General features: G+C 69.6%; 54 protein-coding genes (2 of these 54 cut by a window edge). 7 read left to right on the top strand and 47 right to left on the bottom strand.

The annotated features are described in order from the left end of the window. The 13 genes from rplB to BLW09_RS03550 form a co-directional block, all read right to left on the bottom strand. A protein-coding gene (rplB, locus tag BLW09_RS03610; RefSeq protein WP_089908564.1) for a 50S ribosomal protein L2 crosses the window boundary here: on the bottom strand, window positions 1–308 show its 5' portion. 532 nt of this gene lie to the left of the window's left edge; 308 of the gene's 840 nt are visible here — the first part of the coding sequence; its start codon is at window positions 306–308; the stop codon falls past the left edge of the window. 24 nt (window positions 309–332) lie between these two features. Continuing rightward, a complete protein-coding gene (gene rplW, locus BLW09_RS03605) occupies window positions 333–629 on the bottom strand; it encodes a 50S ribosomal protein L23 (RefSeq protein ID WP_018191966.1) in 297 nt (98 codons plus the stop codon). Next, on the bottom strand, window positions 629–1,279 hold the full coding sequence (rplD, locus tag BLW09_RS03600; protein ID WP_089908561.1) for a 50S ribosomal protein L4: 651 nt from the start codon (window positions 1,277–1,279) through the stop codon (window positions 629–631). The genes rplW and rplD overlap by 1 nt, the downstream gene beginning before the upstream one ends. Before the next feature lie 5 nt (window positions 1,280–1,284). Then, the gene (gene rplC, locus BLW09_RS03595; RefSeq protein ID WP_020076939.1) at window positions 1,285–1,944 is read right to left on the bottom strand and encodes a 50S ribosomal protein L3; all 660 of its coding nucleotides are present in this window, start codon (window positions 1,942–1,944) and stop codon (window positions 1,285–1,287) included. A gap of 14 nt (window positions 1,945–1,958) precedes the next feature. Continuing rightward, a complete protein-coding gene (gene rpsJ, locus BLW09_RS03590; RefSeq protein WP_018191969.1) occupies window positions 1,959–2,267 on the bottom strand; it encodes a 30S ribosomal protein S10 in 309 nt (102 codons plus the stop codon). Window positions 2,268–2,986: 719 nt separating this feature from the next. After that, a complete protein-coding gene (locus tag BLW09_RS03585) occupies window positions 2,987–4,507 on the bottom strand; it encodes a choice-of-anchor L domain-containing protein (protein ID WP_089908558.1) in 1,521 nt (506 codons plus the stop codon). A 129-nt stretch (window positions 4,508–4,636) separates the two neighbouring features. Next, on the bottom strand, window positions 4,637–5,830 hold the full coding sequence (gene tuf / locus BLW09_RS03580; RefSeq protein ID WP_018191971.1) for an elongation factor Tu: 1,194 nt from the start codon (window positions 5,828–5,830) through the stop codon (window positions 4,637–4,639). 116 nt (window positions 5,831–5,946) lie between these two features. After that, window positions 5,947–8,061: an elongation factor G gene (gene fusA, locus BLW09_RS03575; protein ID WP_018191972.1), complete on the bottom strand. Its 2,115-nt coding sequence runs from the start codon at window positions 8,059–8,061 to the stop codon at window positions 5,947–5,949. Window positions 8,062–8,161: 100 nt separating this feature from the next. Then, on the bottom strand, window positions 8,162–8,632 hold the full coding sequence (gene rpsG / locus BLW09_RS03570) for a 30S ribosomal protein S7 (RefSeq protein WP_089908555.1): 471 nt from the start codon (window positions 8,630–8,632) through the stop codon (window positions 8,162–8,164). Continuing rightward, window positions 8,632–9,006 (bottom strand): 30S ribosomal protein S12, encoded by a 375-nt coding sequence (gene rpsL / locus BLW09_RS03565; protein ID WP_011186743.1) that lies wholly within the window; start codon window positions 9,004–9,006, stop codon window positions 8,632–8,634. Before rpsL ends, rpsG begins: the two co-directional genes overlap by 1 nt. Before the next feature lie 361 nt (window positions 9,007–9,367). Then, the gene (locus BLW09_RS03560; RefSeq protein ID WP_231947040.1) at window positions 9,368–10,357 is read right to left on the bottom strand and encodes a hypothetical protein; all 990 of its coding nucleotides are present in this window, start codon (window positions 10,355–10,357) and stop codon (window positions 9,368–9,370) included. Between the two features lie 32 nt (window positions 10,358–10,389). Beyond that, complete coding sequence (locus tag BLW09_RS03555) at window positions 10,390–11,436, bottom strand: hypothetical protein (RefSeq protein ID WP_089908549.1); 1,047 nt, start codon at window positions 11,434–11,436, stop codon at window positions 10,390–10,392. Window positions 11,437–11,554: 118 nt separating this feature from the next. Next, window positions 11,555–11,851 carry a WXG100 family type VII secretion target gene (locus tag BLW09_RS03550; protein ID WP_018191976.1) on the bottom strand — a complete coding sequence of 99 codons (297 nt, stop codon included), beginning with the start codon at window positions 11,849–11,851 and terminating at the stop codon, window positions 11,555–11,557. Between the two features lie 153 nt (window positions 11,852–12,004). On the opposite strand from BLW09_RS03550, the gene BLW09_RS03545 reads away from it, so the two are divergent. Then, on the top strand, window positions 12,005–12,778 hold the full coding sequence (locus BLW09_RS03545) for a hypothetical protein (protein WP_089908546.1): 774 nt from the start codon (window positions 12,005–12,007) through the stop codon (window positions 12,776–12,778). On the opposite strand, the gene BLW09_RS03540 is transcribed toward BLW09_RS03545, so the two are convergent. The 4 genes from BLW09_RS03540 to BLW09_RS03525 are packed head-to-tail and all read right to left on the bottom strand — an operon-like array spanning window position 12,735 to window position 15,636. Beyond that, on the bottom strand, window positions 12,735–13,346 hold the full coding sequence (locus BLW09_RS03540; RefSeq protein WP_089908543.1) for a hypothetical protein: 612 nt from the start codon (window positions 13,344–13,346) through the stop codon (window positions 12,735–12,737). The two genes, BLW09_RS03545 and BLW09_RS03540, sit on opposite strands and share 44 nt — an antisense overlap. Beyond that, window positions 13,343–13,963, bottom strand: coding sequence for a hypothetical protein (locus BLW09_RS03535; protein WP_089908538.1), 621 nt, complete (start codon window positions 13,961–13,963; stop codon window positions 13,343–13,345). Before BLW09_RS03535 ends, BLW09_RS03540 begins: the two co-directional genes overlap by 4 nt. 15 nt (window positions 13,964–13,978) lie before the next feature. Continuing rightward, a complete protein-coding gene (locus tag BLW09_RS03530) occupies window positions 13,979–15,337 on the bottom strand; it encodes a putative T7SS-secreted protein (protein WP_089908533.1) in 1,359 nt (452 codons plus the stop codon). After that, complete coding sequence (locus BLW09_RS03525) at window positions 15,334–15,636, bottom strand: hypothetical protein (protein ID WP_018191980.1); 303 nt, start codon at window positions 15,634–15,636, stop codon at window positions 15,334–15,336. Before BLW09_RS03525 ends, BLW09_RS03530 begins: the two co-directional genes overlap by 4 nt. 137 nt (window positions 15,637–15,773) lie before the next feature. Here BLW09_RS03525 and BLW09_RS03520 point away from each other — a divergent pair, with 137 nt between their 5' ends. Continuing rightward, complete coding sequence (locus tag BLW09_RS03520; RefSeq protein ID WP_089908530.1) at window positions 15,774–20,288, top strand: FtsK/SpoIIIE domain-containing protein; 4,515 nt, start codon at window positions 15,774–15,776, stop codon at window positions 20,286–20,288. A gap of 39 nt (window positions 20,289–20,327) precedes the next feature. Here BLW09_RS03520 and BLW09_RS03515 read toward each other — a convergent pair whose 3' ends face one another. The 20 genes from BLW09_RS03515 to BLW09_RS03420 all read right to left on the bottom strand — a co-directional run bounded on the left by BLW09_RS03515 (window position 20,328) and on the right by BLW09_RS03420 (window position 46,270). Further along, window positions 20,328–20,822, bottom strand: a complete 495-nt coding sequence (locus tag BLW09_RS03515) for a DUF6121 family protein (protein ID WP_089908527.1) — start codon at window positions 20,820–20,822, stop codon at window positions 20,328–20,330. Window positions 20,823–20,845: 23 nt separating this feature from the next. Further along, window positions 20,846–21,961, bottom strand: a complete 1,116-nt coding sequence (locus BLW09_RS03510) for a hypothetical protein (RefSeq protein WP_089908525.1) — start codon at window positions 21,959–21,961, stop codon at window positions 20,846–20,848. A gap of 105 nt (window positions 21,962–22,066) precedes the next feature. Further along, window positions 22,067–22,804, bottom strand: a complete 738-nt coding sequence (locus BLW09_RS03505; RefSeq protein WP_089908522.1) for a hypothetical protein — start codon at window positions 22,802–22,804, stop codon at window positions 22,067–22,069. Next, window positions 22,801–23,463: a hypothetical protein gene (locus BLW09_RS03500; RefSeq protein ID WP_089908520.1), complete on the bottom strand. Its 663-nt coding sequence runs from the start codon at window positions 23,461–23,463 to the stop codon at window positions 22,801–22,803. The genes BLW09_RS03505 and BLW09_RS03500 overlap by 4 nt, the downstream gene beginning before the upstream one ends. Then, window positions 23,460–24,509 carry a type IV pilus assembly protein PilM gene (gene pilM / locus BLW09_RS03495; protein ID WP_089908517.1) on the bottom strand — a complete coding sequence of 350 codons (1,050 nt, stop codon included), beginning with the start codon at window positions 24,507–24,509 and terminating at the stop codon, window positions 23,460–23,462. Before pilM ends, BLW09_RS03500 begins: the two co-directional genes overlap by 4 nt. Before the next feature lie 15 nt (window positions 24,510–24,524). Further along, entirely contained in the window at window positions 24,525–25,376 is an 852-nt protein-coding gene (locus BLW09_RS03490) for a prepilin peptidase (protein WP_089908515.1), read from the bottom strand. After that, window positions 25,373–27,148, bottom strand: a complete 1,776-nt coding sequence (locus BLW09_RS03485; RefSeq protein WP_231947039.1) for a pilus assembly PilX family protein — start codon at window positions 27,146–27,148, stop codon at window positions 25,373–25,375. Before BLW09_RS03485 ends, BLW09_RS03490 begins: the two co-directional genes overlap by 4 nt. Beyond that, window positions 27,145–27,861, bottom strand: a complete 717-nt coding sequence (locus BLW09_RS03480) for a prepilin-type N-terminal cleavage/methylation domain-containing protein (protein ID WP_089908511.1) — start codon at window positions 27,859–27,861, stop codon at window positions 27,145–27,147. Before BLW09_RS03480 ends, BLW09_RS03485 begins: the two co-directional genes overlap by 4 nt. Further along, a complete protein-coding gene (locus tag BLW09_RS03475) occupies window positions 27,858–29,285 on the bottom strand; it encodes a type IV pilus modification PilV family protein (RefSeq protein ID WP_089908508.1) in 1,428 nt (475 codons plus the stop codon). The genes BLW09_RS03480 and BLW09_RS03475 overlap by 4 nt, the downstream gene beginning before the upstream one ends. A 107-nt stretch (window positions 29,286–29,392) precedes the next feature. Then, window positions 29,393–29,845: a type II secretion system protein gene (locus tag BLW09_RS19170; RefSeq protein ID WP_231947038.1), complete on the bottom strand. Its 453-nt coding sequence runs from the start codon at window positions 29,843–29,845 to the stop codon at window positions 29,393–29,395. Between the two features lie 175 nt (window positions 29,846–30,020). After that, complete coding sequence (locus BLW09_RS03465; RefSeq protein ID WP_157696897.1) at window positions 30,021–31,247, bottom strand: type II secretion system F family protein; 1,227 nt, start codon at window positions 31,245–31,247, stop codon at window positions 30,021–30,023. Further along, window positions 31,247–32,821: a type IV pilus twitching motility protein PilT gene (locus BLW09_RS03460; RefSeq protein ID WP_231947037.1), complete on the bottom strand. Its 1,575-nt coding sequence runs from the start codon at window positions 32,819–32,821 to the stop codon at window positions 31,247–31,249. The genes BLW09_RS03465 and BLW09_RS03460 overlap by 1 nt, the downstream gene beginning before the upstream one ends. A gap of 8 nt (window positions 32,822–32,829) precedes the next feature. Continuing rightward, the gene (locus BLW09_RS03455; RefSeq protein WP_089908505.1) at window positions 32,830–34,494 is read right to left on the bottom strand and encodes a GspE/PulE family protein; all 1,665 of its coding nucleotides are present in this window, start codon (window positions 34,492–34,494) and stop codon (window positions 32,830–32,832) included. Between the two features lie 250 nt (window positions 34,495–34,744). Beyond that, window positions 34,745–34,969 carry a hypothetical protein gene (locus BLW09_RS03450; RefSeq protein WP_089908502.1) on the bottom strand — a complete coding sequence of 75 codons (225 nt, stop codon included), beginning with the start codon at window positions 34,967–34,969 and terminating at the stop codon, window positions 34,745–34,747. A gap of 82 nt (window positions 34,970–35,051) precedes the next feature. After that, a complete protein-coding gene (gene rpoC / locus BLW09_RS03445) occupies window positions 35,052–38,927 on the bottom strand; it encodes a DNA-directed RNA polymerase subunit beta' (protein WP_089908500.1) in 3,876 nt (1,291 codons plus the stop codon). 47 nt (window positions 38,928–38,974) lie between these two features. Then, on the bottom strand, window positions 38,975–42,472 hold the full coding sequence (gene rpoB, locus BLW09_RS03440; RefSeq protein WP_089908497.1) for a DNA-directed RNA polymerase subunit beta: 3,498 nt from the start codon (window positions 42,470–42,472) through the stop codon (window positions 38,975–38,977). Window positions 42,473–42,761: 289 nt separating this feature from the next. Then, window positions 42,762–43,841 (bottom strand): SDR family oxidoreductase, encoded by a 1,080-nt coding sequence (locus BLW09_RS03435; protein WP_089908494.1) that lies wholly within the window; start codon window positions 43,839–43,841, stop codon window positions 42,762–42,764. A 53-nt stretch (window positions 43,842–43,894) separates the two neighbouring features. Beyond that, the gene (locus tag BLW09_RS03430; protein ID WP_089908491.1) at window positions 43,895–44,566 is read right to left on the bottom strand and encodes a response regulator transcription factor; all 672 of its coding nucleotides are present in this window, start codon (window positions 44,564–44,566) and stop codon (window positions 43,895–43,897) included. Then, window positions 44,563–45,714 (bottom strand): sensor histidine kinase, encoded by a 1,152-nt coding sequence (locus tag BLW09_RS03425; RefSeq protein ID WP_089908488.1) that lies wholly within the window; start codon window positions 45,712–45,714, stop codon window positions 44,563–44,565. Before BLW09_RS03425 ends, BLW09_RS03430 begins: the two co-directional genes overlap by 4 nt. A gap of 40 nt (window positions 45,715–45,754) precedes the next feature. Further along, window positions 45,755–46,270, bottom strand: a complete 516-nt coding sequence (locus BLW09_RS03420; protein WP_089908485.1) for a hypothetical protein — start codon at window positions 46,268–46,270, stop codon at window positions 45,755–45,757. A 159-nt stretch (window positions 46,271–46,429) separates the two neighbouring features. Here BLW09_RS03420 and BLW09_RS03415 point away from each other — a divergent pair, with 159 nt between their 5' ends. Next, a complete protein-coding gene (locus tag BLW09_RS03415) occupies window positions 46,430–47,311 on the top strand; it encodes a spermidine synthase (RefSeq protein WP_089908482.1) in 882 nt (293 codons plus the stop codon). Between the two features lie 81 nt (window positions 47,312–47,392). Here BLW09_RS03415 and BLW09_RS03410 read toward each other — a convergent pair whose 3' ends face one another. From BLW09_RS03410 to BLW09_RS03395, 4 genes are read right to left on the bottom strand one after another with little or no spacing between them, the layout of a single operon-like run. Then, window positions 47,393–48,289, bottom strand: coding sequence for a biotin-dependent carboxyltransferase family protein (locus tag BLW09_RS03410; protein ID WP_231947036.1), 897 nt, complete (start codon window positions 48,287–48,289; stop codon window positions 47,393–47,395). 5 nt (window positions 48,290–48,294) lie between these two features. Beyond that, window positions 48,295–48,933 carry a 5-oxoprolinase subunit B family protein gene (locus BLW09_RS03405; protein WP_089908477.1) on the bottom strand — a complete coding sequence of 213 codons (639 nt, stop codon included), beginning with the start codon at window positions 48,931–48,933 and terminating at the stop codon, window positions 48,295–48,297. Next, on the bottom strand, window positions 48,930–49,691 hold the full coding sequence (locus tag BLW09_RS03400; RefSeq protein ID WP_089908475.1) for a LamB/YcsF family protein: 762 nt from the start codon (window positions 49,689–49,691) through the stop codon (window positions 48,930–48,932). Before BLW09_RS03400 ends, BLW09_RS03405 begins: the two co-directional genes overlap by 4 nt. Window positions 49,692–49,695: 4 nt before the next feature. After that, window positions 49,696–50,328 carry a CGNR zinc finger domain-containing protein gene (locus BLW09_RS03395; RefSeq protein WP_231947034.1) on the bottom strand — a complete coding sequence of 211 codons (633 nt, stop codon included), beginning with the start codon at window positions 50,326–50,328 and terminating at the stop codon, window positions 49,696–49,698. A 169-nt stretch (window positions 50,329–50,497) separates the two neighbouring features. Here BLW09_RS03395 and BLW09_RS03390 point away from each other — a divergent pair, with 169 nt between their 5' ends. Further along, window positions 50,498–51,106, top strand: a complete 609-nt coding sequence (locus tag BLW09_RS03390) for a GNAT family N-acetyltransferase (protein WP_089908471.1) — start codon at window positions 50,498–50,500, stop codon at window positions 51,104–51,106. Window positions 51,107–51,120: 14 nt separating this feature from the next. Here BLW09_RS03390 and BLW09_RS03385 read toward each other — a convergent pair whose 3' ends face one another. The 6 genes from BLW09_RS03385 to BLW09_RS03360 form a co-directional block, all read right to left on the bottom strand. After that, window positions 51,121–51,618, bottom strand: coding sequence for a SprT-like domain-containing protein (locus tag BLW09_RS03385; protein WP_089908469.1), 498 nt, complete (start codon window positions 51,616–51,618; stop codon window positions 51,121–51,123). Window positions 51,619–51,666: 48 nt separating this feature from the next. Beyond that, window positions 51,667–52,140 carry a tetratricopeptide repeat protein gene (locus tag BLW09_RS03380; protein ID WP_089908466.1) on the bottom strand — a complete coding sequence of 158 codons (474 nt, stop codon included), beginning with the start codon at window positions 52,138–52,140 and terminating at the stop codon, window positions 51,667–51,669. Window positions 52,141–52,295: 155 nt separating this feature from the next. Beyond that, window positions 52,296–53,462, bottom strand: coding sequence for a PQQ-dependent sugar dehydrogenase (locus BLW09_RS03375; protein WP_089908463.1), 1,167 nt, complete (start codon window positions 53,460–53,462; stop codon window positions 52,296–52,298). Between the two features lie 15 nt (window positions 53,463–53,477). Beyond that, a complete protein-coding gene (locus tag BLW09_RS03370; RefSeq protein ID WP_089908460.1) occupies window positions 53,478–53,780 on the bottom strand; it encodes a DUF427 domain-containing protein in 303 nt (100 codons plus the stop codon). A gap of 42 nt (window positions 53,781–53,822) precedes the next feature. Further along, window positions 53,823–54,440, bottom strand: coding sequence for a 2-phosphosulfolactate phosphatase (locus BLW09_RS03365; protein ID WP_089908457.1), 618 nt, complete (start codon window positions 54,438–54,440; stop codon window positions 53,823–53,825). Beyond that, the gene (locus tag BLW09_RS03360; RefSeq protein ID WP_231947032.1) at window positions 54,437–54,934 is read right to left on the bottom strand and encodes an EVE domain-containing protein; all 498 of its coding nucleotides are present in this window, start codon (window positions 54,932–54,934) and stop codon (window positions 54,437–54,439) included. The genes BLW09_RS03365 and BLW09_RS03360 overlap by 4 nt, the downstream gene beginning before the upstream one ends. A gap of 100 nt (window positions 54,935–55,034) precedes the next feature. Here BLW09_RS03360 and BLW09_RS03355 point away from each other — a divergent pair, with 100 nt between their 5' ends. The 3 genes in view from BLW09_RS03355 to BLW09_RS03345 are tightly spaced (at most 53 nt apart) and all read left to right on the top strand, a layout consistent with a single transcriptional unit that may run on beyond the window. Next, the gene (locus BLW09_RS03355) at window positions 55,035–55,370 is read left to right on the top strand and encodes a YciI family protein (protein ID WP_089908452.1); all 336 of its coding nucleotides are present in this window, start codon (window positions 55,035–55,037) and stop codon (window positions 55,368–55,370) included. Continuing rightward, window positions 55,367–56,647 (top strand): RNA polymerase sigma factor, encoded by a 1,281-nt coding sequence (locus BLW09_RS03350; RefSeq protein WP_089908449.1) that lies wholly within the window; start codon window positions 55,367–55,369, stop codon window positions 56,645–56,647. Before BLW09_RS03355 ends, BLW09_RS03350 begins: the two co-directional genes overlap by 4 nt. Before the next feature lie 53 nt (window positions 56,648–56,700). Continuing rightward, window positions 56,701–57,025 carry the 5' portion of a hypothetical protein gene (locus BLW09_RS03345; protein WP_089908446.1) on the top strand. Its footprint extends 242 nt past the window's final position, so only the first 325 of its 567 coding nucleotides appear in the window; its start codon is at window positions 56,701–56,703; its stop codon lies beyond the right edge, outside the window.

Here is a 57,025-nt window from a genome sequence, read left to right as displayed (position 1 = left end):
CGCTTGGTGCCGTCCACGAAGTGCAGCAGCGCGATGCGCGCCGTGCGGTTGGGGTCGTACTCGATGTGGGCGACCTTGGCGTCGACGCCGTCCTTGTCGTTGCGACGGAAGTCGATCACGCGGTACTGGCGCTTGTGGCCACCACCGATGTGACGGGTCGTGATGCGGCCCTGGTTGTTGCGGCCACCGGTCTTCGACAGCGGACGGAGAAGGGACTTCTCCGGCGTCGAGCGCGTGATCTCGGCGAAGTCGGCGACCGAGGAGCCGCGACGACCGGGGGTCGTGGGCTTGTAGTTACGAATTGCCATGTCTGTTTTCCTCTAGTCCTTCGCTCAGCCGACGGCCGTGAAGATGTCGATGGAACCGGACTTCAGCGTGACGATGGCGCGCTTGGTGTCCTTGCGCTTGCCGGTGCCGAAGCGGGTGCGGCGGGTCTTGCCCTGACGGTTCAGGGTGTTCACCGACGCGACCTCGACCTTGAAGATCGACTCGATCGCGAGCTTGATCTCGGTCTTGTTGGAGCGCGTGTCGACGAGGAAGGTGTACTTGCCCTCGTCGATCAGGCCGTAGCTCTTCTCGGAGACGACCGGGGCGATGATGACGTCGCGCGGGTCCTTGTTGACGGCCATTACGCGTCCACCTCTTCCTTCTTGGTCTTGGCGGCGATGAAGGCCTCGAGCGCGGCCTGCGAGAAGACGATGTCGTCACTCACCAGGACGTCGTAGGCGTTCAGCTGGTCGTACGTCAGCACGTGCACGGTCGGCACGTTGCGGACGCTCTTGAAGGTGAGCACGTCGTCGCGCTCGAGCACGACGAGCACGTGCTTCGAGGTCGCGATGCCGCTCAGCAGGTCGACGACCGCCTTGGTGGACGGCACGTCGCCGGTCGTGAACGCCTGAACGGCGTGCAGACGGCTGCCGCGGGCGCGGTCCGAGAGAGCGCCGAGCAGAGCAGCGGCGATCATCTTCTTCGGGGTGCGCTGCGCGTAGCTGCGCGGCGTCGGACCGTGGACGATGCCACCGCCGGTCATCTGAGGAGCACGGATCGAGCCCTGACGAGCGCGGCCGGTGCCCTTCTGCTTGAACGGCTTGCGGCCGGCGCCGGAGACCTCGCCGCGACCCTTGGTCTTGTGCGTGCCCTGGCGCGCCGCAGCGAGCTGAGCCGTGACCACCTGGTGGATCAGCGGGATGTTGGTCTGAACGTCGAACAGGGTCTCGGGAAGCTCGATGGAGCCGGCCTTCTTGCCCTTGAGGTCGACGACGTCAATCGAGGTAGCCATTTACCTTAGGCCCCCTTCACTGCGTTGCGGACGAAAACGATGCGGCCACGAGCGCCGGGAACGGCGCCCTTGACCAGCAGCAGGCCCTTCTCGGCGTCGATGCCCTGCACCTTGAGGTTCAGGACGGTGACGCGCTCGCCACCCATGCGACCGGCCATGCGCATGCCCTTGAAGACACGGCTCGGGGTCGAAGAGGCGCCGATGGAGCCCGGCTTGCGGTGGTTGCGGTGCGCACCGTGCGAAGCGGAGACGCCCTGGAAGTTGTGGCGCTTCATCACACCGGCGAAGCCCTTGCCCTTCGAGGTCCCGACGACGTCGACCAGCTGGCCGACCTCGAAGGTCCCGTCGACGGTGAGCTCCTGGCCGGCCGCGTACTCGGCGGCGTCGGCGGTGCGGACCTCGGTGAGGTGACGACGCGGGGTGACGCCCGCCTTGTCGAAGTGGCCGGCGGACGGCTTGTTGACCTTGCGCGGGTCGATCTGGCCGTACGCGATCTGGACGGCGTTGTAGCCGTCGGCCTCGGGGGTGCGGACCTGGGTCACGACGTTCGGCGTGATCTCGATGACGGTCACGGGGATGAGCTTGTTGTTCTCGTCCCAGACCTGCGTCATACCGAGCTTCTTGCCGAGGAGGCCCTTGGAAGTCTTCGTGTCAGCGTTGGACATGGTGGCACTCCCCCTTAGAGCTTGATCTCGATGTTGACGTCGGCGGGCAGGTCGAGACGCATGAGCGAGTCGACGGCCTTCGGCGTCGGGTCGATGATGTCGATCAGCCGCTTGTGCGTGCGCATCTCGAAGTGCTCGCGGCTGTCCTTGTACTTGTGGGGCGAACGGATGACGACCACCACGTTCTTCTCGGTGGGAAGCGGCACCGGCCCGACGACGGTCGCGCCGGCACGGGTCACCGTGTCGACGATCTTGCGCGCCGAGGTGTCGATGACCTCGTGGTCATACGACTTAAGCCGAATGCGGATCTTCTGTCCCGCCATGTCTGACTCTCTCTCTTGTTATGGCGTCGTACGAGACGACCCTCTCGAGTCGTTCTTCGCATTGGACGCGGGCGACGTACGCGTGGAACGCCACTATTCTTCTGTCAACTCCTCGACCCCCGCGCTCGGGCGTGTCACCCTGCGCACGGCACAGAGTTAGCCCCTTGCCGCGTGTTGGTCGAATTGAGCGTGTCCTGCTGCCTGCGGCCTAACCTCGTCCCGCCGGTCGCCCTGCGCTGAACGCAGGAGACTCTCGCGATGGGCTATGCACTGCCTGGCAGTGATCCGGTTCGCGCGCACACCTGCACGCACGTTCTGGAATGTTGAACTAGATAATCTTGCCAGATCGCGACGAATGCTGCAACCCGGGCGTGTCGCGTCGGCGGGGCGCGCGGGGTGCATGGGGCGCCGGTGAGGCGCCATGAGCGTGATCGGGGGCGACGGGAAGGAGAAGGGGAAGCACGAAGAGAGCGGGGCCGGCGAAGCCGACCCCGCTCGAGTGGCGCCTCGCGCCGCCACTCAACTCATTGGTTTACGACCGCTATGCGGCTCCCGAACTTCCGTCACGAGATCCTGTCAGCGGCGTGGACTGGTTTGCGAGGCCGTTGGTATCCATAGGCACTCCTCTCATCGACGAACCGTCCGGTTGAAACGGTGCACCAATTCTGCGCCGTGTGCGCCGGGAGGTAAACCCCCGGCGGCCAACCCGCAGCACGTCGTCAGCCATCGAGCCGACGTGACCGTCGCAGGACTCCGCCTATTCCGAGCACGACCCCCAGCGCCAGAGTCGCCGCTCCCACGGCCACGGCCCAGCGGGCATCGGTGCCGGTTGTCGCCAACGCCGTGCTCCCGGCGGCCGCCGCCGTCTTCCCCTCCGCCGACCGGTCTCGGTCGCTCCGGTCGGCCACCCCGGCACCGCCCGCATCCGCCGGAGGATCGACGATGTCGATGGTGACGGTACCGGGAGCGCTCGTGACGCCCGAACGCGTGGCCGTGTAGCGGAAGCTGACGGTGCCCGTGAAGTCCGCGGCGCTCTGGTAGAGGTGGGAACCACCCTCAACGACGAGGAAGCCGGCGACCGGCGGCTGCACGATCTCGAACGTCGTCGACGCCGCGGGATCGTGCGGGGTCGCGGCCAGGGTGATCGGGACGGCGGCGCCCCGCACAATGGAGTGGTGCGCGTCGAGCGCCGACAGCACAGGTGTCTCTGGCGCCACGGGTGCCGTGACCAGCACGGTGACGGTGTAGGGAGGGGAGACGTCGACACCGTCCGACACGGTGTAGGTGTACGTGACGAGTCCCGAGAAATCCGCCGGGGCCGTGTAGACGACACCGGTGGGGCCGGACACGAGCGTTCCGTGCGCCGGCGGATCGAGCACCGTGTAGGTCAGCGGGTCGCCATCGCCGTCGGCGCCCGGATAGACGACCTCGCCGGACTCGCCCTGCACGACGGTCAGTGCGACGTCGGCGGCGGTCGGCGGAGTGTTCGATCGCACGCTCCCGGCGGAGATGAGCACCGTGGAGTCGAGGCTATGGTCTCGCGCGTCGGCGATGACGAGCTTCGCATGATTGACCTCCCCCTTGTTCACCGCTGCCTCGCAGGTGAGCGGCGTCGTGAATCCGTTGAACGCCGTGCCGTCCCGCGGAGTGGTCGCGTTGTTCGCGATGTAGAACGCGGTGTTGACCTTGTGGTTGACCGACACCACCGACACGGGCGTATCGCCGATCACCGCGCAGTTCGTGCCGTTGATGAAGAAGCGGAACGAGTCGTTGACCAGCCCGATCCAATCGGGGTACTCCTCGGACGCGAACACGTAGGTGAACGACACGGAGTCGGCACGTGGAGTGAAGTCGAACTCGAGGACGGCAGCGTCGAAGGTGTTCAGACCGATGGACGCTTCGATGTCGTCATCGCCCGGAGTGCCCAGATAGCCGCTCCGGTCGTCAGTGTGCACGCCCGGAAGGCCGACGACGCGTCCCGTGCTCAGCGCTACCCCTTCATCGATGCCCATCGTCGACATGCCCGAGAAGGTGCCGAGCGCCTGAGGGTCGCCGAGCATGGTGGCCCCCAGGATCTCGATCCCAGGACCCGCCAGTGAGGCGGCGAGCTCACCGGCGGAGGAACCGGTCGCATCGGTCACCAGCCCGCCGCCGGCCGCCGCCGGCGACACGGCCAGGGTCGTGGTCGCGGCTACCGAAATGGCTGCGATGACCCCGCAGATGATCGTGACATTCTGCATCGCAATTCCTTCTCTCCGATGATGTGTGTCAGCATATCTGCCGACCCCTCACCGTCGTCAAGGCTTGCAATAACACGAAAGAGGGCCGAGCCCGAAGGCCCGACCCTCTTCCGAGTGAAGTCGAAGGACTTACTTGATGATCTTCGTCACCGTACCGGCACCCACGGTGCGGCCACCCTCACGGATGGCGAAGCCGAGGCCCTCCTCCATGGCGATCGGCTGGATCAGCTCGACCGACATGTCGGTGGTGTCGCCGGGCATGACCATCTCGGTGCCCTCGGGCAGCGAGATGACGCCGGTGACGTCGGTGGTACGGAAGTAGAACTGCGGACGGTAGTTCGTGTAGAAGGGGTTGTGACGGCCACCCTCGTCCTTCGAGAGGATGTAGGCGGTGCCCTCGAAGTTGGTGTGAGGGGTCACAGAACCCGGCTTCGCGACGACCTGACCGCGCTCCACGTCCTCGCGCTTGGTGCCACGGAGGAGCAGACCACAGTTCTCGCCGGCCCAGGCCTCGTCGAGCTGCTTGTGGAACATCTCGATACCGGTGACCGTGGTCTTCTGCGTCGGGCGGATGCCGACGATCTCGACCTCGGAGTTGATGGCCAGCGTGCCACGCTCGGCGCGGCCCGTGACGACCGTTCCACGACCGGTGATGGTGAAGACGTCCTCGATCGGCATGAGGAACGGCTTGTCCTTGTCACGCACCGGGTCGGGGATGGAGTTGTCGACGGCGTCCATGAGGTCGAGGACCGACTGGACCCACTTCTCGTCGCCCTCGAGAGCCTTGAGGCCCGAGACGCGCACGACGGGGGCGTTGTCGCCATCGAAGTCCTGGCTGGAGAGCAGCTCGCGAACCTCGAGCTCGACGAGCTCCAGGATCTCCTCGTCGTCCACCATGTCGGACTTGTTCAGCGCGACGAGCAGGTACGGCACGCCGACCTGCTTGGCGAGCAGAACGTGCTCACGGGTCTGAGCCATCGGGCCGTCGGTGGCGGCGACCACGAGGATCGCGCCGTCCATCTGAGCAGCACCGGTGATCATGTTCTTGATGTAGTCGGCGTGACCCGGGGCGTCAACGTGCGCGTAGTGGCGCTTCGGCGTCTCGTACTCGACGTGCGAGATGTTGATCGTGATACCACGCTGACGCTCTTCCGGAGCCGAGTCGATCGACGCGAAGTCGCGCTGAACGTTGGTCGCCGACGGGTACTTGTCAGCAAGCACCTTGGAGATCGCCGCGGTGAGCGTCGTCTTGCCGTGGTCGACGTGACCGATGGTTCCGATGTTGACGTGCGGCTTAGTCCGCTCGAACTTGGCCTTAGCCACTGTGGGTCCTCCTCAGGACTCTCGTGTAGAGGCGCCGGTCGATGGATTTCGACCGGAAGCTCTACGGGATTGGTTTCTTATGTTACGGGATGTTGCCGAAGGCTTGAGACCCGAGGTCACTCGCCCTTGCTCTTCTGGACGATCTCGTCGGCCACAGCCTTCGGGACCTCCGCGTAGCTGTCGAACTGCATCGAGTACACCGCGCGGCCCGAGGTCTTCGACCGCAGGTCACCGATGTAGCCGAACATCTCCGACAGCGGGACGTTGGCACGCACCACCTTGACGCCGCTGGCATCTTCCATCGACTGGATCTGCCCACGGCGGGAGTTCAGGTCGCCGATGACGTCGCCCATGTACTCCTCCGGCGTACGGACCTCGACCGCCATGAGCGGCTCGAGGAGCACCGGGTTCGCCTTCCGAGCGGCCTCCTTGTAGGCCATCGAGCCGGCGATCTTGAACGCCATCTCCGAGGAGTCGACGTCGTGCGCTGCACCGTCGAGGAGCGTCGCCTTGACGCCCACCGTCGGGAAGCCGGCGAGGACGCCGACCTGCATCGCGTCCTGGATGCCCGCATCCACCGAGGGGATGTACTCGCGCGGGACGCGACCACCGGTGACGGCGTTCACGAACTCGTACGAGGTCTCCGGGGTGACCTCCATGGGCTCCAGGCTGATCTGCACCTTTGCGAACTGACCGGAACCACCGGTCTGCTTCTTGTGGGTGTAGTCGTACTTCTCCACCGTGCGGCGGATGGTCTCGCGGTAGGCCACCTGCGGCTTTCCGACGTTCGCCTCGACGTTGAACTCGCGCTTCATGCGGTCCACGAGGATGTCGAGGTGGAGCTCGCCCATGCCCTTGATGACGGTCTGGCCGGTCTCCTGGTTCTGCTCGGTGCGGAACGTCGGGTCCTCTTCGGCCAGCTTCTGGATCGCGGTGCCCAGCTTCTCCTGGTCGGCCTTGGTCTTCGGCTCGATGGCGACCTCGATCACCGGCTCCGGGAAGGTCATCGACTCGAGCACGACCTGGTTGTCCGGGTCGCTCAGGGTGTCACCGGTGGTGGTGTCCTTGAGGCCGATCACCGCGTAGATGTTGCCGGCGGTGACGAAGTCGACCGGGTTCTCCTTGTTGGCGTGCATCTGGAAGATCTTGCCGATGCGCTCCTTCTTGCCCTTGGTCGAGTTGATGACCTGGGCGCCGGAGTCGATGCGGCCCGAGTAGACGCGGACGTAGGTGAGACGACCGAAGAACGGGTGCACGGCGACCTTGAAGGCCAGCGCGGAGAACGGCTCGGTGGCGTCGGCGTGGCGCAGGATGACCTGCTCCTCGTCGCGCGGGTTGTGCGCCTCGATGGCGGGCACGTCGAGCGGCGACGGGAGGTAGTCGATCACGGCGTCGAGCATCGGCTGCACACCGCGGTTCTTGAACGCGGAACCGCAGAGGACCGGGTAGATCTCGTTGTTCACGGTGAGCTTGCGGATGGCCGCCTTGATCTCCGGAACGGTGATCTCCTCGCCGCCGAAGAACTTCTCGAGCAGCACGTCGTCGCTCTCGGCGACGGTCTCGATCAGCTTCGCGCGGTACTCCTCGGCCTTGGCCTGCAGGTCGGCGGGGATCTCCTGGACCTCGTACTTGGCGCCCATGGTGACATCACCCTTGGCGTCGCCGGGCCAGACCAGCGCGCGCATCTCGATCAGGTCGACGACGCCGACGAAGTCGGACTCCGAGCCGATCGGGAGCTGCATCACCAGCGGCTTGGCGCCGAGGCGGGAGATGATGGTGTCGACCGTGAAGTAGAAGTCGGCGCCGAGCTTGTCCATCTTGTTGACGAAGCAGATGCGCGGGACGACGTACTTGTCGGCCTGGCGCCACACGGTCTCCGACTGGGGCTCAACGCCCTCCTTCGCGTCGAACACGGCGACGGCGCCGTCGAGGACGCGGAGCGAACGCTCCACCTCGACGGTGAAGTCCACGTGACCGGGCGTGTCGATGATGTTGATCTGGTTCTTGTTCCAGAAACAGGTGACGGCCGCGGACGTGATGGTGATGCCGCGCTCCTTCTCCTGCTCCATCCAGTCGGTGGTCGAGGCGCCGTCGTGCGTCTCGCCGATCTTGTGGTTGACGCCCGTGTAGAACAGGATGCGCTCGGTCGTGGTGGTCTTGCCGGCATCGATGTGGGCCATGATGCCGATGTTGCGGACCTTGTTCAGGTCGGTGAGCACGTCCTGTGCCACAGGGTTCCTCCGAATTGTTGAAAGTGAGGGGTGCCGTCCGGGCGCGGCACTATGAGGTATAACGCCCGGACGGCCAGATTTATTACCGGCGGTGCGGTGCTTACCAGCGGTAGTGGGCGAAGGCCTTGTTCGACTCGGCCATCTTGTGCGTGTCCTCGCGACGCTTCACAGCGGCGCCGAGGCCGTTGGACGCGTCGAGGATCTCGTTGGTGAGACGCTCGGTCATCGTCTTCTCACGACGACCCTTGGCGTAGCTGGTGAGCCAGCGGAGCGCGAGCGTGTTCGCGCGGTGCGGCTTGACCTCGACCGGCACCTGGTAGGTCGAGCCACCGACACGGCGGGAGCGGACCTCGAGGGTCGGACGGATGTTGTCGAGAGCCTTCTTCAGCGTGGTGACCGCGTCCTGGCCGGACTTGGTGGCGACGCCCTCGAGCGCGTCGTAGACGATGCGCTCGGCGAGGCCCTTCTTGCCGTCGAGGAGGATCTTGTTGACGAGCTGGCTGACGACCGGCGAGCCGTAGACCGGGTCGGCGACGACGGGGCGCTTAGGAGCGGGACCCTTGCGAGGCATTACTTCTTCTCCATCTTCGCGCCGTAGCGGCTGCGAGCCTGCTTGCGGTTCTTCACGGCCTGGGTGTCCAGGGCGCCACGAACGATCTTGTAGCGGACGCCGGGGAGGTCCTTCACACGACCGCCGCGGACGAGCACCATCGAGTGCTCCTGCAGGTTGTGGCCCTCACCGGGGATGTAAGCGGTGACCTCGGTCCCGTTCGACAGCTTCACACGGGCGACCTTGCGGAGCGCCGAGTTCGGCTTCTTGGGGGTGGTGGTGTACACACGCGTGCACACGCCGCGCTGCTGCGGGTTGGCCTTCAGGGCGGGGGCCTTGGTCTTGGTGACCTTCGGCGTCCGTCCCTTGCGGACCAACTGCTGAATGGTTGGCACTGAACTTCTCCTTATATGGACTGCACGGTGACAGTTGTTGCTTCTTCCCCATGAGCCACCCACCGGCTTCGCGCCCGCCATCGTGAACGATGGAGGCTGTCGTCGGGTGGAACGGCACTTGGGGGAATCGGACGGCAGGGCCGGCCGATATGCCGTGGGGGCGGGGGTTCCGTGCGGTCTCCCTGCCCATCGGATGAGTACGTGCCAACCCGCTCGCTCCTCGCCCGGAAACCGGGCACGAAGCAAGCGCGCGACAGAGCGCACACCCGATAAATACTATCCGCCGTGGAGCGGTCGGTCAAATGAGCGCGGGTGCGGGCGGCCCCTGTCCGCGCACGGCGAATCCGGACGCCCCCAGGGCTCAGCCCTGGGTCGAGCCGTCGGAGAGCTGCGGCGTGAAGACGGCGCCGCCGGGGCCGAACGTCACGAACCCGAAGTACTCGAACTCGAACGGATCCGTCGAGGCCTGACCGGTCGAACCGTCGGAGGGGCTCGTCACCGTTGCGGAGGCTTCGATGCTCCCCCTGTCGCTCGACACCATCCATCCGCCGTGCGCCCAGGAGGAGTCGACCGCCACCAAGGGCCTGTCGTCAAGAGTCCAGTGGACGCCGCTCACGGTGTACCCGTCGTCGGTCGTGTCGTCGACGACGAAGGGGCAGCCGGCCGGGTCGGCGACGGTCGTCGCCACGCACGCGTCGAGCCACGCGTCGACCGCGGCGCGGGCCGCGGTGTCGCCGTCGGATGACAGCTGGGCCGGGAAGCGGGTGGTCTGCGGCCGGCCGGAGGGGCGGGAGGCGACATCCGCATCCCAGATCCGGTAGGCGGCGTTGGGCGACGTGAAGCTCATGGGGTAGCTGCCGGGGAGCGCACGCAGCGTGACGATCGTGCGCAGCGCCTGCTTCGCCGGCCGGATCCCGGCGATGGAGTAGGTCATCCCGTCCGGCGCCTGCACCTCGAACGAGACCGTGTCCGGTGCCACCTTCGCCATGCGCCAGAGCGGGACGCCCGGCAGCCCGCCCGTGCGCTCGAACGCGAAGGTACGGCGCTGCTCCTGGTCGCCCTGCGTGAGGACGGCCTCGACGGTCGTGCGCCCCGACCGGGTCACCGGGCGACCGACGGTGAACGAGGTGATGCGATGCGTCGCCGCGGCATAGACCTTGTCGGTCAGCAGGATGTCACCGGCCGAGCGGTGGATCCCGGCGATGCGCATCGCCTGCTCCGCCTTTCCGTGCTCCAACGCCGTCAGATAGCGCGCGACCAGGGTGCGCGGCAGCTCCTGCGCCATGCCGATCGTGGCGACCGACATCGCCGCGCCCGCCAGCGTGGCGAGCACCACGGCCGTGACGCCCACCCACAGCGCCGTCCGTGTCGACCTCCCCACGGTCAGCCCTGCGAGCCGTCACCGCGCGCGGGCGTGAAGACCGCGCCGTCGCCGGTGAAAGTGACCGTGCCCGAGTACGCGAACGGGATGTCGCCGGTCGTGACCTGCCCGGTGGCGCCGTCGGCGAGCCTGGTCACCTTCGCGGTCGCCGTGACCGAGCCGCCGGAGCCGCGCACATCCCACCCTCCGTCGTACCAGTCGCCGTACATGTCGACCCCGGGACGCGTCACCAGCGACCACCGCAGATCGCTCAGCCGGACGCCGTTCGCCGTCTCCTCCTTCACCAGGAACGGGCAGTTCGCCGGAGCGGCGTCCTGGGTGGCGAGGCACGCGTCCAGCCAGTCCTCGACGGCCTTCTTCGCGTCCGCGTAGCCCGTGTCCGAGAGTTCGGCGGCGAACACCGTCGGAGTGACGACGCTGCCGGCCGGGTGCGAGATGGCGACGCCGCTCTTCGCGGAGTAGTCGGCACTCGACGAGCTGACCTTCACCGGGTAGCTGCCGGGGAGCGCGCGCAGCTTCGCGACAGCGTCATGGCTCGACGGCGTGAGGCCTGCGATGGTGAAGCTCAGGCCGCTGGGCCCCGCGGTCTCGACCTCGACGGTGTCCGGCGTGACCGGCGCGAGCTTCCACAGCGGCAGGAACGGCAGACCGCCCGCGCGGACGACCCGGAAGGAGCGGTGGTAGGGGCGATCGCCCTCCTCGACCGTCGCATCCACCGTCGTCACACCGTGGCGGGTGACCGGCGCGCCGAGCGCGAACGAGGTGATGCGGTCGGTCGCCGTGGCGTACGCCGCCTGGGTCAGCAGGATGTCGCCGGAGCGCGGCGTGATCGCGCCCAGCTTCATCGCCTCGCGGGCGTGGCCGTGGACGAGGGCGTCGAGGTAGCCCGCGACCACCGTGCGCGGCATGCTCTGCGCCGCCGCGACCGTGGTGACGGAGAAGACGGCGCCGGCGGCCGTGCACAGCACCGCGGCGGCGGCGAGGACCCACCAGAACCAGCGGACGCGGACGATGCGCTTCGCGGGCGCGGCTTCGGACTCGGTGCTCACGTGGACTCCCCCAGACCGGCCGGATACCGATCGGCCGACAGTCAGCTTAGGGGCGGGACGCAGAAGAGCGCGGGCACCCGTTCGGGGTACCCGCGCTCCGCTGTCGTGTGGGTCCGGCTCAGCCGCCGATGCCCTTGGCGAGCTCGCTGTCGACGTTCTGCAGGGCGTCGGCCGCCTTGGTGAGGAACTGCGACATCCCGTCGAGTCCGTTCACCGCCTCGGTGGTGCCCTTGGTGAACTGCTCGTACGAGGTGTGGAAGGCGCCGGACGCCTGGTCAGTGACGAAGCCCCCGTTCACGAGCCCGTTCACCAGGTTCTGCAGCTCGTGGAGCTTCGCGGTGATGTCGTCCTTGCCCGCGATCAGGCGGTTGGCGGCATCGGTCATCTCGCCGTACGTGACGTTCATGTTGGCCATGACGGTCCTTATCCCTTCGGTTCGAAAGAGGCCGTACCCCCGGGGCCGACCAGCTACGTCCACCTAACCAGGCCTGCGGAGTGGACGGAATGGGGAGCACTCCCCATGTGCCGGGGTTCACCCACGCCGGGCCAGCGGGATAGCGTGGCAGCCATGCCGTCGTACAGTCCGATGAAGCCGAACCCGAACTCCGCCGCTGCGCGCAGCACCGGGTCACGGCAGGACCGCTCCTCCACCCCGCCGTCGCAGGTCGAGCGGGCTCTGCGCCCGTTCGGGTATCTGCTCGTCGCGCTCGTCTGGACGGTGCTCGGGGCCGTCACCCTCGCCCTCCCGGCCGCTCTGCCCTTCGGGCTCTGGAGCACGAACCCGGACTTCAGCTCGCGCGAGTTCGTCACCGGCGGCGACACCGTGATCACCGTGCTCTTCCTGGTGTTCGCCCTCGTGGTGCTCGTGCCGCTGCTCGGGTACGCGTTCGTCGCCCTGCCGCTCGGCTCCGTCTCGCTCGCCGTGCTGTCGTGGACGTACGTCGTCCGCAGCCTGCGACCGTCGTATGCGGGCGAGCGCCTGTCGAGCACGGGATGGTCGCGCAACGTCATCGGGCCGGTGACGGTCGGGAAGACGGCGCTGTCGCTGTTGCCCGTCCGGCTGACGCCCTGGACGACGCTCTGGACCGAGATCATGTTCCTCGGCTGGCGGCCGGGCCGCGCGGTCCTGGTCGCCGGCATCCCCTACGCGCTCGCGTCGTTCCTCGTCGCCGGCTGGCTGTTCTGGCCGGTCGGCCCGGTCGCGGCCGTGGTCTGGGTCGTCGTGACGGCGGCGCTCGTGGTGACGACCGTCGTCCTGATCGTCCGCGAATACCGCCGACGGGTCGGCGGAAGGAACGTCAGCGGCCGGAAGCCGGCTGCCCGAGCGGAGCGCGGAAGCTGATCGAGTCGATCATCGCGTCGAACAGCTCCAGGTAGAGCTCCGGAGCGGTCGCCATCGGGGCATTGATGCGCGCATGGATGAGACGCGAGCCGTCCGGGACGGCGAATCGGTAGTCGGCGACCAGCTCGGGGGCCGACTGCTCGTCGTACGTGGTCTGGCGGACCTGCGAGCGACGCCGCACCGGCCCGATGGAGAACTCGAGCGCGTCGTCGTCGGGGAAGCAGCGCTGCAGGTGCGTGGCGGTGACGTCATCCGGTCCCGGCGCGGTCGGCCACTCCTCGCGCGACAGCACGATGGAGGCGGGGAACGGCACGCCGGGCAGGATCTCCATCGAGAGCGCCAGCGCGAAGGCCGAGCTCTCGTCGGCCAGCGCGACCAGGTGCTCCAGCTCGGTCTTCGCGGTGCGTCGCACCCGCGCCAGCCGGTCGGCGCGGCCGACCCGCTCGGTCACCAGACGCGCGATGCGCCGGGCGGCCGCCTCCTCGTCGTGCAGCGGGATCATCACCCACGTGCCGGGGAAGACGATGGTCAGCTCCTCATCGAGCGAGGTCAGGCGTGCGTCGGTCATGCGAACTCCCCCAGGGTGACGCGCAGCGAGTCGGCGATGGCCTGCGTGTCGGTGACCATGTCGTCGAACCCGCCGATGAATCCCGAGCGGAACACCGTGTGGAACGCCTGCGCGGACCCGACGGGGAAGATCGCGAACACCACCCGCTGCTCCAGAAGCGCGTCTCCCGCGTCGTCGTCGGCGAGCGCGGTGAGGTGCGTGAAGCCGACGAGCTCGCCGACCGCGTGCGCCGTCCGCCAGGAGCGGTAGCCGAGGGTCTCGTAGCCCGGCTCGCGCACCGCGGCGTCCGCATCGGTCGCGGCGAGGTAGCTCTCCGGGGTGTCGTCGACCTCGAGCTGCAGCAGCTCGAACGTCTGGTACGCGTTGAGCACGCCCGCCGACGGGATCGGGATGAACACGCGGGCCCTCGTCGCACCGCTCGGGTCCTCCGCGTGCAGCACCTGCTGCAGTGCGCGCAGCTGGGCGGTGAGCCCCGCGGCCTGCTCCCCCGCGTCGAGCGATGCGGCGAACCGCTCCGGCCAGTCCCCTCGCGGGTCCTCGCTCAGCAGCTCGACGTCGTACCAGCCCTCCGGGGCCTCGAACGTGAAGTCGACGATGTCGCGCGGGCGCAGCGTCATACCGGGTCAGCCTCCTCAGCCGTTGTGGCTCTTGTACGTCGGAACATACTTGTCCGCCTGGCCGAGCGCGAACTTCTGCAAGTCGATGCTGGGGATCTTCGGCAGGTCGGTGTGGTTGCCTCCGTCGAACTTGTTGGCGATCTCGTCCACCTTGCCCGGCGCGTTCACCAGCTCGATGCCCTTGTTGATCAGCGCGGAGCCCTGGTGGTACGCGGCGACGACGGTGAGCGGGTTGACCTCGCGGGCGCCGACGTCGTGCGAGACGGCGCGCACGACGTTCTGGTCGATGCCGAGGAGGGTCCGCATCGCCTTCGCCTTGTCGGCGCCGTCGGTCACCAGCGCCTTGTAGGCGGCGCGCTGGCCGGCCGCCGACTCGCCGGCGGCCTGCCAGATCTTGACCGGGTTGACGTCGTTGAGCGGCTTCTCGAACAGCTTCTTGGTCGCCGACTTCATCAGGCGCTTGCCGATCTGCATCTTGAGCATGGCGTTCGGGCTGGTGCGGACACCGCCCACCAGACGGGGAGCACGGGCCAGCGCCTTGATGCGCGCGGCCTTGCCGAGGAACGCGAAGATGCGGCCGCCGAACAGGCTGAGCGCGACGCCGACGGCGGCCCCGATGATGTCGAGGAAGGTGCCCTCGCCGTTCGCGAACTTCACGACCGCGTCGACGAGCTTGATGATGGATGCGACCAGCGCGATCACGACGAGCACCTGACCGAGGATGGGCACCCAGGAGAGGAAGATCGCCAGCACCCCGGCGATGTCGCCGATGGTCTCGATCACATCCATGACCTTGTCCCAGAAGCCCGGGTTCTTCAGGCCGTTGTTGTGGTGGTCGACGACGTCGACGATCGCGTCGACCGCCTTCTCGGCCGCGCGGTTCTTCTTGTCGCGGGCGTCGTACCAGGCCTGGTGGGCGGCCTGCAGCGCGGCGTTCGCGTCGCGGGCCGCGTCGTCGGCCTTGTCGGCCGACTTCCCCGCCGTCGCCGCATCCTCCGGCTTCGCCTTCTGCGCGTCGGTGTGCGCGGTCGTCGCCGCCTTGTGCGCGGCATCCGCCGCGTTCTGCTTCTGCTCGATCAGGGCGATGGCCTTGTCGGCGTCGTCCTTCGCCTCGCGCAGCTCGGCCGCGTACGTGATCAGCGCGTTGGCCGTCTTGGAGTAGCGGTCCTTGGCCTTGTTGATGTCTTCGGCGGTGTCCTTCGACATCTCCTGCAGCTTGGACACGGCCTGCGATTTGTACCCGTCGAGGTCGTGGATCTTGTTGAGCTCCTTCACGGAGCGCTGGATCGCCTCACCGATCGCCTGGTAGTGCCGGGCCTTCGCCTCCAGCACATCGGGGTCGCCGGTCAGCGGCTGGAACTCCGTGTCGCTCACTTGTGGTCCGCACCCTTCTTCTCGTCCAGCGCCTTGGCGAGGTCGCCGTCCACCTTCACGAAGTTGTCCGCCACAGCGGCGATGACCTGCTGCACGTTCTTCACGTTCTCGGTCATCTCCTTGCGCTTCTCGTTCCACTTGTGGGCGAAGTCGCGGACATGGCTGTGCAGGTCGTCGTGCCCGGTCGCCTCGGCGACGGAGTCGCTGAAATCGTCGGCGTTCTGGAACTCGCGCACGACGGCATCGAGGTCGTCGCGCAGCTGCACCAGCTCGTCCAGCTTGAGTACGAGATCGGACACTGTTCCTCCCCTTCCGGTGGCGACCGCCGGAGTCCTCCGGTCATCCTGCCTTCAGCAACGTACCGGTGGACCAGCGGGGAAGCGATGGGGAGCGGTCCCCATCCACGTGAAGGCGAGGAGGTGGGTATGGTGCTGAAGTGCGACTGAAACTGACTCTCGCCCGCCCGTCCGGGACCAGCGATGACATCGTCGTCACCGCGGACGCCGCCGCCAGCATCGCCGAGGTCGCCTCGACCGTCGCGCGGATCGACCCGCGGAGGACCGGTCCGGTCGCCGCCCCCGGCGCGCTGACGCTGCGCGCGCAGCTCCCCGGGCAGGCCGACCCGCTCGTCCTCCCGCCGGACGCCCCGGTCGGCGAGGCGTGGATCGGGAGCGGTGCGACCGTCGCGCTGGCCGACGCCGGCCTCCACTACGTCTCCCCCGAGCTCGGCGACGTGCCGGTGGTCGCGACACTGCGGGTACTCAGCGGCCCGCAGGAGGGCGCGGAGTTCCCGCTGCGCGCAGGCAGCACCGTGCTGGGGCGCGACGAGTCGTGCGACATCGTGCTGCAGGATCCCCTCGTGTCGAAGCGCCACGTGCGCTTCGAGGCCGGCGACGGGGTGGAGGTCGTCGATCTGGGTTCGGCGAACGGCGTCGTCGTCGACGGCGGGCTGGTGACCCGGTTCACCGTCCGGCGCGCGGAGACGCTGCTGCTCGGCGACACCGAGGTGGAACTGGAGGTGAAGGCGGGGTCGGAGCTGCCCGCCGCGCCTCCCACCGCGGGCCCGGTGTTCTTCAATCGGTCGCCGCGGGTCGAGCGCCGCTACTCCGGCCAGGTCTTCCAGGCCCCCGAGGTTCCCGGCGAGAAGGACGACCCGCCCTTCCCGCTGCTCGCCATGATCACCCCGCTGCTGCTCGGCGGCGCGATGTTCTTCCTCACGAAGAACCCGACCAGCCTGCTCTTCGTGCTGCTGTCTCCGGTGATGCTGGTCGGCAACTACATCAGCGGCCGCACCCGCGGCAAGCGCAAGCTCAAGAAGCAGATCGCGCTGTTCGAGCAGCGGCTGGAGGCGCTCTCCACCAAGCTGGAGCAGGAGCGCCGGACGGAAGTCGAGCTGCGGCAGGCCGAGACGCCGACCACCGCGGACGCCCTGGCCGAGGCGGTCCGCCGCGGCCCGCTGCTCTGGACCCGGCGCCCGGAGCACTGGTCGTTCCTCAACCTGCAGCTGGGCCGGGGGACCATGCGCTCGCGCAACACCGTGCAGGCGGTCGACCGCGGCGAGCTCATCGTCGAGTTCCAGGATCGCCTCGACGCGGTGATCGCCGGCAACGCGACGGTGGACGACGTCCCCGTGCTCGACAACCTCTACGAGTCCGGCGCGCTCGGCATCGCCGGACCCACCGACCTGATCGCCGGATCGGTCAACTCGGTGCTGGTGCAGCTCACCGCGCTGCACTCGCCGTCCGAGCTGGCCGTCGCCGCGCTCGTCTCCCCGCGCTGGTCGCGCGAACTCGGCTGGCTCAAGTGGATGCCGCACACCTCCTCCCCGCACAGCCCGCTGGCCGGCGGCCACCTGGCCGACAGCGCCTCGTCCGCCGCCGGGGTGCTCAGCGCGCTCGAAGGTCTCGTGGAGGAGCGCCTCGCGTCCGCGAAGGCCGGCCCGCAGCGGCGCGGCGCCATGGAGCAGGAGAGCGCCGCCCTGGAGCGCGGCGCCGAGGTGGGACGCTCGCAGACCGGCAACGGCACGCCGTCCCCCGTCCCGGCCGTCGTGGTCGTCATCTCCGACGACGTCGCCGTCGACCGCGCCCGCCTCGTGCAGCTCGCGGAGGCGGCCGCCGACGCCGGCGTCTTCCCTGTCTGGATCTCGGACGACGTCGACCGGCTCCCGGCCGTCTGCCGCACCTTCCTGCAGCACACCGACCAGCCGCACCGCGCGCGTGCCGGGTTCGTCCGCATCGGCGAGACCGTGGAGGACGTCGTCACCGAGCCGGTCAGCGCCGCGACCGCGCTCGACTACGCCAAGCGGATGGCCCCCGTCATCGACGCCGGAGCCCTCGTCGCCGACGCCAGCGACCTCCCGCGCTCCGTGTCGCTGGTGACGCTGCTCGGACACGAGCTGGCCGAGTCGTCGAGTGCCGTGGTGGACCGCTGGCGGCAGAACGCCTCCATCCATGACCGCACGGCCGGGGCGAAGCCCGCGCGGCGGCGCCCGGGGACTCTGCGCGCGACGGTCGGCTCCGCCGGCGTCGACGCCATGCACCTCGACCTGCGCACGCAGGGGCCGCACGCCCTGGTCGGCGGCACCACCGGAGCCGGCAAGAGCGAGTTCCTGCAGGCGTGGGTGCTCGGGATGGCCGCCGAATACAGCCCCGACCGCGTCACGTTCCTGTTCGTCGACTACAAGGGCGGGTCCGCCTTCGCCGACTGCGTCAGCCTCCCGCACTGCGTCGGCCTGGTCACCGACCTCAGCCCGCACCTGGTGCGCCGCGCGCTCACCAGCCTCCGCGCCGAGCTGCACTACCGGGAGCACCTGCTCAACCGGAAGAAGGCGAAGGACCTGCTGGAGCTGGAGAAGCGCGGCGACCCGGACAGCCCGCCCGCGCTCGTCCTCGTCATCGACGAGTTCGCCGCGCTCGTCGGCGAGGTGCCGGAGTTCGTCGACGGCGTCGTCGACATCGCCCAGCGCGGACGCTCGCTCGGCATCCACCTCATCATGGCGACCCAGCGCCCGGCCGGTGTCATCAAGGACAACCTGCGCGCCAACACCAACCTGCGCATCGCGCTGCGGATGGCCGACGAGTCCGACAGCCAGGACGTGGTCGGCGTCGCCGATGCCGCCCACTTCGATCCGTCCATCCCCGGCCGCGGCATGGCGAAGACCGGACCCGGCCGCCTGGTGCGGTTCCAGTCGGCGTACGCGGGCGGCTGGACTACCCGCGAACCCGAGCGCGCGGGCGTCGAGGTCGCCGAGCTCCGCTTCGGCGGCGAAGTGCGCTGGGAGGAGGAGCGGCCCGCGGAGGAGCCGGATCGCGACCTCGGCCCGACCGACCAGCAGCGGATGGTCGCCGCGATCGTCCGCGCGCAGTCCGCCGCGCACATCCCTGCTCCCCGGCGCCCGTGGCTCGACGAGCTCGCCGCCGCGTACGACCTGGGGCTGCTGCGGCAGCGCACCGACGCCGAGCTGCTGCTCGGCGTGTCCGACATCCCGGACCGCCAGGAGCAGCGTCCCGTCTACTTCCAGCCCGACGTCGACGGCAACCTCGCCGTCTACGGCACCGGCGGCTCCGGCAAGTCGACGGTGCTGCGCACGCTCGCCTCCGCCGCCGCGATCACTCCGCGCGGCGGGCCCGTGCACGTCTACGGCCTCGACTTCGGCGCCGGGAGCCTGCGGATGCTGGAGAAGCTGCCGCACGTCGGCTCGATCATCCCCGGCGACGACCCGGAGCGCATCATCCGGCTGTTCCGGATGCTGAAGCAGACGCTCGAGGACCGCGGCCCGCGCTTCGCCGAGGCGAACGCGTCCAACATCACCGAGTACCGGTCGCTGACCGGGCGGCAGGAGGAGCCGCGCATCCTGCTGCTCGTCGACGGCTTCCCCAGCTTCCGGGAGGACTTCGAGATCCCGGCCGGGCGGTCGCAGTGGTACGACGTGTTCCGGGACCTGCTGGCCGACGGCCGGCGCCTCGGGATGCACGTCGCGCTGACCGGCGATCGTGCCGGCGCCGTCCCGACCTCGATCGGATCGCTGGTCCAGCGCCGCGTCGTCCTGAGGCTCGCGGACGACGGCTACGGCATGCTCGACGTGCCCAGCGACATCCTGTCGCCCGCCTCTCCCCCGGGTCGCGCGATCGTCGACGGCTACGAGACCCAGATCGCCGTGCTGGGCGGCTCGCGCGCCGTCGCGGACCAGTCGGAGGCCGTGCGGCGGCTCGCCGAAGCGATGGAGCGCGCCGGCATCCCCACGGCACCCGCGGTCGGCTCCATGCCGAAGGAGCTGGACCCTGCCTCGCTGCCGGACAGCATCGGCGGACTGCCCGTGCTCGGCATCGGCGACATCGACCTCGGCCCGCTCGGCTTCGAGCCGTCCGGCACGCTGCTCGTCGCCGGCCCCCCGGCCAGCGGTCGCACGACAGCGCTGGCGGCAGTGGCGGATGCGGTGGCACGCTTCGACGCCGAGACGCGCCTGTACTACGTGGGAAGCGCCCGCTCCCCGCTGTCCGCATCGTCGCTGTGGACGGACCGCGCCCTCACCCCTGCGGACGCGGCCGAGCTGGCGAAGGACCTCACCGTCGCCATCGCCGACCCGGACACCGAAGGCCGGATCGCGGTGTTCGTGGAGAGCATCGGCGACTTCCTGCAGACCCCCGCCGACTCGCCCCTCGTTGAGCTGATCCGCGCCGTCCGCCGGAGCGACCACCTGCTCGTCGCCGAGGCGGAGTCGAGCGCGTGGGGCACGTCGTGGCCGCTGCTCGGCGAGGTGAAGAACGGCCGGCGCGGCCTGCTGCTGCAGCCGGACTCGGTCGAGGGCGACATCCTGCTCAAGACGCCGCTGCCGCGGATGGGCCGGTCGGAGTTCCCTCCCGGTCGCGGCGTGTTCATCCAGAAGGGCGGCTTCACGCGGGTGCAGGTGCCGCTGGTGGATGCGTCGCTGCCGGCGCGCGTCCGCGTCTGATCGGCCTCGGCGGCTACTGCTGGCGGCTACTGCTGGCGGCTACTGCTCTTCGTCGCCCTCCCACGGCCAGCGCGGACGCCCACGCTGCCGGAACCGTCCGACGAGCACCAGCTGATAGAGCAGCGTCACCGCGAACGCCAGGATCGCGATCGTGATGGCCGGCCAGCGCACCAGCTGCGCGAACGCGAACAGGAAGTAATGGAATGGATCGTTCGGATCGCCGGCCGCACCCGCGACCCCGCCCGCCGCGATGAAGACCGCGTAGCAGGCGACGCCGACGCCGAACGCGACCCCGGGCGAGATCCGCTGCCGCTCGGCGGGAACGCGGGTGCCCAGCACGATGAGGAACACCAGCAGCATGACCGCCGACGCGATCACCATGACCGGCCCGACGATCGGCCCGACCTGGGGGTCGGCGACGACATCGCTGTCGGTCGCGAGGGAGACCAGCCCGAACACGGCGACGACCAGGGCGAGGTAGAGCCCCGTCGCGAAGAAGGCGACCACGGTCGCGTAGACGCGCTCGTCACGCATGGTCGGCTGAGCGTCCTCCCCGGTCAGTACCCCTGCTGCGCGTAGGCGGCGACGGCCTGGTTCTGCGCGTCGGCGACCTGCTGCTCGTAGTCGGCCTGCGCCTCCGCGTTGCGCGCCTTCAGCTTGCGGCCGCGCGCGGCGAGCCAGGCGCCCGTCCAGATCGACATCTCGCGCGCGATGACGCCGGCGAGCACGGCGAACGGGTTGACCCACGCACTGCGGATGAGGATCGCGAACTCGTCCGGGTTGCGCTGCCAGTACTGCGCGTCGATCAGCCCGGCGCCGATGTAGACGAAGTACACGAACACCGCGACGAAAAGCCCGCCGAGGATGTAGGCCCACCAGCGCGCACGGTTCAGGATCTGGATGAGGACGACCATCCCGATGAAGAACGCCACGACGGGTGCCCACCCACGGAGCCCGAACGCGGGACCGCCGGTGAAGAACTGGACGAGCGCCGGGCCGAACTCGTTGCTCGGCGTCAACAGGGATCCGACGATAAGCACGGCGCCGGCCCACAGCACGGCGAACGCGACCGTGCCGACGAGCGCGATGAGGATGCCGATCCCGCGGTTGCTCTTCTTCTTCGGCGGCTCGGGGCGCTGCAGGTAGATCGGGGCGACCGGCTGCGGGGCGGGAGCGGCTGTCCCGTCCGCGGGCGGGGTGCCGTACGCGGTCGTGGGGGCCCCGGTCGTGGGGGCCCCGGTCGTCTCGGCCTGGCGGACGGTCGCGGCTTCGGCGGCGACGATCACCGGGGTCGCCGACTCGACGGGGGACGCGGTGTCGACCGTGGCGTCGCCGGCGGCGGTCGCGCCCGGCTCGGTGCTCGAGCGCGCGACGGCCGCGGCCACGTCGTCGTCGCTCGTCACGACGGGCTCCGGCTCGGCGATCGCGGCGGGACGCTGCGGCTCGGTGGCGGCCGGGACGGCGGCATCCTGCTCGTCGTCCCCGGCGGGACGGTTGATGTGTCCGCGCGCCGACACCGGGTTCGACGGCGGCTCGACGACCTGTGCTCCGGTGTCGGTGGCCGGCTCCGCGGCGGCGGATTCCGCCGGGGCGGTGGCAGGGGCGGCCTGCTCGTCGGCCGGCGCGGGCTCGTAGCTCGCGCGCTTGGGCGCAGACTCCGGCGTGTCGGTCATCGTTGGCTCCTCTATCGGCCCGGCGGGCCCGTCGTCGCCCACTGTAGCAACGGCACGCGTGGAGTCCAGGGAGGCGTACCGGATCGGCTCAGTCGTCCTCCGCGATCACTTCGACGCCTCCGCCGTCGATCCCGACGTGGTTCCGGTCCCGCCCTGAGCTGTTGCCCCGGCCGGAGTGACGGCATAAATGTATCCGCCGATCGTCGCGTCCACCGTCCCTTCTGGGACGCCTTCGTCCGTCGACGGCGACGACGAGAGAGCCGTCACCAGGAAGAGCCGCTCCCCCTTCTGCGCACCAGCCAGGAAGTCCAGCACCTGACTCAACGAGCCACGGACTCCGACCTGAACAGGAGTCGCGAAGAAGTTCGTCGAGGTGATGAGAGGACTGGTCACCGGTGCGGGGGCCGCCGGACTGGCCGACGGCGACGGTGTCGGAGCGGGGGTCGCGGTCGAACCGGACGCGGTGGGCGTGGGCTCGGCCGGCGCGACCGGCGGTTTGTACGACACCGCATCCGAGAACGTCAACGAGCGGATCGTGACCCCGGTGCCCGCCGCAACCCCGTTCAGCTCCGTGACGAACGTGGACGACTCCGTGCCGCTCGGAACGGATGCCGCCAGCGCGGCCAACCGGGCCGTCAGCTCGGGGAGTCGGTCGTGCTCCGACTTGAGCTTGGCGAGGACGGCCTCGTATCGGGCGTTCGTCTGCTCGACGTCGATCCGCTGGACCGTCGCGGTGGCGGCCGCCGCCAGTTGCGGCTGGACGCCGACGATCCATCCGAGGACGAGGACGACCACCGTGATCAACACGGAGCCGATGATCCACAGTCTGTTGGAGTTCTTCATTTCTTCTCCTGGCCGCCGAAGCGCTCGGAGTACGCGCGCTGGTCGATGTGCATCGTGATGTTCACCGTGTACTCGGCGGACTGCTCGTCGAGTGTGACCGAGCCGGGGACCGCGTCCACGAAGCCGGGTAGCGACTTCAGGGCGTCCAGCCAGGACGGCACCTGCGGAAGCTGGGGGCTGCGCGCGGAGATCGTGAGCGTCGCCACTCGGGCGCCCTGCAACGGCGCGGTCGCTTGCACGTACGTGACCAGGGGCGAGGCGGAGTCGATCGTGATGGTCTGCAAGGTCACCGTGGGCGGAAGGGTCTGCTGGACCTTGACGAGGTAGTCGCGCCAGTCGATCTCGCTCGAGGCGCCCACCTTCTGCGCCGCCTCGACGGTCGTGATGTCGTCCTGCACTTTGCGGACCTCGACGTACTTTCCCTGTTGGGCCAGGAGATCCGTCGTGGCGTTCTGCGCGGTGCGCAGCTGACCGCTCGCCGAGGCCGCCAGCAGGCCGGAGCCCACGACCCCGGCGACGGTCAGCAGAAGAACGCCCACGACGCCCAGCGCTAGGGCACGGCGCGTCGCCGCTCCTCGGCGCAGAGCCCTGATCTCGTCGGGTAGGAGGTCGACGCGCGGCTCGCCGCCGACCACGAGCAGTTCTCCCTTGGCGCTCATGCGGCGCTCCCCAAAGCCAGACCGAGTGCCACGCCGGGCACCGATCGGTGCTGTCGCAGAGCATCGACGTCCAAGCGCCGAGCGAGACCCACGGAGCCGAGCGGGTCGCCCATTGCGACCGGGAGCCGCGTCATCTCCGACAGCGCCTCCTGCAGCCCCTGAAGCGACGCACCGCCGCCGGTCAGGATGATGCCGTCGACAGAGGCCGGCTGGCGGGTGTTCACGTAGTAGGTGATGGTGTTGCGAAGGCTCGTGAGCAGATCGCTGGTCACGCGGTAGATGACCTCCACCGCGCGTTGCTCCTCGACACTCGAGACGGAGGACGCGAGACCCAGCCCGACCTTGACCCTCTCCGCTGCAGCCTCGTCGAGGTCGAGCTCCGTGCGGAGTGCGCGTGTCAGGTCCGCTCCCCCGGTCGGGATGATGCGGACGAACTGCGGAACCCCGTCCGTCGCGATGAGCACGCACGTCGTGTCCGCACCGATCTCGATCAGTGCTCTCGTCCCCGCGGCCCGCTGCCGGCCGATCATGACCCGGCTGAGGGCGAAGGGGTTCAGATCGACGTTCAGCGTGTTGAGCCCGGCCAGCCTCACCGCCTTCACGTTGGCGAGCACGGCGTCCTTGATCGCGGCGATCAGCAGTCCGTTCACTACGGGGCCCGATTCGGTGACCGTCTCGGAGATGGGATAGAAATCGAGGAGCGCTTCCGACGCCGGCACGGGGAGCATGTCCTGCACGGTGAAGGGAAGCGTCTCCCGGATTCGGCGCAACGACATGCGCGGAACGGTCAGATCGCGGGCGAGGACGCGCTGGTTGCCCATCCCGAGCACGACGTTCCTGCTGCTGAAGCCGTTCTGCTTCCAGAGCGCTTTCATGGTTCCGGCGAAGGTGTTCGGTTCGATCACCTCGCCACGACTGGCGGAGCCCTCCGGCAGCGGCACCTCGCCGTAGCGGAGCAGCGTCGACCGGCCCTTCGCCGAGATGCGCACCTCCGCGGCGCGCACGGTCGTCCTCCCGATGTCGACACCGACGATCGTGGATGCCATCGAATCCTCCTTCACCTAGGCCGGCGCGACCAGCGCCAGGTATGACTGCCACAGCATGGGGCCGGCCAGGATGCCGACCCATGCGCCCGCGAACATCCACGGGCCGAAAGGGATCCCGTGCCGTCGACCGCGGCGCGCAAGCATGACGCCGATCCCGAAGAGACCCCCGAGCACGAAGGCGGCGAACGCACCGATCAGCAGCGGTCCGACGCCGAGGAACCCCAAGTACAGCCCCAGCACGCCGGCGAGCTTCACGTCACCGAACCCCATGCCGCGCGGCGAGACCAGCGCGATGATCAGGTACAGGATGAACAGGCCGGCCATGCCGATTCCCGCCGACGCCAACGACCCCAGGTCTCCCGACACCAGACTGCTCGCGCCGAGCAGCACCGAACCGACGATCAGGGAGGGGAGCACGATGACGTTCGGCAGACGCTGGGTGTCGAGATCGATCACAGACAGCGCGACGCTGATCGCCGCGAAGTACAGGAACGCTACGAGTTCGAGTGCGCCGGCGATAGCGTGCCGCGCGTCCGGCGCGACGAGCACCCCCGGCAGGAAGCGCAGCGCCGCGACGGCGAAGAGCACCGCGGTCGCGGTCTCGACCAGCGGGTATCTCCACGAGATCGGCTCGGCGCAATCGCGACACCGTCCGTGCAACAGCAGCCACGAGACCACGGGGATATTGTCGCGGGGGCGAATCGCTGCGCCGCACCCGGGACATGAGCTGCCCGGGGTGACGACGCTCATCCCGGCGGGGACGCGGTACGCGACGACATTGAGGAACGACCCGATCAGGAGCCCGAATACAGCGACCCCGACGAAGATCGAACCCGTCCACAGGGACGCGGTCGCGGCGGCGCTCACAGGATCGTCCCGTCGGCGGCGAACGCCGTCTTGACCTCGACGAGGACGCTCACGCCATAGCTCGTCGACACCGGAGAGAGGAACTTCGGCGGGGCGACGTAACGGAACCGCGGGTCGTAGACGTAGTTCTTGGTGTAGCCGTTACTACCGCGTGTGACGATGCCACGGAACTTCTGCGCGATCGCCCCCATGACGGTCAACGTTCCACGCCCGCCGCCGCGATCGTAGTTCTGCACCTGGAAGGTGTGCGCAACGGACAGCACGGCTGCCTGGATGGTGCGCCCGCTGCCCGTCAGCAATGGTGCGTTGTTGACATCCATCGGGTTGTACACGAAGACCGCATTGTTGCCGACGAGGCCGAGGATGTCCGCGTTCGCATCCGCGTACTTCACGTCGCCTGTGACGTAGACGTAGTTCTCGGCGTACACCGTCTCCGCTCCCTTCAGGGTGCCTTTGACGAACAGGTCGCCGACGCGCGGCTGGTAGGACGTGGAGCTCGGCGCCACCTCGGCCGCCATCGGATATCCGAGGCCGTTGCCGTTGGACTGGCCGCTCGCTCCCTTGCAGGCGAGCGTTCCGCTCACGAGCTGGCAGGACAGCGTGGACGGGTACGCGTTCGAGGGCCAGTAGTTCGGGTCGCTCGAGGTGCTGGGGACGTTCTGCACGTAGATGAGGTTCTGCGCGATGACCGGTATGGTCGCGCCCGCCGCTGATCCCAATTGTCCGGTGGCGGTTCCGACCGGCCCGCACTCCGCCGGGGTCTGCGCCGCTCCGCTCGGCGGAGAACCGGACACCCGCGTCGACTTCGTCCACGGCGAGCGGATCGTCATCGTGCCGTTGCTGTTGTAGACGATCGAGGTCGGTCCCGTGTAGAGGCAGCCCGGGCGCGGAACATCGATGGGGAGATCGCTGCGCACTTCGTTCTTCATGGCGGCGTTCGTCGGCGGCATGCCGACGACGGGCGAGTAGGTCGGCGCGGTCGGATCGTCGAACTTCTGCCCGGTGCACGTGCTGCCCGTCGAGTCCTTCGCGATGTACCGCTTCCCCGAGGCCGGGTTGTAGGCCGTGGTCACCGACTGGGTGAACTCGGCATCGCACACCCGGATCGCGTCGTTCGAGTGGACGGGCCCATTGACGACATCACCGTTGCCGAAGGCGATCTCGGAGCAGCCCGACCCGCGACCGGCCCAGTAGTACTTGACACACGACTGCGGGTCTCCGCTGAGGTCGGGGTCTTGGATCTCGTAGTCGGTGAAGTACAGGAAGTCGATGAAACCCTGCTGCTTGAGATTCACGACGATGCTGCGGGTCGTCGTCCCGACTTTGCCCGTCGAACGCACACGGAGTACGCCGGTGGAGGCGTACTTGGAGTTGTCGACCTCGTATCGGAAGTACGCGTTCGTGCTTCCGTAGACCTGAGCCCACCCCTGGGTGCTGCCGACGCCGAATGCCGGGTTAGCCTGCGCTCCGGTCGGAAGCGACACCGAGCTGCCTGTGCTGAACGTCGAAGCAGGGTTGCCGTATTGCTGATAGGTGTTGTCGTTCGCCAGCCGGCTCTCATACTCCTCGACGCCCGCGTATGCGGCCGCCATCGCGCCGTTCCAGTCCTGATCGCTCCGAGCCGTGCGGACGCTGCTGACCGAGTAGGCGAGGGCGGTCGCGACGAGGACCATGAGCACCGCCGTGATACCGATCACCATCACCAAGGCCACGCCGCTTTCGTCCCGCCGCAGCCCGCGGCCCCAGGACGCTCCCCGTCGCACGAACATCATCCGAACGTCCTCGCCAGTCCGAGGTTCGGGATGCCGACGACGTTCTGCAGGGTGACCTGCTGCGAGGAGTCCGTCGCGCTGCTCCGGACGGTGAGCGCTATCGAGACCGCGGCGATCGAGCGGAGAGCGGTCGCGTCGGTGATGCCGTTGGGGCCGGTCGGGATCGGGATCGTCGAGTTGTCGGTCTTCACGAACGTGAACAGCTGGGTTCCACCTGCCGCGACCGAGGGAACCACGTACGACGCGATCGTGCGCGTCGACGCCGGCGTACTGGTCGCAGCGGGGAACAGCCAGTAGCCCGCCGCGTTCTGCGTCGCCGGCCAGCGCTTCTCGATGAGCGACCCGTTCGAGACCGAGAGTTCGATCATCACCGGCAATTCGGACGAGCCGCTGAGGTTGATGTAGGCGTACAGGCGCACCTTGTCGGCCATCGCCACCTCGAACGCCGGGTTGTTGAGGGGCTGGTTCTGGACCGGGTTGTCGGTGCCCGCGCGGATGACCCGGGAGATCTCATTCATCGCGTTCGACGCCTGCAGGCTGTTTCCATGCACATCCCGGCCGATCGACATGGCCTGCATGGAGCTGGTGTACAGCGCGGAGACCACCGTCGCGAAGATCCCGAGCAGACCGATCGCGACGATCAGCTCGGCGAGGGTGATCCCGCGCTCGTCGCGCCGGAGGTCGCGCAGACGGCCCAGCACCGTGCCGGTCATGATGCCACCCTCGGGTCGAAGGTGACGGCGTTCGAGCTCTCCTTGATGATCGTGGTGCCCGTGGACGGGGTCATCCCGGAGTTGCCGATCTGGCTGGTGGTCGCAGTCGAGCTGCCGCCCTGATAGAGCTTCCAGGTGCCCCACGGCAGCGCGAGCGTGACCGACTGGCTGCTCCCGGTGACCTTGCTGCCGAAGGTGTAGCTCATCGCGACCGGGCACCCGGGATTGCCGCTGGTGGTCGCCGCGGACTGGGAGACGGCGTTGATATACGCACCGTTCGCCTTGTTCAGGACGACGGTGATGACCCCCATCGTGACCTTTGCCGTATTGGCGGCCGGCTGGCCTGGCGAAGCGGCGACCGGATCGGGCCGGTGTCCGGAGTACGTGACCGAGCCGACCGTCGTGTCCGGCCAGGCCTCGGGGTCGAGCGCCGGGCAGACCTGGGACGATGTCACGGAGTCGACGTACTTGCCGGCCAGTACCGTGTACCCGTCGGCGTAGGGATGCAGCGGCACGGCCGATCCTGTGTACGGTCTGACGTAGTTGCCATAGGTGCTCAGGTAAGACAGGTCGAGGTTGGTGGGAACCAGGATTCCGGGCGTGGGCGCTGCGTTCACCGCCAGGGCGCTCGAGAAGAGACCGGCGTTGTCGAACTGGAAGGCCGCGGACGCCGACGTTCCCTGGGCGACGCCGACCGTCTTCGTGGCCGAGCCGAGGGTCTTGTTGTCGTCGGCGATGTATCCGGCCTTGGTGACGGTCACGTCATAGGTGCCAGGCGTCACCTTGAGGATGTAGCTGCAGCCCTGCACATCCGTGTTCGCGGGGGTGACCGTGAGGGCGGCGGCGGTGTTGCCGGTGACGCCGGGCGTCGGCACGGCGTTCACGGCGATGCCGGATCGATCGGTGCCATCCGGCCCGAAGACATGCACCAGGATGGTGCCCTTCGTCGGGTCGTTGATGCGGCTGTTGGGCGCGAGGAGGGTGTCGGCCACCGCCGGGACGGTGTCGTTGCGCATGCCGTCCCAGGTCACGGTCACCTTGACGCGCTTGTACTGGAGGGTGCTGCCGGCGGAGTTGGAACCGCAGTCGCCGTCGCCTCCGTTGAACGGCTCCCAGTTGGTCGAGCGCGAGACGTGGAACGTGACGCCGCCGACCACCACGTTCGTGGCGGTCGGCGTGTCATTGACGGTGAAGACATCGCTGACGGAGCGCACGAGGTCGATCTGCGATGCGGCGAGGTTGAGGGCCGTCTCGCGGTCGCGCGAGTCACGGACGTTGACCAAGCTGGCGGTGACCCCTGCCGCGATGCCGACCGAGACGATGCCGAAGATCGTCATGGCGACCAGGATCTCGATGAGGGTGAGGCCGGATTCGCCGCGCGCGAGAGGCGAGAGTCGTCGACCGAGTCGGCTGAAGATGCTCATCCGGGCGCTCACCTCCCTCTGGGCTGGATTGCTGGATGGTTGGGGAAAAGCGTGCCGGGGGTGGAGGTGCGAACGCACCCTCCACCCCCGGCATAGCGACGACCGAGTTACGGTGCCGCCGTGAACCCGCCGGTGTCGCTGCAGGTGCCCTTGGCGACGCCCTTCGTGTCGGTTGCCGCGAAGTTGGTGCCGGTGCTGCTCGTGCCCTGGACGCACCAGGCCTTCCCGTCGGTCGAAGCCTTCAGGATGAGCGCGGTGGTGTCCGTGCTCTTCGACAGTCCGTACTTGGAGTCCATCGTCGTGATGTCGCCGGCGGTGGGCAGGGCGCCCTTGTCCGTCTGGTAGGCCACGACCGCGGTCTTGGCGTTGGTCACGTCGGACTGGGTGGCGCTCTCCTTGGCGTTGTTCTGGATGCCGAGGTACACCGGGATCGCGATCGCGGCGAGGATGCCGATGATGATCACGACGACGAGGAGCTCGATCAGGGTGAAGCCCTTCTCGCCCTCTTCGAGCAGGCCCTTGCGGCGAGCGTTCAGCTTGCCCATGAGTCGGAAGTACATTGCAGGTTCCAATCGGTCGGGAGATTGCGGGGCGCCGATCGAGCGAGTCCCGTCCGGCTCGTCGATGGTATTTCCGGGCAAATTCACGGCAGAATCCCACAAACGGGGGCAATTACATTGATATGCCACCCCAGTACAGGGGCTCCCCATTCGAGTGACGCCGACCCTCGGGCGGTCACTTGACCAGGCTGGAGATCTGGAAGATGGGCATGTAGAGGGCGACCACCATCCCGCCGATGACGACTCCGAGGAAGGCGATCATGAGCGGTTCGATCATGGCGGTGAGCTGCTCTGTCGCCGCCTCGACCTCCTGGTCGTAGAAATCGGCGATCTTCGTCAGCATGGTCTCCAGCGAGCCGGAGTCCTCGCCAACAGCGATCATCTGCGTCACCATGCTCGGAAAGACCGGCTGTGCGGCGAGCGGCCCGGCGATCGACTCGCCCTGGCGCACCGAGTCCGCCACCTTCACCAGCGCATCTTCGATCACCCAGTTGCCGGAGGTCTCGCCGACGATCTTGAGGGCCTGCAGAATGGGCACGCCGGCGCTGATCATGTTGGCGAAGTTGCGGCTGAACCGCGCGACAGCGATCTTCTTCATCAACGGCCCGAACACAGGCAGCTTCAGCTTGATCGGATCGACTCGCCTGCGGACCGCTTGGCTGTTCTTGTTCCTGCTCCACCAGATCGCTCCGACGACGCCGATCACGAGGAGCGCCGGGGCGATCCAGACCATCGCGTGGGAGAGCTCCACGAGAATCAGCGTCGGCAGCGGCAATTGGCCGCCCAGGCCGGTGAACATGTTCTCGAAGACCGGCACGATGAAGAGCAGCATCGCGATCACGGCGACAATCGAGAGGCAGAGCACGATGACCGGATAGGTCAGCGCCGACTTGATCGTGCCGCGAAGCTTGACCTCCTTCTCGAAGTTCGTCGCGATCGACTCCAGAGAGCTGTCGAGGAAGCCTCCCGTCTCGCCGGCCCGGACCATGTTGATCATCAGAGGCGGAAAAGCGTCAGGAGTCTTCTGCAACGCCTCGGAGATCGCGACACCCGACTCGACGTCGTCGCGCACCGTCGCCATGATCGCGGCGAGCTTCTTGTTCTCCGTCTGTTCGGCGATGATGTTGAGCGTCCGCAGGATGGACAGCCCCGAGCCGATCATCGTCGCCATCTGACGGCTCATGATCGCAAGGTCCTTCAGCTTGACGCCGCTGCCGAACCCCAGCGAGATCTCGCGGTCCAGCCCTGTTCCTTCCGCGGCCTCCTCGATGGAGACGGGCGAGAGCCCCATCGTCTTGAGGCGCGCTGCCACCGAGCCCTGTCCCGTGGCCTCGAGTCTGCCCTTGACGATCTTCCCCTCGGCGGTTCGGCCGCGGTACGCGAACGTGGTGGTCGAAGCCATCACCGCACCTGCCCGGAGAAGCTGTCGCCGAAGTCCGGCTCGCTGGCGGCGAAGGCCTGCGCGGAGGCGTCGGTCGAGGAGTCAGCGCGCTGGATGAGGCGGCCGATGCTCTCCAGGTCGTGGGCCTTCTCCAGTGCGGCCGTCCGGGTGATCGCGCCGCTGTCCACCAGGTCGGCCAGATGCTGGTCCATGGTGTGCATGCCGTCGCCCGCGCCCGCCTGCATGGCGGAGGCGATCTGGTAGGTCTTCCCCTCCCGGATGAGGTTCGCGATCGCGGGGGTCATCATCAGCACCTCCGTCGCCACGACCCGGCCGCGGCCGGAGGCGCGCTTCACGAGCGTCTGGCAGACGACCCCCTGCAGCGTCCCGGCGAGCTGAGCGCGCACCTGTCCCTGCTGGTGCGGCGGGAAGACGTCGATGACGCGGTCGATGGTCTGCGGGGCGTCCTGCGTGTGCAGGGTGGCGAAGACGAGGTGGCCGGTCTCGGCGGCGGTCAGGGCGACCGAGATCGTCTCCAGGTCGCGGAGCTCGCCGATGAGGATCACGTCGGGGTCCTGCCGCAGCACGTGCTTCAGCGCGTTGTTGAAGCTGTGCGTGTCGTGGCCCACTTCGCGCTGGTTGACGATCGACTTCTTGTGGGTGTGCATGAACTCGATCGGGTCCTCGACCGTGACGATGTGGTCGGCACGCGTGGAGTTGACGAGGTCGATCAGCGCGGCGAGCGTCGTCGACTTGCCGGAGCCCGTCGGTCCGGTCACGAGCACGAGCCCGCGGGGCAGGGAGGCGAACCGGCCGATCTGCTCGGGGACGCCCAGCTCGCGCAGCTGCTTGATCTCGGTCGGGATCAGACGGAAGGCCGCCCCGATCGAGCCGCGCTGCTGGTAGAGGTTCACGCGGAAGCGGGAGTTGGCGGAGATGGTGAACGCGAAGTCCAGCTCGAGCTCGCGCTTGAACATCTCCTTCTGCCGTTCCGTCAGCAGGCTCATCAGCGCGCTCATCGTGCGCTCGGTCCCCCAGGGGGCCGCAGGGCCGGCGGGCGTCAGCGCGCCGTCGATCCGGACCATGGGCGGCGCTCCGACGGTGACATGCAGGTCGGAGGCCCGCTGGAGCACCACCTCCCGCAGGGCGGCGACCAGCTCGGGGTCTGCCTTCTCCAGAGCCTCGCGTTCGGTCGCGGTGAGGGTGGAGGTGTCCTCGTCGAAGGTGCGTGTCTCGCGGCCGGCGCCCTGACCGTTCGCCGCCTCCGCCTGCTGCGCGGCACGGCGTCCGCCCGGGACGAGACGGCTGGTCGGCGCGTGGTCGGCGAGGTCCCACACGGGAGCCTGCGCAGCGGGCGGCGGACCGGCGGGGACGACCGGGAGGTCGGCTCCCTCGGCGACAGGGGCAGGCGGAGGAGGTGCCGGCGCCGCCGCCGGCGCAGCCGCCGCGGCCGACCAGGTCGGCGGCGGGCTCAGCGGCGCACCCGGACCCGGCGTCCATCCTGCCGCGGTCGCGCCGGGCGGGGTCACGGGGATCTCGTAGACCGGCTTGGCCGTCGGCGGCGGGAAGCCGCCCCAGCTGTCGTCGTTCGTCATGTGCCCTCCTAGGCGACCACTCGCAGGATCTCTTCGATGGATGTGAGGCCGAGTTTGACTTTCTCCCAGCCGTCCTCCCGCAGGGTGAGCATCCCCTGCTCGCGCGCGGCGCGGCCGATCTCGGCGCTCGACGCCCGCTCGACGGCGAGGCGCTCGATCTCCTCGGTGACCGCCATCACCTCGTGGACGGCGATCCGGCCGCGGTAGCCCGTGTTCGAGCAGGCCGGGCAGCCGACGGGCACGAACATCGCCGGCGGCGCACCGTCGGCAGGGACCGGGAACCGCATCCTCCGCAGGTCCTCCGGCGCGTACGCACCGGGCTGCTTGCAGCGGTCGCACAGGCGGCGGGCGAGCCGCTGAGCGACCACGCAGTCGAGGGCGGAGCCGACGAGGAACGGCTCGATGTCCATCTCGGTCAGACGCGTCACGGCGCTCGGTGCGTCGTTGGTGTGCAGGGTCGAGAGCACGAGGTGGCCGGTGAGGGAGGCCTCGATCGCGATCTGAGCGGTCTCGTGGTCGCGGATCTCCCCCAGCAGCACCACATCCGGGTCGGAGCGGAGGATGCTGCGCAGCGCGCTCGCGAAGGTCAGTCCCGCTTTCGGGTTCACCTGCACCTGGTTGATGCCGGGCATGCGGTACTCGACCGGGTCCTCGACGGTGATCACGTTGATCTCGGGGCGCGCGACGGCGTTCAGGGTCGTGTACAGCGTCGTCGACTTGCCCGAGCCGGTCGGTCCGGTGACGAGGATCATGCCGTACGGCTTCGAGTACGACTCGCGGTAGATCTCGAAGTTGCGCTCGAGCAGGTTGAGGTCGGTCAGGGTCATGCCGGTGTTCGTGTTGTCGAGGATCCGCATGACGACCTTCTCGCCCCACACCGTCGGCAGCGTGGCGACGCGGAGATCGATCTGGCGGCCGCCGTGCACGACGGACATACGGCCGTCCTGGGGTTTGCGGCGCTCGGCGATGTCGATGTCCGACATGATCTTCAGCCGCGAGATGACGCCGTTCTGGATGCTCTTCGGCGCGGACTGCATGGCGTGCAGCACGCCGTCGATGCGGTAGCGCACCCGGACGTCGTGCTCGGCCGGCTCGATGTGGATGTCGGAGGCGTGGTCCTGGATCGCCTGGCTCACCAGCAGGTTCACGAACCGCACGATCGGGGCGTCGTCGTCGGACGACTCGGAGACGGCGGTGTCCTCGGAGGGCGCGGTCTCCTCTTCGAGGGTGGAGGTCAGGTCGCTGAGCTCGTCGTCGGCGCGGATGTAGCGGTCGATGGCCGAACGCAGGTCCGACTCCTCGGCCACCGCAGCCGCGACGTTCATCCGGGACGCCGCCCGGACGTCGTCGATCGCGAACACGTTGCCCGGGTCGGCCATGGCGACGACGATCATCCCGTCGGCCGTGGCGATCGGGAGGACGGTGTGGCGGCGGCAGATCGCGCCGGGGATGAGGGCGACGGCCGCGCGGTCGACCGGATAGTCGGCGAGCTCGACGAACGGGAGGCCGGCCTGCGCGGCGCGGGCCCGCGCCAGCTGGGATGAGCTGATGGCGCCGCGCGCCATCAGCTCGCGCACGACGGACTCGTCCGCCGCCGGCTCGGTCGCCACACGGTCGAGGTATTCGATCGGCAGGTGGCCGTGGAGGATGAGGATCTCGGTCATGGACGCCACGGGGACCTCCTACGGGAAGCGGCTGCCGACGGGGTCGGGTGAACGGCAGGCCCGCCGGTCGGAGGCGAGACTCCCCGGTCGACTGGGCGTAGCCACCCTATTCAGCGGCCGGAACCGGCCGACAGACCCGCGAGAGGGTGCCACACGCGTGGGGGGCACCCTCTCGCGGGGCGTGCTTCCATCCTCCGGTGGAGGGTGCGGACGGACCAGAGCCCCGAAGCGCGATAATGCGGACGAAGCCCGCCCGGGCTCAGCCGAGCTTGCCGCGACGGCTCGCCAGGTACACCAGGATGCCGGCGACGACCGCGCATCCCATCGTCGTGAGCCAGTAGGGCAGGGTCGCTGCGGCGTGGCCGGAGACGGCCTGGGCGACGCCCACGACGAAGCTCACCACAGCGACCACCAGGAGCACAGCTCCGAAGCCGAGCATGGCCCGCCCGGCGGTATCCGTGTACTGCAAGAGCTGGCGCCACATGCTCCCATTCTCCCAGGTCGAACGGGCCGCGAACGACGAAGGCCCCCGGCGCAGTGCGCCGGGGGCCTCGTCGTACGGGACCTTAGTTGTAGGTTCCGGGGGTGTAGTCGTCCGAGCTGAAGCTGTCGAAGTCGACGAAGCTCAGGTCGCTCTCGCTGAACGCGGAGTCATCGGCGAAGATGCGGTTGGGGTACCGCTCCGCCTTGGCCTCCTCGGTCGCCTCCACGGAGACGTTCCGGTAGCGCGACAGACCCGTTCCAGCCGGGATGAGCTTACCGATGATGACGTTCTCCTTGAGACCGATCAGCGGGTCGGACTTGCCCTCCATGGCCGCCTGCGTCAGGACGCGGGTGGTCTCCTGGAAGGACGCGGCCGACAGCCACGACTCGGTCGCCAGCGAGGCCTTGGTGATACCCATGACCTCCTGACGGGCGGACGCCGTCTTCTTTCCCTCCTGCAGCGCAGCACGGTTGATCTCGTTGTACCGCGAACGGTCGACGAGCTCACCCGGCAGCAGGTCGGTGTCGCCGTGGTCGACGACGGTGACCTTGCGGAGCATCTGGCGGACGATGACCTCGATGTGCTTGTCGTGGATCGGCACACCCTGCGAGCGGTAGACGCCCTGCACGCCGCCCACCAGGTGCTTCTGCACCTCGCGGACACCCTTGACCCGGAGGACCTCCTTCGGGTCGACCGTGCCGACGATCAGCTGCTGGCCGAGCTCGACGCGCTGTCCGTCCTCCACCAGGAGGGTCGAACGCTTCAGCACCGGGTAGACGTGCGGCTCGTCGCCGTTGTCCGGGGTCAGGATGACCTTGCGGGACTTGTCCGTCTCCTCGATGACGATGCGGCCGGCGGCCTCGGCGATCGGGGACGCACCCTTGGGGGTACGAGCCTCGAACAGCTCCTGGACGCGCGGCAGACCCTGGGTGATGTCGTCCGCGGAGGCCGAACCACCCGTGTGGAACGTACGCATGGTGAGCTGCGTTCCGGGCTCGCCGATCGACTGGGCGGCGATGATGCCGACCGCCTCGCCGATGTCCACCAGCTTGCCGGTCGCGAGCGAACGGCCGTAGCAGGCGGCGCAGACGCCGACCGCCGACTCACAGGTCAGCACGGAGCGGACCTTGATGTCGGTGACGCCGGCGGCGACCAGCTTGTCGATGAGCACGTCGCCCACGTCGTCGCCCGCCTTCGCGACCACGGTGCCGTCCGTGCCGACCGCGTCAGCGGCCAGCGTGCGGGCGAACACCGAGTTCTCGACGTTCGGGTCGCGGGTGAGGGCGCCGTCCGCACCGACCGTGGCGATCGGCAGGTCGAGACCCTTGGTCGTGCCGCAGTCGTCCTCGCGGATGATGACATCCTGCGAGACGTCCACCAGACGACGGGTCAGGTAGCCCGAGTCCGCCGTACGGAGAGCCGTGTCGGCCAGACCCTTACGGGCACCGTGCGTCGCGATGAAGTACTCCGCCACCGACAGCCCCTCGCGGTACGAGGAGATGATCGGACGAGGGATGATCTCACCCTTCGGGTTGTTCACCAGACCACGCATACCGGCGATGTTCCGGACCTGCAGCCAGTTACCACGGGCACCGGACGTCACCATGCGGTTGATGGTGTTGTCCGCCGGGAAGTTGGCGCGCATGGCCTCGGCAACCTCGTTGGTCGCCTCGGTCCAGATCTTCACCAGCTCCTGGCGACGCTCGAGGTCGGTCGTCAGACCCTTCTCGAACTCGGCGGTGATCTTGGCGGCCTTCTTCTCGTAGCCGGCCACGATCTGCGCCTTGTTCGGCGGGGTCAGGATGTCGCTCAGCGACACCGTGACGCCCGAGCGGGTGCCCCAGTAGAAGCCGGCGTCCTTGATCCGGTCGAGCGCCGCGGCGACCTCCACCTTCGGGTACCGCTCGGCCAGGGCGTTCACGATCGACGAGATCGTGCCCTTGTCGGCGACCTCCTCCACGTAGGGGTAGTCGGCCGGGAGCGTCTCGTTGAAGAGGGCGCGACCCAGCGTGGTCTCCACGATGGCGGTGATCGGCTCGGCGCCGGTGTCGGCCGCGTCGGACGGAACGTAGTTGTCCAGACGGATCTTCACCTTGGCGTTGAGGTGCAGCGTGCCCTGGTCCTTCGCGAGGATCGCCTCGGAGACCGAGGAGAACGCGCGACCCTCGCCCACAGCGCCCTCGCGGACGGTGGTGAGGTGGTGCAGACCGATGATCATGTCCTGCGAGGGCAGGGTGACCGGACGGCCGTCCGACGGCTTCAGGATGTTGTTCGAGGCGAGCATCAGGATGCGAGCCTCGGCCTGAGCCTCCACCGACAGCGGCAGGTGCACCGCCATCTGGTCGCCGTCGAAGTCCGCGTTGAACGCGGCGCAGACGAGCGGGTGGAGCTGGATGGCCTTGCCCTCGACGAGCTGCGGCTCGAACGCCTGGATGCCCAGACGGTGCAGCGTGGGAGCACGGTTCAGCAGCACGGGGCGCTCGCGGATGATCTCCTCGAGCACGTCCCACACCTGCGGGCGCGAACGCTCCACCATCCGCTTCGCGGCCTTGATGTTCTGAGCGTGGCTCAGGTCGATCAGGCGCTTGATGACGAACGGCTTGAACAGCTCCAGCGCCATCTGCTTGGGCAGACCGCACTGGTGCAGCTTGAGCTGCGGACCCACGATGATGACCGAACGGCCCGAGTAGTCGACGCGCTTTCCGAGCAGGTTCTGGCGGAAACGGCCCTGCTTGCCCTTCAGCATGTCGCTGAGGGACTTGAGGGCGCGGTTGCCGGTACCCGTGACGGGACGACCGCGGCGGCCGTTGTCGAACAGGGCGTCGACGGCCTCCTGCAGCATGCGCTTCTCGTTGTTCACGATGATCTCGGGAGCACCGAGGTCGAGCAGGCGACGCAGACGGTTGTTGCGGTTGATCACGCGGCGGTACAGGTCGTTCAGGTCGCTGGTGGCGAAACGGCCACCGTCGAGCTGGACCATCGGGCGCAGCTCCGGCGGGATCACCGGGACGACGTCGAGGACCATCGCGGCCGGCGAGTTGCCGGTCGCCAGGAACGACGAGACCACGCGCAGTCGCTTGATCGCGCGGATCTTCTTCTGGCCCTTGCCGGTGGCGATCTGCTCGCGGAGCAGCTCGGCCTCGGCGTTCAGGTCGAACGCCTGCAGGCGACGCTTGATCGCCTCGGCGCCCATGTAGGCCTCGAAGTACAGGCCGTAGCGGTCGACGAGCTCGTTGAAGTCCGCGTCCTCGGGCTTGAGGTCGCCGACCTTGAGGGTGCGGAACGACTCCCACACGCGCTCCAGGCGGGCGATGTCCTCGTCGAAGGACTTGCGGATCTGGCCCATCTCCTTCTCCGCCGTGTCCTTGACACGACGCTTCTGGTCGGCCTTCGCGCCTTCCTCCTCGAGCGCGGCGAGGTCGGTCTCGAGGCGCTGCAGACGCTCGGCGACGCGGGCGTCGCGCTGGTCGGACAGCGTCTTGATCTCGAGGCGCAGTTCGTTCTCGAGGCCGGGGAGGTCGGCGTGACGGCCGTCCTCATCCACCTCGATGACCATGTACGCGGCGAAGTAGATGACCTTCTCGAGGTCCTTCGGCGCCATGTCGAGCAGGTAGCCGAGACGGCTGGGCACACCCTTGAAGTACCAGATGTGCGTCACCGGGGCGGCGAGCTCGATGTGGCCCATGCGCTCACGACGGACGGAGGACTTGGTGACCTCCACGCCGCAGCGCTCGCAGACGATGCCCTTGAACCGGACGCGCTTGTACTTGCCGCACGAGCACTCCCAGTCGCGGGACGGTCCGAAGATCTGCTCGCCGAAGAGTCCATCCTTCTCCGGCTTCAGGGTCCGGTAGTTGATGGTCTCCGGCTTCTTGACCTCGCCGTAGCTCCAACGACGGATGTCGTCAGCGGTGGCCAGGCCGATACGCAGCTCGTCAAAAGTTGTTGCGTCGAGCAATGTTCCTTCTCTCCTATGGAAGATTCGTCAGTAGGTCTGGCTGCCGCTTAGATCTCGTCGATCGACGACGACTCGAAGCGGGAGGAGATGTTGATGCCGAGCTCCTCCGCGGCGCGGAAGGCCTCGTCGTCCGAGTCGCGCAGGCTGACCGCCTGGCCGTCGGCCGACAGGACCTCCACGTTCAGGCAGAGGGACTGCATCTCCTTGATGAGCACCTTGAAGGACTCCGGGATGCCCGGCTCCTGGATGTTCTCACCCTTGACGATGGCCTCGTAGACCTTCACGCGGCCGAGGATGTCATCCGACTTGATGGTCAGGAGCTCCTGCAGCGCGTACGCGGCACCGTAGGCCTCGAGGGCCCACACCTCCATCTCACCGAAGCGCTGACCACCGAACTGCGCCTTACCACCGAGCGGCTGCTGGGTGATCATCGAGTACGGACCGGTCGAACGGGCGTGGATCTTGTCGTCGACCAGGTGGTGCAGCTTCAGGATGTACATGTAGCCGACCGACACAGGGTCCGGGTACGGCTCGCCGGAGCGGCCGTCGAACAGCTGCGTCTTGCCGGAGGAGCCGATCAGGCGGTCCCCGTCGCGCGTCGGGAGGGTCGCGTCGAGCAGACCTGCGATCTCCTCCTCCTTCGCGCCGTCGAACACCGGGGTGGCGACCTTCGTGTTCGGCTCGGCCGAGAACGCGGCCTCGGGGAGCTCAGCGGCCCACTTCGGCTTGCCCTTGATCTCCCAGCCGTTCTTGGCGATCCACCCGAGGTGGATCTCCAGGACCTGACCGAAGTTCATTCGACCGGGGACACCCAGCGGGTTGAGGATGACGTCGACCGGCGTCCCGTCGGCGAGGAACGGCATGTCCTCGACCGGGAGGATCTTGGAGATGACGCCCTTGTTGCCGTGACGGCCGGCGAGCTTGTCACCCGCGGTGATCTTGCGCTTCTGGGCGATGTAGACCACCACGCGCTGGTTCACGCCGGAGCCGAGCTCGTCGTCGCCGTCCTGCGAGTCGAAGACCTTGACACCGATGACGGTGCCCTCCTCGCCGTGCGGGACCTTGAGGGAGGTGTCGCGCACCTCGCGGCTCTTCTCGTTGAAGATCGCGCGGAGCAGGCGCTCCTCGGCCGACAGCTCGGTCTCGCCCTTCGGCGTGACCTTGCCGACGAGGATGTCGCCGGGGCGCACCTCGGCGCCGATGCGGATGATGCCGCGCTCGTCGAGGTCGGCCAGGAGGTCCGGGCTGACGTTCGGGAGATCGCGGGTGATCTCCTCCTTGCCGAGCTTGGTGTCGCGGGCGTCGACCTCGTACTCCTCGATGTGGATCGAGGAGAGGGTGTCGTCCTTCACCAGGTTCTGGCTGAGGATGATCGCGTCCTCGAAGTTGTGACCCTCCCACGGCATGAACGCGACGAGCAGGTTCTTGCCGAGCGCGAGCTCGCCGTTCTCGGTCGCGGGACCGTCGGCGACGACCTCGCCCTGCTCGATGCGGTCGCCCTCGTCCACGATCACGCGGTGGTTGTAGGACGTGCCCTGGTTCGAGCGGTCGAACTTGCGCAGGTAGTAGGTCTGGTACGTTCCGTCGTCCGCCTGGACGGTGACCGCGTCGGCCGAGACCTCGGTGACGACACCGGACTTCTCGGCGGTGATCACGTCACCGGCGTCGATGGCCGCGTAGCCCTCCATACCGGTTCCGACGACCGGGCTCTCCGAGCGGAGCAGCGGCACCGCCTGGCGCTGCATGTTCGCACCCATGAGGGCTCGGTTGGCGTCGTCGTGCTCGAGGAACGGGATCAGCGACGTACCCACCGACACCATCTGGCGCGGGGAGACGTCCATGTAGCCGATCTCCTCGGCGGGGATCAGGTCGACCTCGCCGCCCTTCTGACGGGCGAGGACGCGCTCCTCCACGAAGTGGCCGTTCGCGTCGAGCGGGGCGTTCGCCTGCGCGACGACGAAGTCGTCCTCCTCGGAGGCCGTGAGGTAGTCGATCTGGTCGGTGACCCGGCCGTCGACGACCTTGCGGTACGGCGTCTCGATGAAGCCGAAGGAGTTGATCCGCGCGAACGACGCGAGCGAGCCGATCAGACCGATGTTCGGGCCTTCCGGCGTCTCGATCGGGCACATGCGGCCGTAGTGCGACGGGTGGACGTCACGGACCTCGACGCCGGCGCGCTCACGGCTCAGACCACCGGGGCCGAGCGCGGAGAGGCGGCGCTTGTGGGTCAGACCCGCGAGCGGGTTGTTCTGGTCCATGAACTGCGACAGCTGCGACGTTCCGAAGAACTCCTTGATCGCGGCGACGACGGGTCGCACGTTGATCAGGGTCTGCGGGGTGATCGCCTCGATGTCCTGCGTGGTCATGCGCTCGCGGACCACGCGCTCCATCCGGCTGAGGCCCGTGCGGACCTGGTTCTGGATGAGCTCGCCCACCGCGCGGATGCGACGGTTGCCGAAGTGGTCGATGTCGTCGATGTCGAGGCGGATGTCCGTCTCGACGCCGTTGCGCAGACCCTTGATCGTGGTCTGGCCGTCGTGCAGGGCGACCAGGTACTTGATCGTGGCGATGATGTCCTGGACGGTCAGCACCGACTCCGACAGCGGGGCCTCGAGGCCGAGCTTGCGGTTGATCTTGTAGCGGCCGACCTTGGCGAGGTCGTAGCGCTTCGGGTTGAAGTAGAAGTTGTCGAGCAGCGCACGCGCGGCCTCGGCGGCGACCTGCTCGCCCGGACGCAGCTTGCGGTAGATGTCCTTGAGCGCCTCCTCCTTGGTGAGGATGGCGTCCTTCTCGAGGGTCAGCTCGATGGACTGGTACCCGGCGAACTCGGAGAGGATCTCCTCGCTGGTGAGGCCGAGGGCCTTCAGGAACACCGTGACCGACTGCTTGCGCTTGCGGTCGATGCGGACACCGACCTGGTCGCGCTTGTCGATCTCGAACTCGAGCCACGCACCGCGGCTCGGGATCACGCGTGCCGAGAAGATGTCCTTGTCGGACGTCTTGTCGGGGGTGGCCTCGAAGTACACGCCCGGCGAACGGACGAGCTGCGAGACGACGACACGCTCGGTGCCGTTGATGATGAAGGTGCCCTTCTCGGTCATCAGCGGGAAGTCGCCCATGAAGACCGTCTGGGTCTTGATCTCACCGGTGAGGTGGTTCATGAACTCGGCCTCGACGTAGAGCGGGGCCGCGTAGGTCTTGCCCTTCTCCTTGCACTCGTCGATGGAGTACTTCTTCTCCTCGAGGAAGGGGTTCGTGAACGAGAGCTGCATGGTCTCGCCGAGGTCCTCGATGGGAGAGATCTCCTCGAAGATCTCCTCGAGGCCCGTGTTGGCGGGAAGATCCTGACGGCCCTGGGCCTCGGCTTCGGCGACGCGAGCCTTCCACGCGTCGTTGCCGACCAGCCAGTCGAAGCTCTCGGTCTGCAGTGCGAGCAGATCGGGAACGGTCAGGGTGTCCGTGATCTTGGCGAAGGAGAGTCGGGATGCGGCTCGTCCGTTCTTGGGTGTCTTGTCGGTGTTGGTTGCGTTGCGCGCAGCAGCCAAGGAAATAACCTCCGGGGCCCCGTCGGGCCAGTTACTGTCGGTCGTGTATCTATCAGGACGAGTACTCCCAGTCACGTCGCGCTGCGTATCTGACCCGAAAGGACGGGCCCAGGCACACGCGGAGAAAGTCAGAGCCGACCGCAATATGAAGGCAGAAGTTTGACTGGGAGCGCAAAGAACAACTATATGTCAATCGGACGCGCCGTGTCCAGTCTTTTCTTGACCGGAGACACGTCCTGATGTATAACGCGGGTCCGGCGATGCTATTCCCGGTCCCCGGCGGGTCAGATCAGCGGCTGCGCGGGTGGTAGGTCGGGAGGGTGTCGACGGTGGCGATCACGGCCTCCTCGCGCGACCGCGGACTCCAGCCCAGCACCGTGATCGCCTTCTGCGAGGTGGCGCGGCGCACCGTGCCGATGTCGGGAAGGGAGTCGCGCACGCGCCGGCTGAAGGGTGCGACCGCCCGCAGCATCCACTCGGGCATCAGCTTGGTGCTCACCCGGCGTCCGGCGGCCTCGCCGAGGTGACCGCGGATGAGCAGCGCGACCTCCTGCGCCGACATGACCTCGCCGGCGATGGCGAGGAACCGCTCGCCCGCCCCCTCCGGTCGCGTCATCGCGAGGAGGTGCAGCGCGGCGACGTCGCGCACGTCGACGATGCCGAAGTGCACGTCGGGGAGGCGAGGGAGGCGTCCCTCCTTCACCAGGCGGATCAGCTCGACCGAGGTGGAGATGTCGGGCCCGAGCACCGGCCCGAGGATCCCGACCGGATTCACGGTCGCGAGCTCGAGACCTCCGCCCTCGGCCGCGACGAACGCCCAGGCCGCCCGCTCTGCGATGGTCTTCGACTGCACGTACGGACTCAGCGGGCGGCCGCTGTCGAGGTCGGTCCAGTCCTCCTCGGTGAACGGCCGGTCGGTCGGCGGGTGCCCGTAGCCGATGGCCGCGAAGGATGAGGTGAGCACCACGCGTTCGACGCCGGCGTCCCGCGCCGCCCGCAGCACGCGCAGGGCGCCGTCGCGGGCGGGGACGATCAGCTCGTCCGCATCCTTCGGCTGAGACGACGGGAAGGGAGAGGCGACGTGCAGCACGAACCGGCACCCGGCGACGGCATCCGCCCATCCGTCGTCGGAGGTCAGGTCGGCGATCGCGAACTCGAGCCGGTCGCCCGGGTCGTCGACGCCGCCTGCCGCGAGCTGCTGCCGGACGTCGGCGGCGCGGGCGGGCGTGCGGATCGTGGTGCGCACCCGGTAGCCCGCGTCCAGCAGAGCGAGGATGCAGTGGGCGCCGAGGAATCCGGAACCGCCGGTCACGAGCACGAGATCGGCGGAGGGCGGGGAGGGCGGGGTGGCCGCGTTCGGGTCGCTCACGCCCCCATCCTTCTCCGGCAGTGCGTCAGAGGGAAGCGGCGCAGCCGACCCCGTCAGGAGCGGACGAGCGCGATCGCCTGGGACCGGTCGCGCACGGCGAGCTTCGCGAAGATGGCGTTGATGTGCGTCTTGACCGTCGCGACGCTCACGAAGAGGGTCCGGGCGATCTCGGCGTTGCTCAGGCCGTCGCCGATCAGCGCGAGCACCTCCGCCTCCCGGCGGGTGAGCGCGGGGAAGCGGACCACGAGCGCACCCGCCGCATCCGGCGGCGCGACCTCCGCGGCGCGGGCCGTGCCGGTGAGCGCGCCGATCACCCGCGCGCCGACCTCGGGCGCCAGCGTGGTCTGGCCGCTGGCGACGGCCCGCACCGCGGCGGCGAGCTCGGCGCGGCCGGCGTCCTTCGTCAGGTACCCGCGCGCTCCGGCCCGCAGCGCGCCGAGGATGGACTCGTCGTCGGCGTAGGTGGTCAGGATGAGCACGGCCGTGTCCGGCGCGGCCTGCCGCACGCGGGCGGTCGCCTCCGCGCCGTCGAGCACCGGCATCCGGAGGTCCATGAGCAGCACGTCGGGATGCGCGGCCACGGCGAGCGCGACCGCCTCCTCGCCATCCGCGGCCTCGCCGACCACCTCGATGTCGGGCAGCAGGCCGAGCACGGTGACCAGCCCGTCGCGGATGATCGCCTGGTCGTCGGCGACGGCGACCCGGATGAGCGCATCGCCGGTCATCGGAGCATCGCCTCCGCCGTCAGGACGAACCGGCCGGCGACAACCGCAGCCGAGGCGGTGCCTCCGCCGGGAAGCGCGGCGAACCGCTCGCGCATCCCCTCGACCCCGTACCCGCCGCCGGATGCGGCCAGCGCCGACGCCGGGGTCCCGGTCGCGGGCAGCGGGTTGGAGACGACGAGGCGCACGCGGTCATCCTGCCAGACCAGCTCGACCGTGACGGGCTGTCCGGGCGCGTGCTTGCGGGCGTTGCTCAGCCCCTCCTGCAGGGCGCGCTGCAGCGCCTCGGCCTGCTGCGCGGTGAGGGTCGCGGCGTCGCCGGTCACCCGCAGCTCCGCGCGGCCGCCGAGCGAGCGGTGCGCCGCCACGAGCTCGTCCACGGCGCCCGGGAACGCATCCGCGGTCACGGGCTCCGTCTCCGCGGCCACCGGGTCGCGCAGAGCGGCGACGGCACGTCGGGCCTCCCCCAGCCCGTCCGCCGCAAGCCCGCGGGCGGCGACCACGCGCGACCGGGCCGCGTCGGCGTCGCCGGATTCGAGGAGGGCGTCGACCGCATCCAGCTGGATGACGAGGCCGCCCAGGCTGTGCGCGAGCACGTCGTGCAGATCCCGGGCGATGGCGATCCGCGACGCCTCCTCCTTCATCGCGACGGCACGCTCCCGCAGCAGCGCCGCCTGTTCCTCCGACACGCGGAACTGCCGCCGGCTCAGCCCGGCGAAGACCGCGAGCAGCATCCCGCCCATCTGGGTGAGGAGGTTCGGGATGGCCGTTCCGGCGGGAACCGCGCCGAGGGCCACCAGGGCGATCCCGACACCGCCGACGAGGAGCCCGACCCACAGCGGATCGCGCGGATCGCCGAGCACGACGAGCACGCCGATCGCGGCGGGGACGACGGTCAGGCCGTCGGTGGGCGCCGCGACGAGCGCGCCCAGGACGACGAGGACGACGGCGCACGCGAAGGCGGCGCGACGGAGGCCGGCCTTCGCGAGTGCGCCGCGCACCACCCACAGCGCCACCGAGACCAGCCCGAGGACGAGCACCCACACTGGGCGGTGTCCGGAGTCGGTGCGGATCAGCGCGTAGCCGACGGCCCCGGCGCCGACCACGGTCAGCGCCAGGGCGAGCCAGCTGGGGCGGAGGGAGACGTTCACCCGACCATCATGCTTCCCGCCGGCCGTGGACGACGCCCGCTCACGCGGCGAGCGCGGCGTGACGGTCGAGGCGCGCGGCGAAGACGGCAGCCCGGGCGAGACGGTTCGCCGCGAACACCAGCAGGATGATGCCGGTCGCGGCACCCAGGTGCGAGCCGGCCTGCGCGGCGAGCACGTCGACGCCCACACGCACCGCGATGACGACCATCCACAGCACCAGGCCGAGCACGCCGGTGCGCGACTCGTAGACGGCGATGTCGGACGGGTTCTTGCCGACGACGGGCTCCGGCAGCCGGCGGAAGTGCGCGATGCCGCCGATCCACGCGCCGATGGCGAGCGACAGGACGATCTCCCCGGCGACGACCGCGAGGTCGAGCGGAGTGATGGTCGCCGGCTTCACCTGCTGCACCAGCAGAACGGCGCCGACAACGGCGAGGATGCCGGGCATCCGCCACATCTTCGCGATCACCACCGGGCGCCAGGTCAGCTGCCGGTAGCCGACCCATCCGATGAGCAGCAGGATGAGGAGCGCGTTGCCGAGGGTCTGGACGGTCATGATCGCCTTTCCGGGACGGAGTGCGCCGGAACCTCCGGCACACCACCAGCGTCGTGTCCCGCCGCGCCGGGCGGGACCGCCCGCGGGTGGAGACCGGGTGGACGCGCGGGTGGAGATCGCGCCGCACCGGCTCGCATGCGCCGCGACTAGGCTGCCGGTGTGTCTCCGAACCCGACCCCCCAGAACCCCTCGGTCGTCCTGTCGGAGAGCGGCTACCTGGCGATCGTGGAGCCCGACCGGTTCGTGCCGGGCGCCTACCAGCTGGTCGTCGACGGCACACCGCAGTCGCATGTCAACCTCGACGACCCGTCGCAGCTGTTCTTCGAGTACATCCAGCGGATGGGCAACGTCATCGACCTGATCGGCGAGCCCGGTCAGCCGATCACGGCCGTGCACCTCGGTGCCGGCGCGCTGACGCTCCCCCGCTACATCGCATACACGCGACCCGGCTCGCGTCAGCAGGTGGTCGAGCTGGAGAGCCGCCTGGTGGACCTCGTGCGCGAGCAGCTCCCGCTGCCGCGCTACGCGCAGATCCGCATCCGCCACGGCGACGCCCGCGAGGTCGTCGGCAAGCTCCCGAACGGGCTGCGCGGCGAGGTCGACCTGCTGGTGGTGGACATCTTCAGCGGCTCGCGGACCCCGGCGCACGTCACGAGTGCCGAGTTCTACCGCTCGGCGGTCTCTCTGTTGAAGCCGGACGGGATCGTGCTCGTGAACGTCGCGGACGGTCCGCCGCTGAGTTTCGCCCGCAGCCAGGTGTCGACGCTCGGCTCGGTCGTCGAGAACGTCGCTGCGCTCGCCGAGACGCAGGTGCTGAAGGGCCGCCGCTTCGGGAACGTGGTGCTGGTCGGATCGAACTCGCCGCTGCCCCTGGAGTGGCTGCCGCGTCTGCTGGCGAGCGGTCCGCATCCCGCGAAGGCCGTGGCCGGTGAGGAGCTGCGGACATTCGCGGCGGGCGCGCCGATCGTGACGGACGCGACGAGCGTCCCGTCGCCGCCCCCGGCGCGCAGCATCTTCCAGAGCGGCACCCGCCGCGACTGACGCTCCCGCGAGGTGCTCGCACCTGCGAGCGACACGCCGCGGACGGCGACCACGACGAGCACTTCGCGGGCGGGGAGGGCGTCAGGCGTGGCGGAAGGTCAGGGTCTGACCGGGCCGCAGCTGCGCGAACGCGTCCAGCGCGGCGTCGGCGACCACGGCGATCACCGGGTATCCGCCGGTGACGGGGTGGTCGGCGAGCAGGACCGTCGGACGGCCGTCGGGCGACACCTGCACGGCGCCGGCGACCATCGGCTCGCTGGGAAGCTCGTGCCGCACGGCCCGCTCCAGCAGCGGATCGGGATGCGGGGTCACGCCCGCGGCGTGCGCCGGCGCCCGCACGGGGTCGAGCCGCGCACCGATGCGATCGCTCTCGGGTGCGACGCGCCACTCGACGGAGAAGAAGGCCTCCAGCGCGGCCGGGGTGAACCAGTCCGCGCGGGGTCCCCGGTGTGCGCGCACCTCGACGGCTCCCGGCGCCGGGTCGGCGACGGGGACGAAGTCCAGCAGCGGCAGGTCGGAGCCGGGATGCTCGCCGACCGGCACGCGGTCGCCCGCCCGCAGCGGAGCGGGGCCGAGGCCGGCCAGGGTGTCGCGCGAGCGCGACCCGAGGACGGCCGGCACCGCGACCCCGCCGCGCACGGTCAGATACCAGCGGAGTCCGGCGGTCCCCGATCCGATGCGGAGGACCTGCCCGGGGTGCGCGCGCACCGGCTGGTGCGCATCCACCGGCCGGTCGTCGAGGAGCAGCGGACCGGTCGCTCCCGTCACGGCGAACCAGGCGTCGTGCTCGAAGACGGCCTCGAACCCGCCGAGGAGCACCTCGATGCCCGCGTCGCCCTCGTCGTTGCCGAGCAAGCGGTTGCCGAGCCGCAGCGCCGCACGGTCGAGGGCGCCCGACCGGCCGACGCCGAGGGCGGCGAGGCCCGGCCGCCCGAGGTCCTGGACGAGCGCGAGCGCGCCCGGGCTCAGGATGCGCATCCCGCTCATCGCACCTCCCGGAACCGCACGACGGTCCCCGGCCGGAGCAGCGCGGGCGGATCGGCGTTCTCGTCCCACAGCGTCGCGTCGGTGCGGCCGATCAGCTGCCAGCCGCCCGGGCTCGACCGCGGGTAGACGCCGCTGAACGTTCCCGCCAGCCCGACCGAGCCCGGGGGCACCGCGGTGCGCGGCGTCGCGCGGCGCGGCACCTCGAGCTCGTCGGCCGCGCCGCCGTCCACGGTCCCGTCGCCGACGAGGTAGGCGAAGCCGGGGGCGAAGCCGCCGAAGGCGACCCGCCAGCGCGTGCCGGTGTGAACGGCGACGACCTCCGCCTCGGTGCGTCCGGTCAGGCGCGCGACGTCCGCGAGGTCCTCGCCGTCGTAGCGGACGTCCAGCTCGACGACGCGCTCCGCGACCGCGTCCGCGGGCAGCGGACGCGTGCGCTCGATCCAGCCGCGGGCGGCGCTCAGCGGGAGGATGCGGGGGTCGACCACGACCGCGATCGTGCGGGCCGCCGGCACCAGCTCGACGACGCCGTCCGGCCGTGCGGCCTCCAGCCCGCGGAACAGGGCGAGCACCGCATCCAGCCCGTCCAGCTCCACGAGCAGGGCGTGGTCGCCGTACGGCAGGATGCGGCCGGTCACGCGAACGGCTCCACCCGCACACCGGCAGCGGCGAGCGCGTCGCGCACCGCGCGGGCCATCGCGACCGCCCCGGGGGTGTCGCCGTGGACGCAGAGCGAGTCCACCCCGACGGCGAGGTCGGTGCCGTCCGCCGCGACGACGCGGCCCTCGGTGACCATGCGGAGGGCCCGGGCCGCGATCTCCCGCTCGTCCGAGAGCAGCGCTCCCGGCTCAGTGCGCGGCACCAGCGTGCCGTCCGGGCGGTAGCCGCGGTCGACGAACGCCTCGCGGACGAACCGGACGCCGGCCTCGTCGGCCGCCCGCTCGACGGCGGATCCCGCGAGCCCCAGCAGAGCGAGCGTCGGATCGAAGGCGACGACCGCGTCCACCACGGCCCGCGCCTGGCCCGCGTCGTGCACGATGCGGTTGTAGAGCGCGCCGTGCGGCTTCACGTAGCGCACCGCCGTCCCGGCCACCCGGGCGATGCCCGCGAGGGCCGCGAGCTGGTACAGCACCTCGTCGCGCAGCTCGCCGGCGGGCACCTCCATCGGCCGCCGGCCGAATCCGGCGAGGTCGCGGTAGGAGACATGGGCGCCGACGGTCACGCCGTTCGCGGCAGCCTCGCGGCAGGTCGCGAGCATCGTCGACGGGTCGCCCGCGTGGAAGCCGCAGGCGACGTTCGCGCTGGACACGACGCGCAGCAGCGCGGCGTCGTCGCCCATCGACCAGGCGCCGAACGACTCCCCCAGGTCGCTGTTGAGGTCGACGGAACCGCTCATGCTCCTATTGTGGCGTGCGAGCCGCGCGGGCACGGTGCGCGCGCACCTTCGCGCGGTTGCCGCAGCGCTGCATCGAGCACCAGCGCCGGGTTCCGCTGCGGGAGGTGTCGAGGTAGACCAGTTCGCAGTCGTCGGCCGAGCACTCGCGGATGCGGCCGTCGACATCCGGCCCGAACAGCCGCACCGCGTCACGTGCGATGGTGCCGAGCGCCTGGTGCGGGCGGGCGTTCGTCCGGCCCGCCTGACGGCCGCCCCCGGCGAGCACCGGAGGGATGTCGGGGGTCGCGGCGAAGAGGTTCACCACGTCGATGTCGTCGGGCGAGAGCTCCTCCGATCGGCTGGCCTGCCGGGCGAGGCGGGCGATCGCCGTGCGGAGGGTCCGGGCGTCGCGGAACTCGCGGTCGCCCGCGGTGGGCGCCACCTCCGGGAACCGCTCGACCAGCCACGCGTTGAGACCCGCGGCGTCGCGCACCGCGGGCCGCTCGTCCTCCGGGCCGGCGGAATCGTCGGCGTGGGCGAACTCTCCCGTGTAGGCGAAGTCGAGCGCCAGCGATCCGGAGTCGAACCACCAGCGCTGGCCGTCGACGGGTTCCATCCACTGGCCGGTTCCGCGGGTGAGTATTGCTTCGGTCGCCATGTAACCAACATAGTCGGTTACGGCACCCTCATCCGCCGCCGCCTCTCCCCCCAGCCTACCGACCCGGCACTTCCCCCCATCCATGGGTCGCAACACGCCGTTCTGAGACGCCGGCAACGGCGTGTTGCGACCCACGGATGGCCCACGGACGGGCTGGCATACTGGGCGGATGACCGCCACCCGACCGGATGCCGACGTCCCGCTGGAGGGGGCGACCGTCCGCCTGCGCGCCCTCACCCTCGACGACCTTCCCGACCTGTTCGACGCGATCGGGCACCCCGAGGTATTCGCCGGCGGCTGGGGCGGCGGGCCGGCCGCCTACCGCGACACCTACGAGGAGTGGCGGGAGTTCATGCTCGGGTACCTCGCCTGGGGCACCGGGAACGTGACCGCCGTCGTGCTCCGGGACGGCGACCGCCTGGTGGGCACCACCACGCTCGGCGACTTCGACCTCGGCAACCGCTCGGCCCACATCGGCTGGACGGCGTACGCGCCGGAGACCTGGGGCACGCGCGTGAACGCCGAGACGAAGCGGCTGCTGCTCGGGACGGCCTTCGACCACGGGTTCGAGCGGATCAAGCTGCAGGCGGATGTCCTCAACGCGCGCTCGCGCTCCGCCATCCTGCGCCTCGGCGCGCAGTTCGAGGGCGTCCTGCGGCACACCCAGCTGCGCGCGGACGGGACCTGGCGCGACACGGCCGTGTACTCCATCCTCAGCGAGGAGTGGCCCGCCGTGCGGGACGGACTGGACGCGCGGCTCGGCGTCGCGCACGCCTGACCGCGGCGCGACGGCTACTCGGTGGCCGCTGCGGCGGCGGTGCGCCGCTGCGCCGGCGACACCTCGCGGTGCTGCCACGAGATGAGGTTCGCAGCGTCGAAGCGCCGGCTGCACGCGCCGCAGGCCAGCGCCCGCGCCGGCTTCCGGTAGCGGTAGTGCGTGTGCCCGTTCGGGCAGGTGCCCACCCAGGGCGCCAGATCATCGGCGATCGCGCCGCCGTGCAGCCGCTTGCCCTCGTACCCGAGGTCGAGCGCGATGGCCCGCCAGCGCGGTCCGTGCCCTGCGCGGGAACCGGCGAGCGCGTGCGCCACCTCGTGGAGCAGGATCTGGTGGATCTCGTCGTCCTCGTATCGCGCCGCCAGATACCGCGACACGGTGATCCGCTTCGACGTGTAGTTGCACAGGCCGGCGCGCGTCTTGGCGTTGTCGAAGCCGAAGCTCCAGACGGCCGGGTCGAGATGCAGGGCGATCAGGGCATCCGCCCAGCGCCGCACACGGTCGAGCTCGGCCATCAGCGACGGGTCCCGTCCGGAGCGCTCCCTACCTCCATGACGTGCATCCTACGCGTGATCGGAGCCGCCCTCGCCGCGGTCGGCACGCGCCGACCCGCGCTGCGCGTCGAGCGCGGACTGCACGACGGCGACCGCGGTCAGCGCCGCCTGGATCTCGGCCGGGGACGCGCCCAGCTTCTCGCGCAGGAAGACGGCGGCGGTCATGTCGGCGAGAGCGCTTTCGTAGTCGCCGGTATCGAACGAGACCTTGCCCCTGCTCTGGATGGCGAACGCCTCCAGCGCGGTCCACTCCCGGCCGCGGGCCTCGTCGACGCAGCTCGTCAGCTCCACGATCGCCTCGTCCGTCTTGCCCTGGTACTGCAGCACCTGAGCCCGACGGATGCGCGCGCCGAGCAGCTGCTCGCGGTCGCCGGTGAAACGCGCCTGCCGAACCGCCTCGTTGCCGATCTCGATCGCCTCGTCGAGGCGCCCCAGCAGTCGCAGCAGCACCGTCTTCTCGTTGAGCCCGCTGAGGCTGCGCAAGCTGCCCAGCTCCTCCAGACGCTCGCCGGCAGCGCGCAGATCGACGCGTTCGCGCAGGGTGGTCGGATCGTATCCGAGGATGATGCTCAGGGTTCTGCTCCCGATCGGTGGTTCCCCCCAAGACTACCCGCAGGAGCGCATCCACCCGGGTGAGGTCAGCCCGGGCGTTTGACGGACAGCGCGGGCACGAGCGGCGCCGCGATGAGCCGGTCGTCGCCGGAGCGGGGCGACCCGCGCCCGTCGGTGTTGTTCGTGAGCAGCCAGAGACGGTCCCCGACGGCGACGACATCCCGCAGCCGGCCCAGCTCTCCCTCGAAGAAGGGTGCGGCCGTCACCGGCGCCGCGCCGTCGGTCGACCACGCCGTCCACAGCCGTTCGCCGCGCAGCGCCGCGAGGAACACGGTGTCGCCGACGACCGCCAGACCGCTGGGGCTCGCAGCGTCGGTCGGCCACTGGTACACCGGGTCGGTGTACTTCGGGTCGCCGCCGACGCCCTCCACGACCGGCCAGCCGTAGTTCGAGCCAGGGCGGATGATGTTGAGCTCGTCCCAGGTGTTCTGGCCGAACTCGCTCGCCCACATCGTTCCGCGGGAGTCCCAGCCGATCCCCTGCGGATTGCGGTGGCCGTACGACCACACCGGCGACCCGGGGAACGGGTTGTCGCCGGGCACCTGCCCCTCGGGGGTCACGCGCAGGATCTTGCCGCCGAGAGACGCGACATCCTGCGCGTTTCCGGGGGTGGACGCGTCCCCGGCGGTCACGTAGAGCATCCCGTTCGGGCCGAACGCCAGCCGGCCGCCGTCGTGGTTCGACGCCTTCGGGATGCCGGTGAGCACCGGTTCCGGCGAACCGATCGCGTAGCTGCCCGGCACCCCGGAGAGCGGCAGGCGCACGACGCGGTTGTCGTCAGCGGTGGTGAGGTACGCGTAGAGATACTTCGGTGCGGACTCCGCCTGCACGGCGAGCCCCAGCAGACCGCTCTCGCCGGTGTGGACGACGCCCGGCACGGTGCCCACCGTGCGGAGCCCGCCCTGCGGAAGGCGCTCGACGATCGTGCCGGAGTCGCGCTCGCTGATGAGCGCCGACCCGCTCGGCAGCGGCACCACCGACCAGGGCGCCTCCAAGCCCGTCTCGAGCACGGTCGTCTGCCCGCTCGGCTGCCACGGGATGGCGGCGACCGCGGCCGAGGTGCCGGTGGGCCGTGGTGTCGAGGTCGGGGTGCGCGTCACCGTCGGCGTCGGAGGCGAGGCAGAGCAGCCCGCCACCACGAGCACGGCCGCCGCCAGAGCCGGGAGGCTCAGGCGGCGGCCGAGACGGATCATCGCGGTCTCCGGTCGTCAGTCGACGACGCGGACGTCCTTCCAGAACGCCACGTAGTTGCTGTAGTCCTTGCCGACCCGGTCGAAGGAGCTCGGGTACGGCGTCGGATAGCTCCACGCGCGGTCCTGCAGCAGGCCGTCGTCCGACTTCACGGAGAAGTACTGGCACTCGCCCTTCCACGGACACGTGTACGGGGTGGCGCTCTCCACGAGGTACTCGGACTTCACGCTCGCCGGAGGGAAGTACCAGTTGCCCTCGATGCGGATGAGGTCCTCCTGCGGGGCCTCGGCGATCACGGTGTCGTTCAGCACGGCTTTCATCGATAAAACCTCCTGTGCACCGCAACGTACGCCGGCGGGCGATCATTCCGCCGCGGGCGCACCGTTCTGCCGGGGAGCTCGGAGCACCGTCACAGCGTCCGATGCGTCGAGACGCCCGGCGGGGGCGATGTCGGCGGGAACGGCGCCGGCGGCGACCCGCTCCTGGCCGGACACCGACGCCGTCAGCAGGTGCGCGACGGCACCGCGCAGACCGGTGAACGCGGCGCAGGCCGCCGCAGCCTCCGGAGAGGAGTAGTCGATGCCGACGGAGGCGAGCGCATCCACCACGGCGCCGGCGGCGAGCAGGTCCTCCACGGCGAAGCGGGTCGCGCCCGACGGCGTCGCACCGCCCGCGGCGACGAGAGCGATCATCGCGCGGCGGCCGAGACGCACCTGCTCGGCGAGGATCCAGCGCGCGACGGCGGAGGCATCGGTCAATCCGGCGGCCAGTACGGCCCCATCGCCGGGCAGCTCCGGCGCTGGGGCGTCGGCCAGCGCATCCACCCACACGACCACATCGGCGTCGGCCGCGACGGCCGCCGCGCCCTCGGCGGACCAGTCGAAGCGCACCTGGTACTTGGCCTGGCGGTGGGCGGCCGGAACGGCGCCGTCGATCGCGCTGCTGATGGTGTCGGAGTCGAGAGAGGCCGGCTGAGTCACCGGGCCATCGTAATGCGGCGGCTCGCGGCCGACGGCCGTGTTTCGCCCGGTGACGGCCGCATCTGCCGCCGGATCAGCTCGAAGTCGTGGCGGGTGAGCTCGATGAGCCCGCGCCGCAGCTGGTAGCCCCAGTCGGGTCGATCGCGCGTGAAGTCCAGCGCGCCCAGCAGCGGGCGGATGGGCGTCGCCACGGCGTCGTGGTCCCACTCGACCCGTCGCCGCCAGGGCTTGAAGTCGGACGCGGGACCCTGCATCGCCGGCCCCTGCGTCACCTGGAACACCTCGTCGTCGGCGAGACGGCCGACCGCCGTGAACTGCTTGAGCGGCTCGCCGTCCGGGTACGACGCCCGCGGCGAGTAGAAGACGAAGCCGTCGGCCGCGCCCATCCGCTCGAGCGGCGCCCGGGCGCCGTGGTTGACCTGTGCGAAGCCGCCGGCCACGCCGCGGAGAACGTGATCGAGCTGCACAACGCCCAGCCAGTAACGGATCGCCATGCTCCCGTTGTAGCGCACACCACCGTCACCCGTGTCGAAACCGGCGCATCCCGTTCGACGCAGGGATGACTCCACACGCGTTCGACGAGAGGATGGGACCATGCGTTACGTGCTGATGGCGCAGGCCGAAGAGGGCGACGGCGCCGAGCCGGCCGTCCGGGACCGCGCCGCGCTCGACCGCTACGAGCAGGAGCTCGTGCGCGCCGGCGTGCTGCTCGCGGCCGAAGCGCTGGAGCCCGTCGGGACCGGCGTGCGCATCCGCTTCGACGGCGAGAGCCCCACGCCGGACCGCTCTCCTGACGCGGGCACCCGGGTGACCGCCCTGTGGACGCTGCAGACGGCCGGCGAGGACGAGGCGCTGGAGTGGGCCCGCCGGCTGCCGCTGACGAGCGGGAGCGTGGAGGTGCGCCGCGTGGCGGGCGACGCGGGGCGATGACCGACGGCGAGCGGCGCGACGAGACCCGTCGCACGGTCGAGTCGGTCTGGCGCATCGAGTCCGGGCGCCTCATCGCGGGGCTCGCCCGCTCCACCGGCGACGTCGGCCTGGCCGAGGAGCTGGCTCAGGATGCGCTCGTCGCCGCCCTCGAGCAGTGGCCGGTCAGCGGCATCCCGCGCAACCCCGGCGCCTGGCTGACCACCGTCGCGAAGCGCCGCGCGGTCGACGGATGGCGCAGGCGGGAGCGCCTCGACGACCGCTACGCCGCCATCGCCCACGACCTCGAGCAGGAGCTCGGGTCGGACGACCCGGCACGCGTCGCGCAGGAGCCGATCGGGGACGACCTGCTCCGCCTCGTCTTCGTCGCATGCCATCCCGTCCTCCCGCAGGCGGCCCGCGTCGCCCTCACCCTGAAGCTGCTCGGAGGCCTCTCGACGGAGGAGATCGCCCGGGCGTTCCTCGTCCCGCCCGCGACCATGGCGCAGCGCATCGTCCGGGCCAAGCGCACCCTCAGCGCGGCCGGCGTGCCGTTCGAGGTGCCGGAACGCGCGGAGTTCCCGGAGCGGCTCGCCTCGGTGCTGGAGGTCGTCTACCTGATCTTCAACGAGGGGTACTCGGCCACGGCGGGCGACGACTGGATGCGACCCGACCTCTGCCGGGAGGCGCTGCGGCTCGGTCGTGTGCTCGCCGAGCTGACGCCGCGCGAGCCGGAGGTGCACGGACTGGTCGCGCTGATGGAGTTCCAGGCATCCCGGCTCGGAGCCCGGACCGCGGACGACGGCAGCCCCATCCTGCTGCACGATCAGGACAGGGCCCGCTGGGACCGCCTTCTCATCGGCCGCGGCGTCGCCGCCCTGAAGCGTTCCGACTCCCTGCGGCTCAGCAGGCGGCCGCCGGTCAGCCGCGGGCCGTACGCGCTGCAGGCGGCCATCGCGGCCTGCCACGCGACCGCCCCGACCCCGGACGCGACGGACTGGGAGGAGATCGTGGCGCTCTACGGCGCCCTCGGCGAGCTGCGGCCGTCCGCCGTCGTCGAGCTCAACCGCGCGGTCGCCCTGTCGATGGCCTACGGACCGGAAGCCGGGCTCGAAGTCGTCGACCGGCTGGCGATCGATGGCACCCTCGCTTCGTACCATCTGCTGCCGTCGGTGCGCGCCGACCTGCTGCTGCGGCTGGGCCGCCGGGACGAGGCGCGGCAGGAGTTCCAGCGCGCCGCCGCCATGACCGGCAACGCCCGCGAACGGGAGCTGTTGCTGGCGCGCGCCGACGAAGCCTGAGGAACCGCCCATCCCTCGGCCCGCGGCGGCCGGGTTGGGGAGACACTGGGATCATGCGCGTGCTCCTCAAGCTGACGCTCGACTGCGATCCGGATGCCGCCTGGCGTGCCCTGCAGAGCCCGACGGCGTTCCGCGAGGTCGCCCTGCCCTGGCTCGACTTCCGGTCGGACGAGCCGGGCGGCTTTCCGACGCGGTGGGGCTCGGAGCACCGCGTGCGGGTGAAGGCGCTCGGTGCGTTCACCGTCGGCACCCAGGCCATCCGGCTCGACACGCTGCGGTCGACCGATCCGCGCGAGCGGGCGACGCGCATCCTGCACGACAGCGGCGGCGGCACCGGAGGGATGCTGTCCGCGGTTCCCCGCCTGGACCACCGGATGG

Origin of the sequence: Leifsonia sp. 21MFCrub1.1, assembly GCF_900107895.1 — a bacterium.
In the GTDB taxonomy this organism is placed as follows: domain Bacteria; phylum Actinomycetota; class Actinomycetes; order Actinomycetales; family Microbacteriaceae; genus Leifsonia; species Leifsonia soli.
Note: the sequence above shows the minus strand (reverse complement) of the source record. Positions and strands in the feature narration are given on the sequence as shown.

Coding starts and splice junctions, on each gene's coding strand:
- BLW09_RS03585 (WP_089908558.1), bottom strand. CDS start 4,507: ATGCAGAATGTCACGATCATCTGCGGGGTCATCGCAGCCATTTCGGTA.
- BLW09_RS03500 (WP_089908520.1), bottom strand. CDS start 23,463: ATGAGCGCCAAGGGAGAACTGCTCGTGGTCGGCGGCGAGCCGCGCGTC.
- BLW09_RS03390 (WP_089908471.1), top strand. CDS start 50,498: ATGACCGCCACCCGACCGGATGCCGACGTCCCGCTGGAGGGGGCGACC.
- BLW09_RS03385 (WP_089908469.1), bottom strand. CDS start 51,618: ATGGCCGAGCTCGACCGTGTGCGGCGCTGGGCGGATGCCCTGATCGCC.
- BLW09_RS03370 (WP_089908460.1), bottom strand. CDS start 53,780: ATGAAAGCCGTGCTGAACGACACCGTGATCGCCGAGGCCCCGCAGGAG.
- BLW09_RS03400 (WP_089908475.1), bottom strand. CDS start 49,691: ATGAGCGGTTCCGTCGACCTCAACAGCGACCTGGGGGAGTCGTTCGGC.
- BLW09_RS03540 (WP_089908543.1), bottom strand. CDS start 13,346: ATGACCGACGCACGCCTGACCTCGCTCGATGAGGAGCTGACCATCGTC.
- rpsG (WP_089908555.1), bottom strand. CDS start 8,632: ATGCCTCGCAAGGGTCCCGCTCCTAAGCGCCCCGTCGTCGCCGACCCG.
- rpsJ (WP_018191969.1), bottom strand. CDS start 2,267: ATGGCGGGACAGAAGATCCGCATTCGGCTTAAGTCGTATGACCACGAG.
- BLW09_RS03480 (WP_089908511.1), bottom strand. CDS start 27,861: ATGACCGGCACGGTGCTGGGCCGTCTGCGCGACCTCCGGCGCGACGAG.
- BLW09_RS03350 (WP_089908449.1), top strand. CDS start 55,367: ATGACCGACGGCGAGCGGCGCGACGAGACCCGTCGCACGGTCGAGTCG.
- BLW09_RS03475 (WP_089908508.1), bottom strand. CDS start 29,285: ATGAGCATCTTCAGCCGACTCGGTCGACGACTCTCGCCTCTCGCGCGC.
- pilM (WP_089908517.1), bottom strand. CDS start 24,509: ATGGCATCCACGATCGTCGGTGTCGACATCGGGAGGACGACCGTGCGC.
- BLW09_RS03515 (WP_089908527.1), bottom strand. CDS start 20,822: ATGCGTGACGAGCGCGTCTACGCGACCGTGGTCGCCTTCTTCGCGACG.
- BLW09_RS03360 (WP_231947032.1), bottom strand. CDS start 54,934: ATGGCGATCCGTTACTGGCTGGGCGTTGTGCAGCTCGATCACGTTCTC.
- BLW09_RS03550 (WP_018191976.1), bottom strand. CDS start 11,851: ATGGCCAACATGAACGTCACGTACGGCGAGATGACCGATGCCGCCAAC.
- BLW09_RS03465 (WP_157696897.1), bottom strand. CDS start 31,247: ATGGCTTCGACCACCACGTTCGCGTACCGCGGCCGAACCGCCGAGGGG.
- BLW09_RS03430 (WP_089908491.1), bottom strand. CDS start 44,566: ATGACCGGCGATGCGCTCATCCGGGTCGCCGTCGCCGACGACCAGGCG.
- rplW (WP_018191966.1), bottom strand. CDS start 629: ATGGCCGTCAACAAGGACCCGCGCGACGTCATCATCGCCCCGGTCGTC.
- BLW09_RS03410 (WP_231947036.1), bottom strand. CDS start 48,289: ATGCGCATCCTGAGCCCGGGCGCGCTCGCGCTCGTCCAGGACCTCGGG.
- BLW09_RS03395 (WP_231947034.1), bottom strand. CDS start 50,328: ATGGCGACCGAAGCAATACTCACCCGCGGAACCGGCCAGTGGATGGAA.
- rplC (WP_020076939.1), bottom strand. CDS start 1,944: ATGTCCAACGCTGACACGAAGACTTCCAAGGGCCTCCTCGGCAAGAAG.
- BLW09_RS03505 (WP_089908522.1), bottom strand. CDS start 22,804: ATGAAGAACTCCAACAGACTGTGGATCATCGGCTCCGTGTTGATCACG.
- BLW09_RS03355 (WP_089908452.1), top strand. CDS start 55,035: ATGCGTTACGTGCTGATGGCGCAGGCCGAAGAGGGCGACGGCGCCGAG.
- BLW09_RS03510 (WP_089908525.1), bottom strand. CDS start 21,961: ATGACCGACACGCCGGAGTCTGCGCCCAAGCGCGCGAGCTACGAGCCC.
- BLW09_RS03450 (WP_089908502.1), bottom strand. CDS start 34,969: ATGTGGCGCCAGCTCTTGCAGTACACGGATACCGCCGGGCGGGCCATG.
- BLW09_RS03535 (WP_089908538.1), bottom strand. CDS start 13,963: ATGACGCTGCGCCCGCGCGACATCGTCGACTTCACGTTCGAGGCCCCG.
- BLW09_RS03485 (WP_231947039.1), bottom strand. CDS start 27,148: ATGATGTTCGTGCGACGGGGAGCGTCCTGGGGCCGCGGGCTGCGGCGG.
- BLW09_RS03545 (WP_089908546.1), top strand. CDS start 12,005: ATGCCGTCGTACAGTCCGATGAAGCCGAACCCGAACTCCGCCGCTGCG.
- BLW09_RS03375 (WP_089908463.1), bottom strand. CDS start 53,462: ATGATCCGTCTCGGCCGCCGCCTGAGCCTCCCGGCTCTGGCGGCGGCC.
- BLW09_RS19170 (WP_231947038.1), bottom strand. CDS start 29,845: ATGTACTTCCGACTCATGGGCAAGCTGAACGCTCGCCGCAAGGGCCTG.
- rplD (WP_089908561.1), bottom strand. CDS start 1,279: ATGGCTACCTCGATTGACGTCGTCGACCTCAAGGGCAAGAAGGCCGGC.
- BLW09_RS03420 (WP_089908485.1), bottom strand. CDS start 46,270: ATGACCGTCCAGACCCTCGGCAACGCGCTCCTCATCCTGCTGCTCATC.
- BLW09_RS03460 (WP_231947037.1), bottom strand. CDS start 32,821: ATGACGAACGACGACAGCTGGGGCGGCTTCCCGCCGCCGACGGCCAAG.